We start from the raw sequence: 55,496 nt of genomic DNA, 5'->3' as shown, positions 1-55,496 counted from the left end.
CATCCGCAATCCGCCGCCGCTGGTGCGCACCCGGCATGCATCCGGCGCGCCACGCGACAATGCGGCCACACGCTGGCTGATGGGCACGGCCCATGCACACGTGGTGACCACCGGCGAAGCACTGCGGCATCAGCTCGTCGCCATCGGCGTGCCGCTCAAGCACAGCTCTTCCGTTCCGAGCGGCGTCGATACTGATCGCTTCATCCCGGGCGACCGGCTTGCCGCGCGCCAGCAGCTGGGCCTGGCGCCGGACGCCTTCTGGCTGGGCGTGGTATCGCACCTGCGGCCCAACAAGGGGCATGAGGTGTTGCTGCAGGCGATGGCCCGGCTGGATATCCCGCAGCTCCATCTGGCCATCGTCGGCGAAGGCACGCATCGCGAGGCCATCGCCACCCGGGTGGCTGAACTGGGCCTGACCGAACGGGTGCTGTTTGCCGGCCATCAGGCCGCGCCACAGGACTGGTTCCCCGCCTTCGACATCGCGCTGAGCCCGTCGCACGACCTGGAAGGATTGCCGCAAGGCGTGATGCAGGCGCTCGCTTGCGAGGTCGCCACAATCGCCACCGATGCCGGCGGCACGGGCGATGCCATCATCGACGACGTGAGCGGCCTCTTGGTGCCACAACGCGATCCAGCTGCGCTGGCGAGCGCCATCGAGCGGCTGTATCGCGACGAGGCTTTGCGGCAACGGTTGGCCGTGGACGGCCATCGTCACCTGTTGGCGCATTTCACCCGGACGCACATGCTGGACAGCATGGAGCGCATCTTCCGCGACGTAGCCGGCCGCCGCGCTCAGCGCTGAGCAATGTCTGCAAGCAGGCCGGCATAGAGCGCCTGCAATTGCTCGGCCATGTGCGAGAGAGTGTACGGCTCCGCGGTAAGGCGCGCCAGCAGCCGTAGCGCGTCCCAGTCGGCGCGGCGCGCCAACCAGCTGCCGATTGCGCTCGCATAGCCATCGATATCGAGCGCATCACGCACCCAGCCGTTCTGGCCCTCGGTGAGCCACTCGGCCGCGCCGCAACGGGCGCTGGTGAACAACGGCAATCCGCAAGCCAGGGCTTCGACGCAGACATTGGGAAACGGGTCGTACAGCGTGGGCAGGATCAGCGCGTCGGCGGCGCCATAGACGCGTTTCACGTCGGCCACTGCACCTAGAAAGCGCACCCGCGATGCCAGACCAAGCGCCTCTGCCTGGCGCCGATATTGCGTCGCGTGCTTGTCGTGCCCGGCAACGATCAGGTGCACCTCGGGATACGGCACGATGGAGGAAAGCGCCGTTGCCACGCCCTTGCGCTCGAAACCGGAGCCCACGTAGGCCAGCACCGGCGCATCGGGCGGCAGCGCCCATTGCACGCGCTGTTCGGCACGGCAACCGGCGACATCCGGATGGAAAACCCCCGTGTCGACGCCGTTGTAGATCACGGTCAGCGTTTCATCGGGCAGGCCGAAGCGGGTGGCGATATCGTCACGCACCTGACGGGCATTGCAGATCACGCGCTTGAGCCGTGGATCCCGGAACATGCGCGCCTCGGCGTCCAGCACATAGCGATGATACGGGCTGAAACGGCGCGCCGCGCGCGCCAGCGGCCCCTGGGTGCGGTCGAGCTGCTCCAGCCAAGTGGCGTGTACGCCATCGCCCGCGCGGTAGATCGCGGCGCCGGGTATGCGCTCGTGGCTTTGCACCAGATCGAACTCACCAAAGCACGCGGCCGCGGCTGCGGCAAAGCCCGCATCCCGGCCGCGACGGGTGAGGTAGCGCGGGTTCAGCACCCGTGTGTCCCAGTTTCCAGCGTCCTGCCACTCGCGCGCAATCAGTGTCACGTCGAGCTCGCCCGCGTCGACCAGCGTGTTCAGCGTACGCGAGACGAAGCGCTCGGCGCCACCGTGCGGGTTGTATTTCTGCCGGACGATGGCGAGCCGCGTCATGCCGATTCCGCCAGTACGGCGTCGATTGCCGCCATGACCTGCCCCGGCGTGATCGCGTTGATGCAGTCGCTGACGCGGCCATCGCCGCAGCCGGCCTTGCCGCACGGGCGGCACGAAAAATCCGCCGTGACCACGCGATGAGCCACTCCCCAGGGCGCCCACTTGATATCGCCCGTGGGGCCGAACAGTGCCACGGTCGGCGTACCCACTGCGCTGGCCAGGTGCATGGGCATCGAGTCGACGCCAACGTATAGGCGCGCTCCGGCGATTAGCGCACCGAGCTGCTTGAGATTGAGCTGGCCGGCCAGATCGTGCACCGGTTGCGTCAACGCCTCGCGCAATTGGGCAATCCAGGCCATCTCCTCGTCCGAGGGCGCTGCCGACAGCACGACGGGCCAGCCGCGCCGCACCAGTTCGTCGATCACCTGTGCGGTGTAGGCCACGGGCCAGGCCTTGAACATCCAGCGCGACGTGGGGTGGACCAGCACGTAGCTGCCGCGACTTACCCCCAGCGCCGCCAGCCGCTCGGCCACGGCCGCTTCGGCCGCTTCGCCCGCGACATACAGCGTGCGCTTGTCTTCGACTCGCGGCTGGATACCGATCCGACGCAAGGCATCAAGGTGGATCTCGACAGTGTGCCGGGTATTCTTCGATAGCTCCGGATACAAGGCGGTGAACGAGCGCTGCCACAGTTTGTTGCTGAACGCACTGCCTTTCTCGGCCTGCGGCGCAACCGAGACGCGGGGCCGCAGCAGCCGCGCCAACCGCGCGCCATGCCAGTGGTCGGTCAGGTTCACAATCAGGTCGTAGTCGCGGCGGCGCAGCGTGCTGAACAAGCGCCACCACGCCTTGATGCCGCCGAGCCAGCTGCCGCGCCATTTGCGGCCCACCGTATGCAGTTGTGCAATCGCGGGGTGGCCTTGCAGCATGTCGCGGGTTTCGTCGTAGACCAAGGCATCAATCTCGATGCCCGGGCAGGCCTGCGCCAGCACGGTGAACACCGGGCTCGTCAGCAGCACATCGCCGTGATGGCGCAGCTTGATGACGAGCGCCCGCTTGAACTGCGGCGTGTCAGACACCGTGGTAATCCTTGAACCATGCGACGAAGCGCGCCAGGCCTTCGTCCAGCCGGGTGCGCGGGATGGGGCCGACAACGGACTCCAGTGCCGAGGTATCGGCCGCGGTTTCCTCGACGTCCCCCGCCTGCATCGGCAGATATCGCTTGTCGGCCTCGCGGCCCAGGTGCTTTTCGAGCAGCGCAATGAATTCGGACAATTGTGCCGGGTTGCTGCCGCCGATATTGAGGATGCGGTACGGCGCCCAGCTGCTGCCGTTTCGTGGCGCCAGCACGTCGAATGCGGGATCAGGCCGCGCCGGCTTGTCGAGGAGACCAACGATACCGGCGATGATTTCGTCGATGTAGGTGAAGTCGCGCCGCATGTGGCCATGGTTGTAAACGTCGATCGATTCACCGGCCATGATTTTCTGCGCGAACTTGTAGTACGCCATGTCCGGCCGGCCCCACGGGCCGTAGACGGTGAAGAAGCGCAGGCCCGTCACTGGCAGGCCATAGAGATGCGCGTAGCTGTGCGCCATCGCCTCGTTGGCCTTCTTGGTCGCCGCGTAGAAGCTGACCGGGTGCTCGGTGGCATCGGTTTCCTGGAAAGGCAGCTTGCGGTTGCCGCCGTACACGCTCGATGAGCTGGCGAAGATCAGATGGCCCACCTTGCCGTGGCGACAGCCTTCGAGCACATGGGTGAAGCCGCTGAGATTGGCCGCGTTGTAGGCCAGCGGCGCATCGATCGAATAGCGCACACCAGCCTGCGCCGCCAGATGCACCACCACGTCGAAGCCGCCGTCGCGGATCAGCTCCATCGTCGCCGGATCGGCCACATCGCGCTGCGCGAAGGAAAAACCAGGCAGGCCCGTGAGGCGGGCAAGGCGGGCTTGCTTGAGCGCCGGGTCGTAATAGCTGTTGAGGCTGTCGATGCCATGCACGGTATGGCCGAGCGCAATCAAGCGCTCGGAAAGGTGCATGCCGATGAAGCCGGCGGCGCCGGTAACGAGGATGTTCATGGGGTGGGCTCGGTGTAAACGGCTTGTGATGGCCGGGCAAGATGGCCGATTATAGCCGTTTTCCCGTGCCCCCCTTTCCGATGCAAGCACCCACCCTGGGCGTGGCCCTGATCACCAAGAACGCCGAAACGCGCCTTGCGCAGTGCCTGTCCGCCCTCGCTTTTGCCGACGCGGTGGTGGTGCTCGATTCGGGTAGCAGCGACGCTACGCTGGATATCGCCCGCGCGCACGGCGCGCGTATCGAGCAGACCCCCGATTGGCCCGGCTTCGGCCTGCAGAAGAACCGCGCCATTGACCTGCTCGCGACCGACTGGGTGCTGGTGATCGATGCCGACGAAGTGGTTTCGCCCGAACTGGCGGCCTCCATCCTGCAAGCGATCCGCTCGAACGCGCACGAGGTCTGGATGCTGAACCGGCTCTCGTCGTTCTGCGGACATTGGATGCGCCATTCGGGCTGGTTTCCGGACTGGATACCCCGGCTGTTCCGCAAGGGCGCGGCGCGCTACTCGGACGAGCTGGTGCACGAGCGGCTGGTGTTTACGGGGCAGCCGGGGCGGCTCGACGGCCTGCTGCAGCACTACTCGTACGAAAACTACGAGGACGTGCAACGCAAGCTCGATGCCTATTCCAGCGCCGGTGCAGCGCAGCGCCATGCCAAGGGCGAGACCGCCAGCGTGAGCAAGGCACTGACACGCGGGCTATGGGCTTTCGTGCGTACCTACGTTTTCAAGCTCGGTTTTCTCGACGGCGCCGCCGGCTTGCAGGTCGCAATCTTCAACGCCGAGACGGTGTACTACCGTTTCCTCAAACTGGCGTTGCTGGCCCGCAACGAGGCGCAGCGCCGCAGAACGGATGCCTGAGGCCGAGTCGGCCCCCGAAGGCGCAGCGCCAGCTGTGGCTTGTCCGCCTCACCCCTCGTTGAACTGCGCCGCGTGCATCTGGGCGTAGGCGCCGCGCTGGGCGATCAGCTCGGTATGCGAGCCACTTTCGACGATGCGGCCATGGCGCATCACCACGATGCGATCGGCGCTTTCTATGGTCGAGAGGCGGTGGGCGATCACGAGGGTGGTGCGCGATTTCATCAGGTTTTCCAGCGCGGCCTGCACCTTGCGCTCCGATTCGGTATCGAGCGCGCTGGTCGCCTCGTCCAGGATCAGGATGGGCGCATCCTTGTAGATGGCACGTGCAATCGCCAGCCGCTGGCGCTGGCCGCCCGATAGCCGCAGGCCGTTCTCGCCGAGCTCGGTGGCAAAGCCGCCCGGCGTCGCTTCGATGAACTCGGTGGCGAACGCCGCATCGGCAGCGGCGCGTATGCGATCCGGGTCGGGCGCGGGATCGCCGTAGGCGATGTTGGCGGCAACGCTGTCGTTGAACAGCACCACGTCCTGGCTGACCATGGCGTACTGTCGCCGCAGATCGTCGAGCCGGTAGTCGGTCAGCGCCACGCCATCGAGCAGGATACGGCCGGCTGCGGGGTCGTAAAAGCGGGGCAACAGATTGGCTAGGGTCGTCTTGCCGCTACCGGAACTGCCGACCAGCGCCACGGTTTCACCCGGCGCAATCGCGAGCGTGACACCAGCCAGCGCCGGCTTCTCGTCGGCCGGGTAGGCAAACACGACGTTGTCGAAGGTCAGCTCGCCCTGCGCGCGCGCCAGCGGGAGCGTGCCGGTATCGCGCTCGGCCTCTGCGTCGAGCACGCCGAACACCGATTCGGCGGCGGCGAGGCCCTTGTGGATCTGGCCGTTGAGCTTGGTCAGGTTCTTGATCGGCTGCTGCACCGCCATCATCGCGATCATGAACGACACGAAGGCGCCCGCGGTCAGCCCGCCGCTTTGCGCGCGCAGGCTGGCGAAATAGACGATGGCGGCCAGCGTGATGCCTATCAGCAGCATGATCACGCCCGAATTCACCGCGCTCGTCGCCAGCTGCTTCACCGACAGGCCGCGCACCCGGTTGTTGACGTCGAAATAGCGTTGCCGCTCGAAATCCTTGCCGCCGAAGATCTTGACCACGCGCTGGCCGGAGAGGCTTTCGTCGAGCACGCGCGTCATCTCGCCCATGCTCGCTTGCGTGGCGCGCGCCAGCCGGCGCTGGCGCTTGCCGACGAAATGGATGCTGGCGGCAATGCCGGGCAGCAGGATCAGGCAGAACAGCGTGAGCTGCCAGTCGTGGTAAAGCATGACCGCGATAAAGGCGATGATGGAGCAGGTATCGCGCACCAGCACGGTGAGCACCTGTACGCCGGCGTTCATGATCTGGCTGACGTCGTAGGTGATGCGCGACAGCATCACCCCGGTCGAAGTCTGGTCGTAAAAGCGTGTCGGCAGCTTCAGATAATGGTTGAACACCTTTTGCCGCAAATCGTGCATCACTCGCGACGACAGCCAGCCGCCGCCGTACTCGTAGCCGAAATTGGATAGCAGCCGGCCAACAGCCAGCGCCAGGATCTGTGCCGGCAGGATCCAGGCGGCGGCACGGGCCAGCGAATCAGCGCGCAGGTTCTGGTCGACCAGGGGCTGGATCAGCATCGCCAGGCCCGCATCCACCGAGGCGGCGAGCGCCATGCACACGATGGTGCCGACAATCACCGGCCAGTACGGCGTGATTTCGCGCAGAAGGCGCAGGTAGAGCGTACGGCTGTTGTCCATGTTCGGTTCAGGCTGGCAGGAGAGCCGCGATTATAAGCGGCGGCGCCAGCTTGCGCGGTGGCAATCTGCCGCTCGCTGCTGCGCACTCAACCGCTGGCCTGGCACTCTCGGCGTTCAATAATCGCCGTAGCGGGCCTGTAGCAGCGCGGCCACCGTTGCCGCCGCCGTTTCGGTGCGCAGCACCCGTGGCCCGAGTATCAGCGCGGTGTATCCCGCGGCGCGCGCGGCATCCTCCTCAGCCGCAGAGAGACCGCCTTCCGGCCCGATCAATACGGCCACGCTGGCAACCTGCGCCGGCAACGCATGAAACCGGACCGCGCCGCGCGGCGACAGCAACAGTTTCAGCTCGGCGTCGACCGGGTGGGTGAGCAGGTCGGCGAGATCGGTTACCGCCGTGATTTGCGGCACGCGGGTGCGGCCGCTCTGCTCGCACGCGGCGATCGCCACGCCTCGCCAGTGCGCCAGCCGCTTCTCGGCGCGCTCGCCGCTCATGCGGCCCTGGGTATAGGTGCTGTTCACCGGCCGTATCTGATGGACCCCGAGTTCGGTCGCCTTCTGGATGGCGTAGTCCATGCGCTCGGCCGTGGCCACCGCCTGGATCAGCACCAGCTTGAGTGGCGATTCGCGCTCGACGGGATCATGCGCGCCCACGTCGACCGACACGCTGCGCTTGCCCATCTTGCTGACCGTTGCCGCGTACTCGCCTCCCTGGCCGTTGAACAGCGTGACGGCATCGCCTGGCTGCAGGCGCAGCACCTGGGCATGACGCGACGCATCCTCCGGCAGTTCGATCGCAAGGCCGCAGGCCAGCGGCAGATCCACATGCAGACGCGGCATCAGGACTCCGTCAGACGCTGGATCACGAGACCGATTAGGCCGATGACCGATATGGCGATGGCCACCGCCACCGTGCCGCGTATCAGCCGCAGCCAGTAGCGATCGCGCGTACGCAGGTAGCGGTAGCCGAACCAGCCCACCAGCAATACCAGAACGATGAAGAGGATGCGAAGCAGCATGAACATGGAGCGATGATCGCCCATCGCAGGCCGACTGCCAACCAGGAACGAGCATCGCGCCAGGAAAGCGGCGCGGCGCCCTAGATCGTCAGCGGCGGCAGATCGTGGAACGAACTTGGCACCGCGCTACGCTCGTCGAAGGTGACGAACTCGTAGTTGGACTCGTCGGCGAGCAGCGTACGCAAGAGCTTGTTGTTGAGCGCGTGGCCGCTCTTGTAGCCGGAGAAGGCGGCGATCAAGGGATGGCCGAGGATGTAAAGGTCGCCGATGGCGTCGAGCACCTTGTGGCGCACGAACTCGTCCTCGAAGCGCAGGCCGCCGTCGTTCAGCACGCGGTATTCGTCGATGACGATGGCGTTGTCCATGCTGCCACCACGCGCCAGGCCATTCATGCGCATGTATTCGAACTCATGGATGAAACCGAAGGTACGCGCGCGCGAGATCTCGCTGATGTAGTTGGTGTCGGCGAAGTCGATCGCGACGGTCTGCGCCGACTTCTTGAATGCCGGATGCTGGAAATCGATGGTCAGCTTGACCTTGTAGCCGTCGTGCGGATCGAGCCGCACCCATTTGTCGCCCTCGATCACTTCGACGGGCTTGAGCACGCGCACGAAGCGCTTGGGTGCGATCTGGTCGACGATGCCGGCGGATTGGATCAGGTAGATGAACGGCGCGGACGAGCCGTCCATGATGGGCATTTCCTGCGCGTCGACCTCGACCTCGACGTTGTCGAGACCGAGGCCGGCGAAGGCGGACATCAAGTGTTCGATGGTACCCACCCGCACCTCGTCCTGGACCAGCGTAGAGGATAGACGCGTGTCGTTGACGAGGGCGGGGCCGACCCTGAACGGCGCCGATCCGGGCAAATCGGAACGCCGAAACACGATGCCGTGGCCGATCGGTGCAGGCTTGAGCGTCAGGGTGACACGGTCACCCGAATGCAGGCCGACACCGACGGCACGCACCGTGGATTTCAGGGTACGTTGTTGAAACATGGACACTTTCCCATTCAGAAACTGACAACAATTCTAACAGCCCCGGGTCTTGGGCTGGATTGATCGTTGCAATGTTCCCGATCGGTTGAACCTATTCCGACCACCTGACCGAGCACACTCATCGGATGATGGCGCGGCCGGAGCGCGAAGTCGGGTTGGCGAAGGCCCGGAATGGACTGGATGTCCATGAGGAGCCTGAGCCGGCCCGACGACAAAGCGCCGGTTGTGCGCAGCAGCGCCAGCGCCGATTAGTCGGCTTGGCGGCGCAGGAAAGCGGGTATATCCATATCAATGTTGTTGTGTGCCGGCCGTGCCGACCCGCTCTGCTCCGCCGATGCACCGCCGCCGCGGCGCGAACGCCAGATGGCCGGGGTGTCGTAGTCTTCGGCGTTGAAGTTGTCGGTACCGGTCTTGCGGCTTTCGCTCTGAATCACCGACAGCGACGGCTTGGCGTTTTCCTTGGCGCCCAGGCCCGTTGCAATCAGCGTGATGCGCAGCTCGTCGCCCAGGCTCTCGTCGTACACCACGCCGTGCTTGACCTGTGCGTCGTCGGCCACGTGCTGGTTGATGATCTCCAGCGCCTGGCGGACTTCGCTCTTCTTCAGCGTGGCGCGGCTGGCCGAGAAGTTGACCAGCACGCCGCGTGCGCCCTTGAAGCTGATGTTATCGAGCAGCGGGCAGCGGATGGCTTCCTCGGTCGCGGTCACGGCGCGCTCAGGCCCGGATGCATGGGCCGAGCCCATCATCGCCATACCCATCTCGCGCATCACCGTCTTCACGTCGGCGAAGTCGACGTTGATGAGGCCCGGGTAATGGATGATCTCGACGATGGAGCCGACGGCGTTGCGCAGGATGTCATCGGCGGCGCGGAAGGCCTCGTCGATGGTCACGTCCTCGCCCAGCACTTCTTCCAACTTCTCGTTCGACACCACGATCAGCGAATCGACATAACGGGCCAGCTCGTCGATGCCGGCCTGCGCCACCTTCTGGCGCGCGCCCTCGTCGAGGCCCGGCTTGGTGACGACGCCAACGGTGAGGATGCCCTTCTCGCGCGCCACCTGGGCGATCACCGGTGCCGCGCCGGTACCGGTGCCGCCACCCATGCCGGCGGTAACGAACAAGAGATCCGCGCCGTCGATCAAATCGGCGATGCGCTCGCGGTCTTCCTCGGCGGCCTGGCGGCCGATGTCCGGATTGCAGCCCGCGCCGAAACCGCGGGTGAGCTCAGCACCGAGCTGGACCACGTTCTCGGCGCGCGACAGTTTGAGCACCTGCGCGTCGGTGTTGGCGGAGATGAACTCCACTCCTTGCATGCTGTGATCGATCATGTTGTTGATCGCGTTGCAACCGGCGCCGCCGACGCCGATCACCTTGATGTTGACGAGGTGCGCGACCTCTTGGACTTCGATGGTGAGTGCCATGGTATTACTCCTCTAGACCCGATTTTACTCTGCTGACCCGAAACTTAAAAACAACTTTAGAAATTATTCTGAAACCACGATTTCATGCGCCCCAACAACTCGCCGAACGACCCATCCTTGATGCGTCCGGCGGGATTCTTCAGGTATTGCTCCTTGGCGATCAGCAACAGGCCGACCGCCGTCGAATAACGCGGATTCTTGACGACCTCGGCCAGGCCGCCCACGTACTTGGGCGTGCCCAGGCGCACCGGCATATGGAAGATTTCTTCGCCGAGCTCGACCATGCCGGGCATCAGCGCGGCGCCACCGGTGATGACGATGCCGCTGGATAGGCGATCCTCGAAGCCGGCGCGGCGCAGCTCGGCCTGCACTAGGCCGTAGAGCTCCTCGATGCGCGGCTCGATCACCTCGGCCAGCGTATGGCGGCTCATCTGGCGCGATCCGCGCTCGCCCACACCCGGCACCTCGATCATCGCTTGCGGATCGGTCATATGGCGCAGTGCCACGCCGTGCTGTAGCTTGATCGACTCGGCCTCGCCCGTGGGTGTGCGTAGTGCCATGGCGATGTCGTTGGTCACCTGGTCACCGGCGATCGGAATCACCGCGGTGTGGCGGATGGCGCCGTCGATGAACACGGCAATGTCGGTGGTGCCACCACCGATGTCGACCAGGCATACGCCCAGAGCCTTCTCGTCTTCGGTGAGCACCGCGTAGGCCGAAGCCAGCGGCTGCAGGATCACTTCCGAGATCTCCAACCCGCAGCGACGCACACACTTGGTGATGTTCTGCACCGCAGAGACCGCGCCCGAGACGATGTGTACCCGCACCTCCAGCCGAACGCCGGACATCCCCAGCGGCTCCTTAACATCTTCCTGGCCATCGATCACGTATTCCTGCGCCAGGATGTGCAGCACCTGGTGATCGGTGGGGATGTTCACCGCGCTGGCGGTCTCGATCACCCGGGTCATGTCGGCCTGGGTGACTTCCTTGTCCTTGATCGCGACCATGCCGTGCGAATTCAGCCCCTTGATGTGGCTGCCGGCGATACCGGTGAACACCTCGCGGATCTTGCAATCGGCCATCAGCTCGGCCTCGCCGAGTGCGCTCTGGATGGCGCCGACGGTCTTTTCGATGTCGACCACCACGCCGCGCTTGAGGCCACGACTGACGGCCGAGCCCAGCCCGACCACATTGAGCTTGCCATCGTCCTGGATCTCGGCGACAACGGCGACCACCTTGGCGGTACCGATGTCGAGCCCAACGATGAGGTTCTTGCTGTCTCTAGTCACTGACGACCTCTTCCCTGCAGTTTGTTCATCCGGCCCCAACGGGCCGCGTTCATCTGTTTCATGCCGGTTGCGCCGTTGCGGCCGGTGCGGCCGGTTTGGGAGCGACCGGTTTTGGCGTCGCAGGCTTGGCCCCCGGCTTGGCGGGCTCGGCCGGCGTGTAGCCCGGCAGGCGCACCGCGAATCCATTCGGATAGCGCAGATCCACGTACTGGAACGGCTGCTTCTGCGCGATCAGTGCCAGCGAGTTCGGGTAGGCAACGACAAAGCGTTTCACCCGGTCCAGCGCCTCATCGCGCCCGACCTCGATCGTGGTGCCATCGTCGAGCTCGACCCGCCAGGCACGCCGTGCCGACAGCCATACGTGCTCCGGTTTCTTGCGGATCGGTGCCAGCGCCGCGACAAAATCGCGATAACCGTCGACCATCTGTTTTTCGGTCCCCACCGGGCCTTCCAGCACCGGCAATGCGTCATTCGATGCCGCATCGAAGCGCTCGCCATGCGTATTGAGCAGTGCCACTCCGCCCCAACGCGCAATCGCCTCGTGCTCTTCGATCTGCACTTCCAGCTGGTCCGGCCAGCGCCGCCGCACGCTCACTTCGCGCACCCACGGCAGCTTCTCGAAAGCAGCCCGAGTCTTGTCGAGATTGAGCGTGAAGAACGTGCCCTTGAGCTCGTTCTTGATCACGTACTGCAACTGCTCACGGGTCACATGCTCCAGCTCGCCATCGACCTTGATGCGTTTCACCGGGAACAGCGGCGAGTTCACCGCCAGGAACACCAGCGAATAGAACAGCAGCAAGGCGGCGAGGCCGGTGAGCAGGTTCGCGAACCACATCAGCAATTGCGGCTTATCCCACACGTTTGTCGCCCTCCTGCGCTACTACGCCGACGCCAGCCAGCGTCGTGCGCTGCTCGCGATCCTCACGTACATCAAGTACGTTCCGGTCGCTGCGCTGCTGGCTCCTTGTCTGGAGCCGGCTCGCTACGCACATGAGGGGACAAACGGCCTGGCGAGACATGACCCTTATTCCTGCTCCAACGTCGTATCCAGTATCTTCAGCACCAGCTGCTCGTAGCTGATGCCCGCTTCGCGGGCACAGACCGGGAACAGGCTGTGGCTGGTCATGCCGGGCGCAGTGTTCGGCTCCAGGAGGTAGGCCTTGCCTTGCGCGTCGGTCAAAAAGTCGATGCGGGCCCAACCGGTGGCACCCAGCACCCGGTACGCCACTTCGGCGAGCTGCCGCGCCTGCGTTTCCGCGTCGCCGGTGAGGCCCGGGCAGGTGTAGACGGTATCGTCGCGGAAGTACTTGGCTTCGTAGTCGTAGAACTCGGTCGCCGGCTCGATCTTCACCGTCGCCAGAGCCTTGCCGTCGAGTACCGCGCAGCTGTACTCGCCACCGATCACCGCCTGCTCGACCATCACCAGCGGGTCGTACTTGGCGGCTTCGGCATAGGCGGTGCGGATTTCGTCGGCGGTGCGACACTTGGTCACGCCGACGCTGGAGCCGCCGTTGGACGGCTTCACGAACACCGGCGAGCCGAGCTTGGCAAGCACGGAATCGAAATCGCTCTGCGCATCGAGCAGCAGGTAAGCGGGCACCGGCAGGCCGACGGCCTGCCACATCAACTTGGTGCGCCACTTGTCCATGCCTATGGCCGATGCCATCACGCCGCAGCCGGTATACGGCACGCCGAGGTATTCGAGCGCGCCCTGGATGGTGCCATCCTCGCCCTCGCCGCCGTGCAGGATGAGGAAGGCGCGGTCAAAGCCCTCCTCGACCAGATCGGTCAGAGGGCGCTCCGCCGGATCAAACGCATGTGCGTCGACGCCCTGGCTAAGCAGCGCGGCCAGCACGCCCTTGCCACTCATCAACGAGACTTCGCGCTCGGTGGAATCGCCACCCATCACGACCGCGACCTTGCCGTATTTTTGCTTCATATCCATCTCACGCCCCCGCCACGAGTTTTGCGGGAATGCCACCTATCGTGCCGGCGCCCATGGTGATCACCACGTCGCCATCCTGTGCCGCCGCGAAGATCGCGGCCGGCATGTCTGCCACCTGCTCGACGAACACCGGCTCGACCTTGCCGGCCACGCGCACCGCGCGCGCCAGTGCCCGGCCGTCGGCCGCAACAATCGGCGCCTCGCCAGCGGCGTAGACCTCGGCCAGCAGCAGGCCGTCAACGGTGTTCAGCACCTTCACGAAATCCTCGAAGCAATCGCGAGTGCGGGTATAGCGGTGCGGCTGGAACGCCAGCAGCAGGCGCCGCCCGGGGAACGCACCACGCGCCGCGGCCAGCGTGGCGGCCATCTCGACCGGGTGGTGGCCGTAATCGTCGACCACTGTGAAGCTACCGCCGGCCTGAAGCGCCACTTCGCCATAGCGCTGGAAGCGCCGGCCCACTCCCTGGAATTCGGCCAGCGCCTTCTGGATGGCGGCTTCGGAAGCACCAACTTCGAGCGCGATGCCGATGGCGGCGAGCGCGTTCAGCACGTTGTGCATGCCCGGCAGGTTGAGCGTGACGGGAATGCGGCGCGTTTCGCCGTTCTCCCACACCGCGTCGAACCGCATCTGGCCGGCGGCGGCGACGACATTCTCGGCGCGCAGCATCGCATCGGCACTCACGCCGTAGGTGGTCACCGGGCTCGTCACGCGCGGCAGGATCTCGCGCACCACCGGGTCGTCGACGCACAGCACCGCGCGACCGTAGAACGGCAGGTGGTAGAGGAAGTCGATGAAGGCCTGCTTCAGTTTCTCGAAGTCATGGCCGTAGGTGTCCATGTGATCGGCGTCGATATTGGTCACGACCGAGATCACCGGGGAGAGCAGCAGGAAAGACGCATCGCTCTCGTCCGCCTCGGCCACCAGGAAGTCGCCCGAGCCCAGCCGCGCGTTGGAGCCAGCCGCATGCAGCTTGCCGCCGATCACGAAGGTGGGATCGAGCCCGGCCGCTTCGAGGATGGACGCGGTCAGGCTGGTGGTGGTCGTCTTGCCGTGGGTGCCGGCAATGGCGATGCCTTGTTTGAGCCGCATCAGCTCGGCCAGCATCATCGCGCGCGGCACCACCGGGATCTTGCGTGAACGCGCCTCGACCACTTCCGCGTTGTCGTCCTTCACCGCGCTCGAGATCACCACCACATCGGCGTTGGCGACGAATTCGGCCGCGTGGCCCTGGTGCACGGTGGCTCCGGCGGCGGCCAGGCGTTGCGTGGTGGCGTTGCTGCCGAGGTCCGTGCCCGATACCTCGAAGCCGAGGTTGAGCAGTACCTCGGCGATGCCGCTCATGCCGACACCACCGATACCGACGAAATGAATGCGTTTGACCTTGTGTTTCATATTCCTAACCTGCCAATTCTTCGATGACCGCGACGACGCTGGCGGTGGCGTCCGGCTTGGAGAGCGCGCGCGCCTTTTCCGCCATCACCAGGCAATCGGTGCGGTTGCTCTGTTCCAGCAGCGCGGCCAGATGCGCTGCGGTCAATTCGGTTTGCGGCAACAGCCTGCCGGCGCCCGCCTCGGCGAGAAAACGCGCGTTGCCGGTCTGGTGGTCGTCCACCGCGTGCGGGAACGGCACCAGTACGCTGGCGACGCCGACGCAGGCGAGCTCCGATACGGTGAGCGCGCCGGCACGGCACAGCACCAGATCCGCCTCGGCGTACGCCGCGGCCATGTCGGCGATGAAGGCGACGCATTCGGCGTCGACCCCAGCCGCGGCGTAATTGGCCTTGAGCGCGTCGATATGCTTCTCGCCTGCCTGATGGATCACCTGCGGCCGGCGCTCGGGCGGCAACAGCGCCAGCGCCTTGGGCACCTGTTCGTTGAATACCTGGGCGCCGAGGCTGCCACCGACCACCAGCAGCCTGAACGGGCCGGAGCGCGCGCCGTAGCGCTCGGCCGGCGGTGCCACGCGGGTGATTTCGCCACGCACCGGATTGCCGACATAGCCTTCGCTGCGCTTCGGAAAAGCGCCGGGGAAGGCATAGAGCACGCGGTTGGCGATGCGCGCCAGCGTCTTGTTGGTAAGGCCGGCGACCGAGTTCTGCTCGTGGATCACCAGTGGCAACCACATCAACCGCATCGCCAGACCGCCCGGAAAACCGGTAAAGCCGCCGAAACCGATGGCTACGTCCGGCCGGTGGCGGAAAATCACGTTCAAGGCACCCAGAAGCGCCTTCAGCTGCACCCACGGCTGGATCAGTTGGGTGACGATGCCCTTGCCGCGCACACCGGCTATGGCCAGCGTTTCGAGCGGGATATCGTGCTGCGGCACAAGGCGGGTTTCCATCGCGCCCTTGGCACCCAGCCAGACCACGTCCCAGCCGCGCTCGCGCACCGCCTGGGCAACGGCCAGCGCCGGGAAGATATGGCCGCCGGTACCGCCGGCCATCACGAGCAAGGTGCGGCGGCTCATGTCGTGAACCCCCGCAGTGCTTGCCGGTTCTCGTAGTCGACGCGCAGCAGCACACCAATGGTGATGAGGTTGGCGAGGATGCCCGAGCCGCCGAACGACAGCAGCGGCAGCGTCAGCCCCTTGGTCGGCAACAGGCCCATGTTCACGCCGATATTGATCACCGACTGCACGCCGAACCAGATGCCGATGCCCTGCGCCACCAGCGCCTGGTAGGTGCGATCGAGCTTGGCGGCCTGCACGCCGATCATGAAAGCCCGGAACACGATGAAGGCGAACAGGCAGACCACCAGCGCCACGCCGACGAAGCCCAGTTCCTCGGCGATGATGGCCATCAGGAAATCGGTATGCGCCTCGGGCAGGTAGGACAGCTTCTCGACGCTGGCGCCCAACCCCACGCCGGTCCATTCGCCGCGACCGAAGGCGATCAGCGAGTGGCTCAACTGGTAGCCCTTGCCGTACGGATCCTGCCACGGATCGAGGAAACCCAGCACCCGCTGCATGCGGTAGGGCGAGCTGACGACGAGTCCGACAAAGCCAAGCGCAAGCAAGCCGATCAGGCCCGCGAACAACCGCCAGTCGAATCCGCCGAGGAATAGCAGGCCAACGGCGATGGCGGTGATCACAGCGAAGGCGCCGAAATCGGGCTCCAGCAGCAAGAGGCCGCCGACGACCAGCATCACCACCAGCATGGGCAACAGGCCCTTGGTGATGCTGGAGACGAAATCGCCGCCCATGAATGCCGCCTTGCGCACCGTGTAGTCGGCGGCGTACAGCACGACGATGAACTTCATCAGTTCCGACGGCTGCAGATTGATCACGTACAGCGATAGCCAGCGGCGGCTGCCATTCACCTCGCGGCCGTGTATCAGCACCAACACCAGCAGCGCCACGCCGATGATGAACAGCAGCGGCGCATATTGCTGCCAGGTCTTGGTCGGGATATTGAACGCGACAAATCCGGCGGTCAGGCCGATCACCAGGAAGATGCCGTGACGGATCAGGAAGTAGGTCGAGCGAAAGCCCGTGTCCTTGTCGACCTCGGCCATGGCGATCGACGCCGAGTAGACCATCACCAGGCCGAAACAGACGAGCAGCAGCACCGCCCAGGTGAGCGCGACATCGTAGGCGCTCATGCTGGGGCGGACGCGGCTCAGGGCCTGGTAGAAGAGCTGCTTCATGCTGGCAGCGCCTTCACCGCGGCGATGAACACTTCGGCGCGGTGATGGTAGTTACGGAACATGTCGAGGCTGGCACAGGCCGGCGAGAGCAGCACCACGTCGCCGGCCTCGGCTAGGTTGGCCGCCATCTGCACCGCCATTTCCAGCGTCGGTAGTTCCAGCGCCGGCAGAAAGTTCTCGCCGTCGCCATCGTCAGCGATATAGGTCGACGTGGCCTCCGCCAGTACCTCGGCGATCTGCGGGCCGTCGCGGCCGATCAAGAGCACGGCGCGGCAAATGCGCTCGCACGCGGGCAGCAGCGGCGAGAAATCCTGGCCCTTGCCGTCGCCACCGGCGATCAGCACCACCGGCCGGGTCATGCCGCGCAGCGCGGCTTCGGTCGCGCCGACATTGGTGCCCTTGGAATCATCGTAGTAATCGACGCCATGGCGGCTGGCGACGAATTCGACCCGGTGCGGCAGGCCCTTGAATGCCTTGAGCGCGGCCACCAGCGGCGGCAGCGGCAGGCCGACGGCGCGGCACAGCGCGATCGCGGACAGTGCGTTCGCCGCATTGTGCAGACCGGCGATGGGCAGCTCGCTTGCCAGCATCAGCGTGGCGTCGCCCAGGCGCAGCGCGTAATCGCGCCCGACGGCGACAAGGCCGTATTCATCGGCGCGACGCGGCGCGTCCTGGCCGAAACGGATCACGTGGCGGCCGGGCAAACCCATTTCGCGACTGTATTCGTCCTCGCGGTTCAGCACCTGTGCGCCATTGCCGCTGAAGATGCGCGCCTTGGCGGCGGCGTACTCCTTCATCCCGGCGTAGCGGTCGAGGTGATCCTCGGAAACGTTCAGCACGGTGGCCGCATCGGCGGCGAGCGAATTCGTCGTTTCCAGCTGGAAGCTGGAGAGTTCGAGCACGTAGACGTCGGCGTCGGGCGATTCGGTCAACGCGTCGAGCACCGGCAAGCCGATATTGCCGGCGACCACAGTCTTCAGGCCCGCGGTGACGCACATCTGGCCGACCATGCTGGTCACCGTCGACTTGCCGTTCGAACCGGTGATCGCGATCACACGCGGCTGCTTGCCTGCCGCGCGCTTGACGGCGATCTCGCGCGCGAACAATTCGACGTCGCCCACGGCGGGCACGCCGCGCAGCACGGTGGCGGCGATCGCCGGCGTGGCCAGCGCCACGCCGGGGCTGACCACCAGGACGTCGGCGTCCATGAAGGTCTGCGCCGAAAAGGCGCCCACGCGCAGCTCGGCCTGCGGCGCGGCGGCCTTGAGCTCCTCGACATTGGGGGGGGCGTCGCGGCTGTCGGCCACCGTCACGCGCGCACCGCGCGCGGCCAGCCAGCGGGCGGCGGAAAGACCGGTATCCCCGAGGCCAACAACGATGGTGTGTAATCCTGCCAGTTTCATGTTTCTACCCATGCTCAACGCAGCTTCAGGGTGGCGAGCCCGGCCATCACCAGCAGCATGGTGATGATCCAGAAGCGCACCACCACCTGCGTTTCCTTCCAGCCCTTGAGTTCGTAGTGGTGGTGCAGCGGCGCCATGCGAAACACCCGCTTGCCCGTCATCTTGAAGCTGGCCACCTGGATCATCACCGACAGCGCCTCAACCACGAACACGCCGCCCATGATCAGGAGCACGATTTCCTGGCGCACGATCACCGCCACGGTACCGAGGCCTGCGCCCAGCGCCAACGCGCCGACGTCGCCCATGAACACTTCGGCCGGATAGGCGTTGAACCACAGAAAGCCCAGGCCCGCGCCGCCCATGGCCGCACAGAAGATCATGAGTTCGCCCGCGCCCGGCACGTGCGGCACGCCCAGGTACTTGGAGAACACGGCGTTGCCGGCCACGTAGGCGAAAATGCAGAAGGCGCCCGACACCAGCACCGTCGGCATGATTGCGAGGCCGTCGAGGCCATCGGTGAGGTTGACCGCGTTGCTGGTGCCGACGATGACGAAATAGGTCAGCACACAGAAGCCGATCGCGCCGAAGGGATAGAGGATTTCCTTGAAGAACGGCACCACGAAACCGGTCTGTGCCGGATCCTTGGCGAACCAAGTGAGGAACAGCCCGGCGCCGATGGCGATCAGCGACTGCCAGAACATCTTGGCGCGGGCAGAAAGCCCCTTGGGGTTCTTCAGCGCGACCTTCTTGTAGTCATCGATGAAGCCGATCACGCCGGTCGCCAGCGTCACCGCCAGCGTGAGCCATACATATTTGTTGGTTAGATCGCCCCACAGCAGCGTGGTCAGGCCGATGGCGAGTAGGATCAGCGTGCCACCCATGGTGGGGGTGCCGGCCTTGACCAGATGCGTTTGCGGGCCGTCGTTGCGCACGGCCTGACCCACCTTGAGCTCGGTCAGCTTCTGGATCACCCAAGGGCCGAGCAGCCAGGAAATGGCCAGCGCCGTCATCACCGACAGCACTGCGCGCAGCGTGAGGTAGCTGAATACATTGAAGGCGCGGACCGATTCACCGAGCCAGTCGAATAGCCACAGCAGCATCTCAGTTGCCCTCCACCAGCGCGTCGACCACGCGTTCCATCTTCATGAAGCGCGACCCTTTCACCAGCACGGTGCTCTGCGGCGTGATCGCGGCACGCAACGCGGTGAGCAATGCAAGCAAGTTGTCCGGCACGTCCGAGTAATGGATGGCGCCTTCGCCATAGGCCTTCGCGGCATGGCGCATTTGCTCGCCGACGGTAAAGAGCTTGCCGACGCCACGCTTGCGGGCGTAGGCGCCCACTTCGGCGTGCAGCGCGGCGACGTTCTCGCCAACCTCGCCGATATCGCCCAGCACCAGCACGGTGTCGCCGCCGCTGGCGACCAGCACGTCGATCGCCGCCTTCATCGAATCGGGGTTGGCGTTGTAGCTGTCGTCGATCAAGCGCGCGCCGTTGGCGGCACGCTTCATCTGCAGCCGGCCCTTCACGCCCTGGTATTGACCCAGCGCAGCGGCAATGGCTGGCACCGGATAGCCCAAGGCATAGGCAACGGCGGCGGCGGCGAGCGCATTGCGCACGTTGTGCAGGCCCGGTACCGGCAGGCTGGCCGGCGCGTCATCGAGCGGCAGATCGAGAATGAACTCGCTGGCTTCCATGCCGAGCACGATTTCGCGCGCGCCCACTTCGGCGGCATTCACGCCGAAAGTGATCTGCTTGCGGCCGGCAGCAAGCTGGCTCCATAGCGCGGCGTATTCGTCGTCGGCGTTGATGATGGCGATGCCACCATCACCCAGCCCGCCGAAGATCTCGCCCTTGGCACGCGCCACACCCTCGACCGAACCCAGCGCTTCCAGATGCGCGCTGGCGGCGTTGTTGATCAGCGCCACGTCGGGGGCCGCCAGGCGGGTCAGGTAATCGATCTCGCCCACGTGGTTCATGCCCATCTCGACCACGGCATAGCGGTGCGGTGCGCGCAGCGACAGCAGCGTCAGCGGCACGCCGATGTGATTGTTCAGGTTGCCCTGCGTAGCCAGCACGGCGTCGCTGCCCGCCAGTTCGCGCAGCACGGTGGCGGTCATTTCCTTGACCGTGGTCTTGCCGTTGCTGCCGGTGATGGCGATCACGACGGGATCGAGCCTGTGGCGCCAGTAGGCGGCCAGCCGGCCCAGTGCGGCCAGCGTATCGGGGACGACGAGCTCACTGGCTGCGCCGGTGGCATGATCGACCACGGCGGCGGCGGCACCGGCCGCCAGCGCGCCGGCCACATAGTCGTGGCCGTCGAACCGATCGCCCTTGAGGGCGACGAACAAATCCCCCGGCCGCACGTCGCGGCTGTCGGTGGTGACCCGGTCGAACACCAGGTCGGCATTGCCGGCCAGGTTTGCTTCCAGCGCCAGCGCGGTTTCGCGTAGCGTCAACATCATGGCTTCTTCCTTTCCAGCACGGCGCGCGCCTCTTCGACATCGTCGAAGTGATGGCGTACGCCGGCAATTTCCTGATAGTTCTCGTGTCCCTTGCCGGCGATCAGCACCACGTCGCCGGGTTGCGCCAACTCGATGGTGTGGGCGATCGCCTCGCGGCGGTCCGATTCGACCGAGTAATCGGCCAAGCCGGACCCGGTGGCACCGGCCACGCCAGCGACGATATCGTCGATGATCCGCTGCGGGCTCTCGCCGCGCGGGTTGTCGCTGGTGATGACCACGGTGTTGGCGAGCTCGCAGGCGATGTGGCCCATCAACGGGCGCTTGCCGCGATCACGATCGCCGCCGCAGCCGAATATGCAATAGAGCCGACCCTGGCTGCCCATGGCGTCGCGCAGGGTGGTAAGCGCCTTTTCCAGCGCATCGGGCGTGTGGGCGTAGTCGACCACCACCAGCGGTTGCTCGCCGCCACCCAGCCGCTGCATGCGCCCCGGTGCCGATTCGACACCTGCCAGCACGCGCACCGCGGCATCGAGCGGCACATCGGCCGCCAGCAGCGCGGCAAGGCAGGCGAGCAGGTTGTAGGCGTTGAAGCGGCCAATCAGCGGCGACACCAGCGTGGCGGCGCCGTACGGCGTTGCCACATCCAGCGTCAGCCCAGCGAGCGAGCTCTCGATGCGCGTGGCGCGTACATCGCCGCGCTCGATGCCGTAGCCGAGCACCTTGGGCAACTGCACGCGGCCGAGCAGCTCGGCGCCAAAGGGATCGTCGGCATTGATCACTGCCGCCTTGAGCCCTTCCCATTCGAACAGCTTGGCCTTCTCGGCGCCGTAGGCTTCCATCGTGCCGTGGTAGTCGAGGTGATCGCGCGTCAGGTTGGTGAAGATGGCCACATCGATCGCCACGCCGTGCGCCCGCGCCTGTGCAAGGCCGTGCGAGCTCACTTCCATCGCCACCACCTGCACGTCGATGTCGACGAAGCCGGCCAGCCAGCCTTGCAGCGCCACCGGATCGAGCGTGGTATGCGTCGAGGGCACCAGCGAGGGGTAGATGCCGTTGCCCAGCGTGCCAAGCACGCCGACCTTGCGGTGCAGCGCCGTGTAGCACTGGGCCAGCCAGTTGGCGATCGAGGTCTTGCCATTGGTGCCCGTCACGCCGAACACCGTCAGCGCGCGCGACGGATTGCCCAGCAGATGGGCCGCGACGATGCCGGCCTGGGCACGCAGTTGCGAAATCTCCAGATTGGGCACGGTCCAGGCCGGGTCCCAGGCGTAGCCTTCGGCCTCCCACAGCACGGCGCCGGCACCGTTGGCGATGGCGGCCGCGATATAGGCACGACCGTCGGCATACTCGCCGGGAAAGGCGAGGAACAGGTCGCCTGGCTTCACGCGACGGCTGTCGACCGCCAGATGGCGGCCCGCACCGATCGCATCGATGGTGGCAAAGTCGAGCGCGGGCAAGGCCCAAGAACGCGGCTTCATGTCTCTTCCCTCACTTCCGGCTCGTCCGGGCCAGGCAGCAGGATATTGTCGGTAGGGGCATCGGGCGGCACACCCAGCATGCGCAGGCTGCCTGCCACCACGGCGGAGAACGCCGGGCTGGCCACGGTGCCGCCGTAATAGGATTCACCACGTGGCTCATCGATCATCACGGCAACGATCAGGCGCGGGTCGGACACCGGCGCAAAGCCGACAAAGGAGCCGACGTAGCGCTTCTCGGTGTAATCGCCCGCCGCGGACAGCTTCTTGGCTGTGCCGGTCTTGCCGGCGACGCGGTAACCGACCACCTGGGCGCGGGTGCCGGTGCCGCCCGGCTGGGTGGCCTTTTCCATCATCAACCGCACTTCGCGCGCGATCGCCGGATCGAACACGCGCTTGCCCGGCGGCGGCGCGACCAGTTTGGTAAAGGTGATCGGGCGGATTTCGCCATCGGTGGCGAACACCTGGTAGGCCCGCGCCATCTGCATCAGGCTGACCGACAGGCCATAGCCATACGACATTGTCGCCTGCTCGACCGGGCGCCAGGTCTTCCAAGCCCGCAGCCGACCCGAGGCCTCGCCCGGAAAGCCGGTACGCGGCGGCTGGCCGAAACCGATGGCGTTATAGTAGGTCCACAGGTATTCGCGATCGAGCTGCAGCCCGATGCGCGCGGTGCCGACATTGGACGACTTCACCAACACGCCCTCGACCGACAGCGGGCCGTAGCCGTGGGTGTCCTTGATCACGAAACCGGCCATGCCCATGGCGCCGGCGCCGGTATCGATCACCGTCGAGGGCTTGAACTTGCCGGACTCCAGCGCGGTGGCGATGGTGATGGGCTTCATCGTCGAGCCCGGCTCGTACAGGTCGGTCACTGCCCGGTTACGCCGGCGCGCCGGATCGATGCGGGCGCGGCTGTTGGGGTTGTACGACGGCACATTGGCGAGTGCCAGTACCTCGCCGGTGCGCGCATCGAGCACGACGATACCGCCGCCCAGCGCGTTATTGGTTTCGACCGCATGCTTGAGCTCGCGATAGGCGAGGTACTGGATGCGCCGATCGATCGATAGCGTCAGCGTTTCGCCGTCCTTGGGCGGGATCACCGTCGAGATGTCCTCGACGATGAAGCCACGCCGGTCGCGGATCACGGTACGGCTGCCAGGCTTGCCGGAGAGCTGCTCCTGGCGGGTGAGTTCGAAGCCTTCCTGGCCGCGACCGTCGATATTGGTAAAGCCGATGACGTGGGCGGTGACGTCGCCCGCCGGGTAGAAGCGGCGGAACTCGGTCTGCGCATAGATGCCGGGCAGGTTGAGATCGAGTACCTTCTTGGCATCCTGCGGCGCCATATGCCGGCGCAGCCAGACGAAATCTGGCTGCGCCGTCTTGCCCTCGGCGCCCTTGCGGCTGGCTCCCAGGCGCACCGCGACGGCCTTGGCTGGCATGTCGAGTAGCTTGGCGAGCTTGGCAACCTCGTCGACCGACATCGGCACCGGGTCTTTCTCGTCCTTGGGCTCCCAGCCGTTCGGGCGCCGCTGCCCAGACGGCAACAGCTTGATCGAACGCGGGCTGGCCCAGATCGATTGCACCGGGGTCGAAATCGCCAGCGGGTCGCCGTTGCGATCGGTGATCATGCCGCGGTTGGCTTCCAGCTTGAGCGTGCGCGCATAACGGGCTTCACCCTGCTGCTGCAGGAAGCCTTCGTTGAGGATCTGCAGGTAGAAGCCGCGCGCGATCAGCGCGCCGAACAACGCCATCAGGCCACCGACGATGAACCAGACGCGCCAGCGCTCCAGCTTCAGTTGCTGGGCATAGCGCTGGCGGGCACGGGTGTTGGGCGGCGCGTGCATCAGTGATCCGCCGCGGAGTCGTCAGACAGCTTGGGTTTGGCCACCGCCTGACCGCGCGGCAGGATCACCTGCGTGCGGTTGTTGCTCGGCAGCTGCATCCCCAGCTTCTGCGTTGCTTCCTGCTCGATGCGCGAGTGCATCGCCCAGGTGCTCTGTTCCAGCTGCAGCTGGCCCCATTCGACATCGAGCTTGCGCGTGTGCGCCGCCTCGTTCTGCAGTTCGGCGTAGAGCTTGCGCGACTTGTGCTGGCTGGTGACGACCGACATCGCGCTCAGCAGCAACAGCAGCAGCAAAAAGAGATTGAGGCGGATCATCGCGCCGCCTCCGTTTTTTCCGCCGCCCGCAGGATCGCGCTGCGCGCGCGCGGGTTGTCGCCGACCTCCTCGGCACTGGCCCTGACGGGCTTGCCGAGGATACGCAGCGGAGGCGGGGGCAGCTCGGCCGCCCGTATCGGCAGCCGGTCCGGCAGATCGGACTTGCTCGCATCCTGCATGAAGCGCTTGACGATGCGATCTTCGAGCGAGTGGAAGGCGATGACGGACAATCGCCCACCCGGCACCAGCAGCCGGAGCGCCTGCGGCAGGATCAGCGACAGTTCCTCAAGCTCCCGATTGACGAAAATCCGTAGAGCTTGGAAGGTACGCGTCGCCGGGTCCTGACCCGGCTCGCGGGTGCGGACAGCACCTGCCACGAGCGTGGCAAGTTCCCGCGTCGTTGCGATAGGCTGTTCGAGCCGACGCGCAGCAATCGCTGCTGCAACCTGTTTAGCAAACCGCTCTTCGCCATAGTCACGTATCACCTCGGCAATGTCTTGTTGATCGGCCGTATTGAGCCATTCGGCGGCGGTGATGCCGCGGGTAGTATCCATGCGCATGTCGAGCGGCGCATCGAACCGGAAACTGAAGCCACGACTACCGTCATCGAGCTGGGGCGAGCTGACGCCCAGGTCGAGCAGCAAGCCGTTGATGGCGGTGACCCCGCGCTCCGCCAGCGCGTCACCCAGGCCAGCAAAGCCTTCGTGCACGATGGTGAAGCGCGGATCGGAAATGGTGGCGGCTTCGGCAATAGCAGCCGGATCCTTGTCGAAGGCAATCAGCCGGCCGCGCTCGCCCAACCTGGACAGGATGAGGCGCGAATGCCCGCCGCGGCCAAAAGTGCCATCGACGTAGCTGCCTTCGGGTTGGATTGCCAGGGCGTCGACCGCTTCGTGGAGCAACACGGTCTTGTGGACGAGGCTCACAGCGAAATGCCCTGCATCTGGCCGGCGAGCTCGGCCGGATCGATCGCCATCACGGCCGCGTTCTGCGCCGCCCACTTCGCTTCATCCCACAGCTCGAACTTGCTGCCCATGCCGACGAGGGCGATTTCCTTGTCGAGCCCGGCGATCTGCCGCAGCCGCGGCGAGATCAGCACGCGGCCGGCGGAATCGAGCTCGACCTCCTCGGCGTGGCCGACGATGAAGCGGCGGATGGGCATTTGCGCGCCGGTGAGCTGGTTGAGCTGGTCGCGCACCGGCAACCAGTCGGGTTCGGGATAGATCAACAGGCAGCCGGAGGGCTCGACGGTGATGACGAGGCGGCCAGCACAGCGGACGGACAGCAGTTCGCGATGCTTGGCCGGAATAGCCAAACGCCCCTTGCTGTCGAGGTTGAGAGACGCCACACCGCTGAACATGTTCTCCGTCTTCCTGGGTTGGGTTGTTTTCTACACTTCCACCCACTTTTTCCCACTACGCCCCACTATAGAGCAAAAAAAACGCCCTCACAAGGGGCGCGTTTGGAAAAATTGTTTTGATACAATCACTTAGAGAACTTCTTGTATTGCAAATTCCTGATACGCAAAACAAAATAAAATGAAGCAACAAGCACGCACTCTTAAAGTGCTACTTTAAGTGCCAACGCCCTCCTGAACTATCATGCTGCCCAAACTGCTCCGCCTTGCGCTCTATGGCCTCGTTGCCTGGGCAATGATCGCCCTCGTGCGCTCTTGGTTCAGGCCGCAACTGAAGGCTGAACTCGATCGCGGCATGCGTATCGCCTCCGGCGTGCTGCTGCTGGCAGCCGTCGGTGCGCTCGGCTGGCACCTGTCGCGCTAACGCCGCTCCGACGTCATAAACTGATCCCAGCACCGACCCATCAGCGGGCAGTGCTGCATTGGCACCCTCTGGGAGCACATGATGTCCAGACTGTTCACCCCCCCGGCCGCATCGCAGATCACGCCTGAAGCGATCTATCTGAATCGACGCCAGTTGATATTGGGCGCCAGCGGGCTCGCCGCTGCCGCAGTCTGGCCAGGCGCCATTGCGGCCCCGGCGCTGTCTGGCAAGGCCAGCCGCTACAGCACCACCGAAACACGCAACAGTTACGAGCAGATCACCAGCTACAACAACTACTACGAGTTCGGCACCGACAAGGACGAGCCGGCAAAAAATGCGCATACGCTCAAGCCACGGCCGTGGACTGTCGGCGTGGAAGGCGAATGCGAGAGCCCCAAGACCTTCGACATCGAAAAGCTATTGAAACTGGCGCCGTTGGAAGAGCGCGTCTACCGGCTGCGCTGCGTGGAAGGCTGGTCCATGGTCATCCCATGGGTCGGCTTCGAGCTCGGAGCGCTGCTTCGACAGGTAAAGCCGACTTCGAAAGCCAAATTCGTCGAATTCACCACGCTGGCCGACGCCGAGCAGATGCCAGGCATTAGCAGCCGCGTGCTCGACTGGCCCTATACCGAAGGCCTGCGCATCGACGAGGCCATGCATCCGCTGACGCTGCTCGCCCTCGGTCTCTACGGCAAGTTGCTGCCCAACCAGAATGGCGCGCCCATCCGGCTGGTGGTGCCATGGAAATATGGATTCAAGAGTGCCAAGTCCATCGTGCGCATCCGCCTCGTGGAAAAACAGCCGGCAACCGCCTGGAACAAGGCCGCGCCGCAGGAGTATGGCTTTTACTCCAACGTGAATCCTGCAGTCGACCATCCGCGCTGGAGCCAGGCCAATGAGCGGCGCATAGGCGAATTCCTGCGGCGCAAAACGCTACCTTACAATGGCTACGGTGAGCTGGTCGCCTCCCTTTACCGAGGCATGGATCTGAAGCGCTTTTACTGACCATTGATCAGCTTCTGGACAGAAAATCAGGCAGGGCGGGATTTTGTACCTCCGCTGGTCGCATGGATACTTGACTCCATGCCACTTGCGCGCTTGCAGCGTAAGCTGCCGTAACGGTTGTTTTTTGGCGACTAGCGGATGCAATTAGGGGAGTTCTGCTTTCGTGAAAGCGGCCGTTGCGGTAAAAGTGGCGGTCCAAGACACATCGGGGGTGAAGCATGCTGGACGTGGTTTTCCGCAAGACGGATCTAGGCACAGAGGAAGTGCGCGGGCGTAGCCACGCGCTGTCGCCCAAACTGCGCCAGCTCTTGATCATGATCGATGGCAAAACGCCGGTGAACCAGCTGGCACTGCAGCTGCCCGAGAAGGAAATGGTGCACCGGCTGATGGAGCTGGAATGGGATGGCTTCATCGAGCGCGTCGGCGGCGTTTCGGCCGGCGGTGCGGTCTCGTCACCCAAGCCTGCACCCGCGCCTGCGCCCGCAGCCTCGCCGTCGGCGCCGGTCAGCCTTGGCGGCGTGACGATCAGCGCGGGCCAGGTCGCCCGCATCCGCAACATCCTCTACATGAGCAACCAGAACCAGCTCTCCGGCGCGCTCGACGATCTGCTGAAGCAGCTCGACGGTCCGGTTGACAAGAGCGTGCTGGAAGCCGGTGTGACCCGCTGGCTCAACCTGATGCGCGAGCGCGGGCACGAGGCCACGGCACAGACCTATCTCGCGCAGATTCGCGCCGTACTCAAGGGTTGACCGGCGAGTCAGCGGCCCCCACCTTCATCACCGTCGCCAGCAAGGCCGCTTCCAGCACCGCCCAATCGGGCGGCGTTTCGCTGTCGACGATCACCTCGAAGCGGCTGTCGCGGCGGTATGCCGAAAGCGTCGCCCCCGGCATGCCATCGACCCAATCGAAGCGATACCAGTCGCGCTCGGTATGGAATACGCCCTTGGCGCGCGACAGGCCGATCAGTCCCAGCGTATCCGACGCGCCGAACGCCTCGAACAGGTCGGCCACGAGGTAGGACACGAATACCGTCTCCGGCGCGAACACCCAGCCGCAACTGTGCGAGCCAAGGCTGGATTGGCTCTTTCTGAGCGGATAGGCCGGCGCATCGCCCGCCTCGCCGTCCGGCTGCACAGCGCCCTTACGTCGCGTCGGTGCCAGCGCATGGGCGTCAGATCGCGGCGCAGCCGCACCCCAGCGGCGGGCATCGAGTTCCAGATCGAGCAGCACCGGATCGAACGCCCCCTGCGTCGCCTCGACCACGGCCGGCTTGGCCGGGTAGAGCGCCTGCGCCATCTGCCGGGCGCGCTCCAGTTCTACATGGCTGGCCAGATCGATCTTGTTCAGCACCACCACATCGGCCAGTTCCAGCTGGGCCCGCCAGGTTTCATGCGAGGTGTAGCGTGCATCGTCGAGGTGACGCGGATCGAGCAGCGTGACCACGGCGCGCAGCTCGAATGCTTTGGCCAGCATGGGCTCGCGCAGCAGATCGACGATACCGGCCGGATGACCGAGCCCCGAAGGCTCGATCAGAATGCGGTCGGGTCGGCGGGCCTTGACGATGCGGCCCAGCGCGGTACGCAGCATGGGGCTGGTGGTGCAGCAGATGCAGCCGCCTGGCACTTCGGCCACGTCCAGATTGCCCCCCGAGGCCGACAAGGTCGCACCATCGATGCCCACTTCGCCAAATTCGTTGACGACAACGGCCCAGTATTCGTCCGCGGGCTTGTTCGCCAGCAGCTTCATGAGCGCCGTGGTCTTGCCGACGCCAAGGAAGCCGGTAACGAGATTGACCGGAATGCGGGCAGGCGTATTCATGGGAGTTCCGTTCAGTTCAGCCAATTGAGCAGTGGCTGCCATTGCGCGATATCCCGCGCGTAGCGATGTCGCGGCAGGTCGAACAGCGTGAGCCCGCGCGGCTGCAGTTGTACATAGAGCTGGGTGTCACGAATGCAGGTCACCAGCGGCAATTGCTCCGGGGCGACAAACTCGGCGAAGCGCTGCGCCGCTTGCGTGCGCGGATTGAAGCGCATGCCGACCACGGCGACCTTCACCTTGTCCTTGCGTACCTCGCGCGTCGCCACCAGCGTGGCGAAAAATTCGGCGAGCGCCCAGGTATCGAAGCTCGCCGGCTGTGCCGGCACCACCACGTGGCTGGCCACGCCCAGCGCCGCTTCCAGCTTCTTGCCGTGCAGGCCGGCCGGGCTGTCGAGCACCGCCACGGTCGTGCCCTTGGGCGGCCGCGCCGGCTCGCCGGGTGCGAGATCCCAGCCGAGGATGGCCGGGTAGCGCTCGGGCCGCAGGCCCAGCCAGTGCCGCGACGTGTGCTGCCGATCGAGGTCGCCCAGCATCACCGTCTCGCCTTCCCACGCGTAGTGGGCGGCCAGCTGGGTCGCCAGCGTCGATTTGCCGCTACCACCCTTGGGGTTGGCGATCAGGATGGTCTTCATGCCTCAGGGGCCGCCTTGTGCGGACGGCGCTTGGCGTCGTCGGTGTGCAGTTTCTGCATCGCACCGCCCAGATCGCCGCCAAGCAATTGCGGCACGATCAGGTGGGCACGATTCAGCGTGTCATCGATGGCATCCTGCTCCTCGACGCGCGGCGGCTTGAGTACGAAGCTTGCCACTTGCGCGCGATCACCCGGATGGCCGATACCGATGCGCAAGCGCCAGTAGTTCGGCGTCGACAGATGTGCCTGGATATCCTTGAGGCCGTTGTGCCCGCCGGTGCCGCCACCCTGCTTGAGCTTGATCTGGCCAGGCAGGATGTCGAGCTCGTCGTGCGCAACCAGGATCTCGTGCGGCAGGATGCGGTAGAACTGCGCCATCGACACCACCGAGAGCCCGCTGCGGTTCATGAAGGTTTGTGGCTGCAGCAACCAGACCTCGTGGCCATGCAGCCGCGCACGACCAATCAGGCCGTGGAACTTGTTGTCGTGCCGCAGCGTGGTGCCGCCGTCGCGCGCCAGTTGATCCACCCACCAGAAGCCGGCGTTGTGACGAGTGGCGGCGTATTCGGCACCGGGATTGCCGAGACCGACGATGAGCTTGATGGCGTTCTGGGACATGAAATGGCGGGGCAAGCCCGCAGGTTGTGAGGGGGCGAGCCGTGCATTGTAACCGTCGCGGAATAAAAAATGGCTAGACTTCCTTAAGCAATCCGTGTAGCGTGGTCGGCAGCAGTCGCATCAAAGCATGTATTCGAGCAGTTCCCAGCCCGTCTTCGGATGGCGCGTCGCAAGTACTCCCGGCTACGTTTCTTGATCGTTTGCGAGATCAGGGCAAGCGCCCGCTTTAATCAATTGTTTTAAGAAGGAACGTAGCAATGGCTACCGGTACCGTTAAGTGGTTCAATGACTCCAAGGGCTTCGGCTTCATCACTCCGGATGATGGCGGTCAAGACCTGTTTGCCCATTTCTCCGAAATCACGGGCAACGGCTTCAAGAGCCTGCAGGAAAACCAACGCGTTGAGTTTGAAGTAAAGCAAGGCCCGAAGGGTCTGCAAGCTTCGGCGATCCGCAAGGCCTAATCGCCCCTGCACCACGAAAAACCGCGGCTTGCCGCGGTTTTTTGTTGTCTTGCGATCGGCCCCTAGCTGCCGCGCTCGGGAAACAGCACCTCGGTGTAGCCGAGCTTGTGCAGGTCGCGGATATGGAAGGGGTAGAGCACCCCATTCAGATGGTCGCACTCATGCTGCACTACGCGGGCATGAAATCCGTCGACGGTGCGGTCGATCACCGCGCCATGCTGGTCGAAGCCCGTGTAACGCAACCGCGTATGCCGGGGCACCAGTCCGCGCAGCCCGGGCACCGACAGGCAGCCCTCCCAGCCTTCCTCAATATCATCCGACAACGGCGTCAGCACCGGGTTGACCAGCACCGTTTCCGGCACCGGCGGCGCGTCGGGGTAACGTGGATTGGTCTGGAAACCGAAGATCACCACCTGCAACCCCACACCAATCTGTGGCGCGGCAATGCCGACCCCACGGCTGGCGTGCATGGTGTCGAACAGATCGGTAACCAACGCATGCAATTCAGGCGCATCAAACGCCGTCACCGGCTGCGCCACTTCGTAGAGCCGTGGATCGCCCATTTTCAGCACGTCACGCACTGCCATACGACCTCCCTGTCACGCCATCAGCAGGCTTCATGATGCCCGATTCCGCCGCCGGAGCGCGAAACGCCTGCGCAGCCTTGCCGTGCTTCGTTACAATCGGGGCATCCAAGAGCGGGGGCGTCATGAAGCAACGTATTGTTTTCGTGGAAGACGATGGCGAGCTCGCCGAGCTGATCGGCGGATTCCTGAAGAGCTTCGAGTTCGAAGTCGAGCACCTGCCCGACGGCAGCACGGTGATCGAACGCGTGCGGCAGAACCCGCCGGACCTCGTCCTGCTCGACGTGATGCTGCCCGGCAAGGATGGCCTGACGCTGTGCCGCGAACTGCGCACCTTCTACAGCGAACCCATCGTCATCCTCACCTCGCTCAACAGCGACATGAACCAGATCCTGGGCTTCGAGATCGGCGCGACCGACTACGTGGTCAAGACTACGCCCCCCGCCGTGCTGCTCGCGCGCATCCGCGCCCATCTGCGCCAGACCCATACCAGCACCACCGCACCCGCGGGGCCAGCGCCCAGCGGCGATCGGCAGGCGCTGAATTTCGGCAAGCTGCAAATCGACGCGCGCAACCGCACCGCGACTTACGATCGCGAACCGCTACACCTGTCGACTGGCGATTTCGACCTGTTGTGGGAGCTGGCGCGCCACGCCGGCGAAATCCTGTCGCGTGACCACCTGCTGAAGACGCTGCGTGGCATCGAGTACGACGGCATGGACCGCAGCATCGACGTGGCCATTTCGCGGCTGCGCAAGAAACTCGACGACGATCCGAACGAGCCACGCAAGATCAAGACCATACGCCACAAGGGCTATCTGTTCGCCACCGACATCTGGTGGCAGGAGTGAGCGCGCGTGCGCTCATGCGTCGTCGAGCGCAGCGGCATCCGGGCACGCTAGGCTGAATCATGCGCAAGCTGTTCCTACGCTTCTACCTCACCGTCGTCGTCTGCTTCCTGGCGTCCGGCCTCTTGGTCGGCGTGTTCTACAAACAGATGCTGGAGCGCATCAACCGGCAGTACCTGAACGATGTGTTCCAGAGCACCATCATCATCGTCGAGAACGAGCTTGGCGCCTTGCCGCAATCGCTGTGGCACGACGAGATCACCCGCTTGCGCAACAAGCTGCCGGTGCCAGTGAACATCGAGGCCGTCGACGCCTACAAGCTGGGGCCGGCATTGCTGCAGAGCCTGATGAATGGCGAAACGCTGTACCTGCCGGCGCGCAACATCTACATCCACCGCATTCCCGATACCCAGCTCGCGATCGAGCTCGGCCCGGTGGCCTATCTCGCGCGGCTGGACAGCGTGTCCTGGCCCGATGTGATCGGGCTGATCCTGATGAGCGCGGCACTCGGCATTCCCACCTGGCTGTGGCTGCGCCCGTTCTGGCGCGATCTGCTGGCGCTGACCCGGCAAAGCCGCGCACTCGGCCGCGGTGATTTTTCCGCACGTACCGAACTCGAGGAATCGTCTCCGCTGGAGCCGCTATCGGGCACCATGAACCGCATGGCGCAGGATATCGAAGAGCTCAGCAGCGGCCGCCAGGCGATGATCGACGCGATCTCGCACGATGTGCGCACCCCACTGGCGCGGCTGCGCTACCGGCTCGAAGCGGTGAAGGCCGGCGCACCGGTCGACAGCTTCATTGCCGGTGCGGAGCGCGACCTCGTGCATATGGATCAGCTGGTCGAGGAATGGCTGACATTGCGCACGCTGGAGCGCCCGGAAATGCAGCCCGAGGCTCAACCGTTCGAAGCGCTGCCGTGGCTCGTTCGCCAGTTGGACGAATTCGCCGTCACGGGCGATGCCGTGGAGTTCATCAACGCCAGCGGCAGCGACGAGCCGTGGCTGTGGGCCGACCGCTATTACCTGGGGCGCGCGCTGGGCAATCTCGTCAACAACGCGCGGCGCTATGGCGGTGGCCGGGTGCGGGTCACGTTCGCCTGGCACGATGGGCAGGCCGCGCTGCACGTCGATGACGACGGCCCGGGCATACCGGAAAACACCCGCGAGCGGCTGATCAAACCGTTCGAGCGACTGGAAGGCAGCCGTAACCGTAGCACCGGCGGGCACGGCCTCGGGCTCGCAATCACCAGCATGATCATGCAAGGCCACGGCGGCAGCCTCACTATCGGCGACAGCGAACTGGGCGGTGCCCGCATGAGCCTAACCTGGCCCAGCCCACTGACCGCTGAGGAATAAGCGGCAAACCCACCCAAAGCGGGCTGCCCCGGCCGTGAGCGAGCCCCGCTGACGCTGCACCACTTCCCCGTTACAATGGCTTGATTCTTTGAGCACTTCATCCGGCAGCACATCATGGATATCCAGCAATACATGCAAGACGTCGGCCGCCGCGCCCGCGCCGCCAGCCGCGCAATGGCCAAGGCCGACACTGCCGCCAAGAACAAGGCGCTGAATGCCATCGCCGACGCCATCGTGCGCGATGCCGCGCTGCTGACAGCCGCCAACGAGCAGGACATGACGCAGGCGCGCGCCGACGGACTGGAGCCGGCGCTACTCGACCGGCTGCAGCTCACCGACAAGACCATCGCCACCATGGCCGAAGGCCTGCGGCAGATCGCCAGCCTGCCTGACCCGATCGGCAACATGGGCGACTTCAAATACCAGCCGACCGGCATCCAGGTCGGCAAGATGCGCGTGCCGCTGGGCGTGATCGGCATCATCTACGAGGCGCGCCCGAACGTGACCGCCGATGCCGCCGGCCTGTGCATCAAGTCCGGCAACGCCACCATCCTGCGCGGCGGCCGCGAGGCCTTCCACTGCAACCAGGCCATCGCCCGACTGGTGAAGGAAGGCCTGGCCGCAGCCGGCCTGCCCGAAGCCGCAGTGCAGATCATCGAAACCCCGGACCGCGCCGCCGTGGGCGAGCTGATCACCATGACCGAGTTCGTCGACGTGATCGTGCCGCGCGGCGGCAAGGGCCTGATCGAGCGCATCAGCCGTGATGCCCGCGTGCCGGTCATCAAGCACCTGGACGGCATCTGCCACGTCTACATCGACGACGAAGCCGATCCGGACAAGGCCATCCGCATCGCCGACAATGCCAAGACCCACCGCTACGCGCCGTGCAACACCATGGAAACGCTGCTGGTGAACGAGAACATCGCCGACGTGATCCTGCCGCCGCTCGCCGCGATCTACCGCGAGAAGGGTGTCGAGCTGCGCGGCTGCGCCGCCACCCGCGACATTCTGCCCGACGCGATCCCGGCCACCGAGGAAGACTGGCGCACCGAATACCTGGCGCCGATTCTGGCGATCAAGGTGGTCGCCGACCTCGACGCGGCGATCGACCATATCAACACCTATGGGAGCCACCACACCGACGCCATCGTCAGCGAGAACTACACCAAGGCGCGGCGCTTCCTGCGCGAAGTAGACAGCGCCAGCGTGATGGTCAACGCGTCGACCCGCTTTGCCGACGGCTTCGAGTACGGCCTGGGCGCCGAGATCGGCATCTCCACCGACAAGATCCACGCCAGAGGGCCCGTGGGGCTGGAAGGCCTGACCAGCGAAAAGTGGATCGTGCTCGGCGACGGGCATATCCGCAGCTGAGGTCGTTGGTGAGCCACTGGAACCATCGCGTTGTACGCTGTGATGGCGAACTGCGGATATTCGATGTGTACTACGACGACCTTGGTCGTCCGGTAGCTCGATCGGTGACGCCGACCTGGCTCTCCGGTGAATCGCTGGATGAGCTTTATGCCCAGCTGCAGTTGATTGAGGAAGCGCTGGGCAGACCCATTCTCAACGATAGTGAGATTGGAAGGGCGGCACCCACCCTAGCGCCACACGACTGATCTCTCGACTTAGAGGCCCGCCACGGCGGGCCTTTGACATTGGAGCCGAAATGCCTCCCCCCCCTGCAGGCGCTGCGCGCCGAACTCGACGACATCGACGGCCAATGGCTGGCACTACTCGCTCGCCGCTTTGCCGTAACCGCCGAAGTAGGCCAACTGAAGAAAACGCAGAACTTGCCCGCTCGCGATCCCGAGCGCGAAGCCCAACAGCGTGCGCGCTTTGCAGCGCTGGCCAGCGAATCGGGCATCGATCCCGTATTCGCCCAGCGCCTACTGCAGCTATTGCTTGACGAAGTGGTGGCCCGACATCAGCGGGTTTGAGATGAACGCGCGCGGTGCCCACGGCAGCGTCACGTTCAACCCAACCCATTACGGTCATCTGCGCTGGCGCGCAGCCTACGCGACACCTTTCAGCCTCTTCTGTGTTCCCGCCGACTCAGGCAGGCCACGTGCTGACCAGGCCTACCGTCGCCAGCATCAAGCTGGCCACCACCTGAGCTCCTGAGCGCGGCCACAAGACTACTTCCCCGACCTAGTCCTGTCGGGCCCGCTTATCTGTTTGCTGTAGCTTGCCCAGTTCCTCGACGACGAAGCCCACAGCCTCGGCTTTGGCGAGTGCACCATCCAGGCGCGCATTGGAAAGCAGATCCTCGACTTGAGCGCGCAGGTTACGACAGTCGACGGGCTCTGCCTGCGGGTTGATCTTCTTGGTTCCTGCGCGCAGACGCGAGAGGAGCTGGCGCTCCTCCTGGGTTTTGTAACGGGCACGGTGCTGACGCTTGCGCAGCGCCTCTGCGGCCTCAGGCGTACGAGTCACATCCAGCGTGAGCCGTGCAATCACCTTGCCATCGAGTGGCACCTGGGCCAGCGGCTTGCCGAGGATGGCCTCGGCCACGGCAAGCGACGAAAGCGCGTCAAGGTCGGCGGTGGGCAGCTCAATCGCGCAGCCGCCAGCAGCGCCAATGTGAGCGCCGGCGCGATCGCCCAACGATGCGTTCTTGAGCCGAGCGGGCAAGGCCTCAACCGCGGCGCGCTGCGCCGCCGCATCCTCATCGGCGGCATGCAGTGCTTGGCTCGAAGCCTCGAAGGCTTCAAAGTCGATGTCATCCTCCGCCCGTGCCATGCCCGCCAACGGGGCAGTGGCGCATAGCAGGAAAACAATCGCTAGCTTGCTCATAGGGTTGGTTTCTCCTGTTCCGCCAATCACGTGGTAGTGGCACGATGCAGCAGACCCGCTCGCAGCGGGCGCCCGCTTGGCTTTTTATCATGAAAGCAAGATGCTGAGCACTGAGCCCCAGGGGCTGTCATTCCAGAGAACACCTTGCAAAACTCAACTGAAATGTCTGCATGTTTAGGCGTCTACGGCGGCACCTTCAACCCCATACACTACGGCCATCTGGCGCTGGCGCGCTGTCTGCGCGACACCTTCGCGCTGCCTGAGGTACGGTTGATCCCCACCGGCGAGCCGCCACACCGCGCCACGCCCCAAGTCTCGGCCGCGCAGCGCTACAGCTGGGTGCGCGATGCGTTGATCGGCGAGGTGGGCCTCGTTGCCGACGACATCGAGCTGCGCCGCACCGGCTACAGCTACACCATCGACACGCTAACCGAACTGCAGCAGGCGCACCCTGAAGCACTGCTGGTCTGGCTGATCGGTGCGGATTCCTTGGCGCAGCTTCATACTTGGCGTGACTGGCAGCGCTTGCTGGAGCTGGGCCACCTCGTCGTGGCGGCCCGTTCAGAGCATGATTTTGCCGATTTATCGCCCCAAATCGCCGCAGAATTCGCCGGGCGGCGGGTAGAAGCCAAGCCTAGCGAGCTGACAAAAGGTAAACTGTCGGTTTTGCCCAGCCCGCTATTGCCGTTTTCCTCGACCGATCTGCGCGCACACCTCGCGCGCGGCGAGGACATCTCGGCGCTAAGCCCGGTCGCGCAGGCGATCATGGACAGCGGGCGCTACCGGAATCACGCATGAACGAATATACCGCCCAATTGCGCGACGTCGCCGTCGCCGCCCTGGAAGACATCAAGGCCAAGTACATCGAGATCCTCGATACCGAGGAGCTCACCGACCTGTTCGAATGCATGGTCGTGGCTTCCGGTGATTCCAATCGCCAGGTGCGCGCGCTCGCCAACAACGTGGCCGTCGAGCTCAAGGCCAAGGGCTTCGAAGTGCTCTCGACCGAAGGCGAGGAAAGTGGTGAGTGGGTACTGGTCGATGCCGGCACCCTGGTAGTGCACGTGATGTTGCCCGCCGTACGCGACTACTACGATCTGGAACAGCTGTGGGGCGGCCAGAAGCCGACCTTCAACCCCACCGGCCGGCCGTGGTCCGCAGTCTGAGCGGTATCACGCATTCCATAACGATATAACCAGCCCGTCTTTAGTCCGCACCTGCGTTGCGGTAGATTTGGCTGCTACCCCGTACCCCGCCGTGGCCACGCTTGTGGCCGCCGGCCGTTGAGATCTGCACTGCCCATGAACACCATCAGCGAAGCGCGCCTCACCCACCTCAAGCAGCTGGAAGCCGAATCCATCCACATCATCCGCGAGGTTGCGGCCGAGTTCGACAACCCGGTGATGCTGTACTCGATCGGCAAGGATTCGGCCGTGATGCTGCATCTGGCCAAGAAAGCCTTTGCCCCCGGCAAGCCGCCGTTCCCGCTGATGCACGTGGATACCACCTGGAAATTCCAGGAGATGTACAAGCTGCGCGACAAGCAGAAGGCCGAGGGCTGGAACCTCATCACCCACGTGAACGAGGAAGGCGTGAAGGCTGGCATCAACCCGTTCACCGCCGGTAGTGCCAAGCACACCGACGTGATGAAGACCGAAGGGCTGAAGCAGGCGCTGAACAAGTACGGCTTCGATGCCGCGTTCGGCGGCGCGCGCCGCGACGAGGAAAAGAGCCGTGCCAAGGAGCGCGTGTACTCGTTCCGCGACAAGAATCACCGCTGGGATCCGAAGAACCAGCGCCCGGAGTTGTGGAACATCTACAACTCGAAGATCGACAAGGGCGAGAGCATCCGCGTGTTCCCGCTGTCGAACTGGACCGAGCTCGACATCTGGCAGTACATCTTCCTCGAAAGCATCGAGATTGTGCCGCTGTACTTCGCCGCCGAACGCGAAGTGGTCAGCTATAACGGCGCGCTGGTGATGATCGACGACGAGCGCATCCTGCAATACCTCACCGCCGAGCAGAAGGCTTCCATCCGCAAGGAGTGGGTGCGCTTCCGTACGCTGGGCTGCTACCCGCTCACTGGTGCGGTCGAATCCCGCGCCCAGACGCTGCCGGACATCATCCAGGAAATGCTACTGGCCACGACCAGTGAGCGCCAGGGCCGCGTGATCGATCACGATTCGTCCGGCTCGATGGAAAAGAAAAAGATGGAAGGCTACTTCTGAGCCTTGATTGATTGCGGCGGCGGCTTGCCCGCGCCGCGCCTGCCGGCCGCGACCGGCCGCCCCGAATTCTGGATGCACTGACCACCATGTCCCACCAATCCGACCTGATCGCCGACGATATCCTGGCTTACCTCAAGCAGCACGAGAACAAGGATCTGCTGCGCTTCATCACCTGCGGCAATGTCGACGACGGCAAATCAACGCTGATCGGCCGCCTGCTGCACGATTCCAAGCTGATCTTCGAAGACCAGTTGGCCGCGATCCAGAAGGACAGCCAGAAGTACAACACCACCGAGGACGAAATCGATCTGGCGCTGCTGGTCGACGGCCTGCAGGCCGAACGCGAGCAGGGCATCACCATCGACGTCGCCTATCGCTACTTCAGCACCGACAAGCGCAAGTTCATCATCGCCGACTGCCCGGGCCACGAGCAGTACACCCGTAACATGGCCACCGGCGCGTCGACCTGCGACCTGGCGGTGATCCTGATCGATGCCCGCTACGGCGTGCAGACCCAGACCCGCCGCCACAGCTACATCGTCAGCCTGCTGGGTATCCAGCACGTTGTCGTCGCCGTGAACAAGATGGATCTGGTCGATTTCTCCGAAGAACGCTTCAACGAGATCAAGGCCGCCTACCTGGACTTCGCCGGTTCGTTGAACATTCCGGATATCCGCTTCGTGCCGATCTCGGCGCTGAAGGGCGATAACGTCGTCAACGCCTCGGCCAAGACGCCGTGGTACGACGGCGGCACGCTGATGCGGCTGTTGGAAACCGTCGAAATCGGCCGGCGCGCACAGCTCGACGCCTTCCGCCTGCCGGTGCAGTACGTGAACCGCCCCAACCTCGATTTCCGCGGTTTCTGTGGCACCGTCGCCGCCGGCCAGATCGCCCCCGGCGAAGAAATCGTCGCCCTGCCATCCGGCAAGCGCTCCAAGGTTGTCGCCATCGTCACCTACGAAGGCGAACAAGCCACGGCCTTCGCCGGCCAGGCCATTACGCTGACGCTGGAAGACGAGATCGACATCAGCCGCGGCGACCTGATCGTACGCGCCGAGGACCCTCAGCCCAGCGTGGCCCAGGCGTTCGACGCGCATGTGGTGTGGATGAACGAAGCACCGCTGCAGGTCGGCAAGGAATATGCGTTCAAGCTCGCCGGTAAGAGCGTGTTCGGCCGCATCAGCCAGATCGCCCACCGCATCGACGTGAACACCATGGCGCAAACCGAGGCCAGCCAGCTCGGCCTCAATGAAATTGCCCTCGTCACCGTTGAAGTCAACGCCCCTGTGGTGTTCGACCCCTACACCCAGTGCCGCGGCACCGGCAGCTTCATCGTGATCGATAGGCTGAGCAACGCGACGGCAGGGGCGGGGATGATCACTGCTCTAACAGCTACAGCACATCTAAGCGCTTTGAAGGACGACGATCCGATGTCGCTACGTCAGCTTGAACGTGAACTCAATTCGGTTATACGTCAATATTTCCCAGACTGGGAATTTCAACTAAAGAGAAAACAGCACTCATAAAAAACGCCCCTCTTTGGGGCGTTTTTTATGAAATTTATCTTGCGTATAATTTGATCGTATTTAACTGATTTTTAACTACAAATTAAGGCTTGGCACTTACCTATCAACCGTATCAAAATTATGCTTGACGCACCTTCGCCAAGAATGCGGACTCCAATGAAACAAATGGCTTAATGCTAATTAGTAAACCCTGCCTCTCATTGAGCCACCCAAGGAAATTAATCAACTCATCTTGGGGCACAGTCATTTCATAAAGGCCTGCTCGCAGCTCCACCCCATCGGGGGTTAAATTCTCCAGAGAATGGTACCTTACGCTAAATAGCGGTGCCGCTACATCCATCAATAATGAATTAGGATTTTTGGCAATTTCTAGCACTCCATCCTGAATAAATCCAAACTTATCTGCTAGTTCTTCGACGTCATACAGTACATGCGAGGTTAGCAGCATCGACCCTCCAGATTGCTTGTAATCTCGCAGTATCTGAATAACATCCTTGCGCCCGACAGGATCAAGCCCCGAGAGGGGCTCATCTAGCACAAGCAATTTCGGGGAAACAATTAGCGCATGCGCAAGCGCAACGCGTTGAACTGTGCCCTTTGAAAGGGTACGTAACCGCTTCGACGCAACAGCCTCAAGAGAAAGTCGCTCCAACCACAAATTACGCAATCGAGCATGGCTTGCCTTGTCTACTTTATGAATCTCTAATGCTGTTTTTAGCAACTCATTTGGCGTAAACTGCTCATAAAGTGACGGGCTTTCTGGAACATAAGACACATGCCGCCTTGCATTACTGTCTTCAGCTGAATTTCCATAGATGCGGACGTCCCCTGTATAGCCGCCAAGCATTCCCAAAGCAATCTTTATGGTCGTCGATTTCCCCGCTCCATTGGGGCCGACAAGTCCAAAGATCTCCCCCTCGTGGATATCGAATGTAATATCACTAAGCGCCTCCACAGACTTGGCACGCACTTTGAACGTCTTACTAACCTTATTGAACGACAGTGCGGGGAACATTATTAGAAACTCATTGAGAATATTGCGGTGTTTTCAGCTGAAATTTTCCGTTCAGGAACTCATACCCGACTCCTGTAGGATCCGAAGGAAAACTCGATACAATCCCAGCAAATATAAGTTGCTCGGGGCTCGTCAAACCACTCTTGAATTTCTGCTCATATTGTTTCTGCGCATCCCGTAAAAACAACAATCCTTCAATACGGGCAACTCGTTTTTCCAACATTTTACGCAACGCAGGGTCTCGAGATTTTTCCACTTCTTTCTTTAACATAGAAAGTGCATCAGCTTCACTCCTCGCAGACTCGACAATAGACATAATCGCCAACCTCTTAAAGACCGATTTATTGCCTATCGATCGGTTCGCTGCCTGCCTGAAAGCTTTGGACGCCCCAATGGAATCATCAAAGAAATAAAGCCTATTAAAGCCCAAAAAGAAGGGAGGGAATTCGTCCCAAAACCTACACTTCGTTGCGCGCGTCAAGATTGTATTTGCATCAGCCGCACCACCTTCCCACGCCAGCAAAGCATTAGCTTGGTAATAACTATCCTCGTGGCACGGATTCATTTCAGAAACGAGTTTGTAGGCTCTTAACCTGAAACGTGCATCCACACCAGCAGCGGCCATATCGCCGCTCCATGTCGAAGATACACGCATCAATTCAAGATTGGCTGCAAGAAAAGGATCCCCGCCGTTCAGCAATATTTGCAGCACGGGAGAAAGGACCACGCGCTCTAGCACGATATTCTCGGCCTTGTGGGGCTGCTGGCGCTTCTCTAAGATGGAAGTAAATACGAATATAAAAAAGCATCCCAAGGCAAGCAGCAAAGGAGTGTATTTCGCCATCCGACTCAAATCAAATCCTTTCTATCTACGATAAAAATCGCAATGCTGAGCAGCATCAGTGCATAGAAAAGAACGGACAATGAAGACAACCACCAGTTCTCTGGTACAAAAGTCATACTGGCGTACAGAGAGGCCGCTCGGATATCAATGGCACTCAAATCAGGAAGAAGAAAGCCAATTGTCTCAAGACCCACTTGATAGTGCCCAGGCTGCTCAACGAGAGTTCGATCCATTTCGATTAATGACAACATCGCAGAAAAGGAACGAGCAACTACAAATAAACCTACGGTACTTAACAGTACAAAGGCCTGTGAACGCGCGACGCACGCAAACAACGTAGCAAGTGCAAGCACAAAAAAAGCTTCTAAGGCGATCAAGCACCACGTCCAGACATAGGGCAACCCTAAGTCCACGACGCGCGCTTGTTCGTAACTCTGGCTGACGAATATGGTTGCGATGACCAAGCTTAACGCCATTGCAAGACATGAACCGATCAAGAGGGTGTAAGCCGCTGCGAAACGCGCCAGCACAAACCGTCGCCGCGAAATGGGGTAAGAAAGCGTAATCAACGAATACTTACGCTCAAACTCTTTAGCGAAGAGCTCCTGAGCAAAAACAATTCCCAGCAAAAGAATGGCGAAGTGTGCAAATGATAAACCAACATCCAACGCAACTGTTGCAGGCTGTCGGCCGCTGAACTCTCCCGCAAGCCATGCCGCGCCTGCCAAGCCCAAACAAAATCCTGCGAGGATTTTGAGAAAGCCAATCCGAATACACAAACGCAATCCCACCGTATATTCTGGGACACCCATCATGCACTTTACTCTTTTACTGTCTTGAAATTAACACACAACCAACTCAATTTCGCTCAGCCGCGCGCAATATAACCATTGCATTTCTTGCATCAGCCTGCGCTGTGGTGTCATTGGTGCGTGCACGATATTCACTGAACTGCGGGATCGCAATTGCCGCCAAAATGCCAATTATAGCAACAACAATCATCAGCTCGATCAACGTAAATCCTCTCTGGGCACAGAGCTGCATATTGCCTCCATCGGATGTCGTGACATAAGCTAAAGAATTTAAAAAGGCGTTGCGCCTGCCGGCAACAACGCCTTTGTCAGCAAACTTACTGCGCAGTCAAAACAGAGTCCGCTGTTGCTGCAGAGCAAGCGCCGCCAAGGTCATAAACACCCAGCACACCACCCTGATTATTAGAGCGATACCCGCGATAGTTGCTGATAGTCACTGTGGCACCATTTGTGGTGCAACCCGGCGCATTCCAAGTCACCCCACCAGCGCCGTCGTCGGCGCTTGCGCAGACTACTGGAAGCGGCTTCCGGCTACCGCCGGAATGGCAGGTCGCCACACGCATGTTGCTAGTAGTGTCATCGCACGAATAAGCAGCGCTGACATTCTTCGAGAAATTCAAAGTGACCGGCTCGCCCAGCACTGGGCATGCCACAACAGTGATTTGGCCACCAGCTGGAATTGCAGTCGCTCCTGCGAAAGAAGCAGCCATGCCAATGACACCCGCGAATACATATGCAATTTTGTTCATTTCAATTATCTCCAAAAGGGAATTACTTTTGAGCCGCAGTCATTACAGTCATGGCATTCTTTGCATCAGCTTGCGCAGTAGTGTCGTTAGTCCGCGCGCGGTATTCGTTGAACTGTGGGATGGCAATGGCAGCCAGAATACCGATGATGGCGACTACGATCATCAGTTCGATCAGGGTGAAACCCTTTTGCATCTTTTTCATCTCAGAGCGCTCCTGTAGCGTTGTCTACTCCCCGGGGGGCGTGGTGGATCATAAGCAAGTGCTGTGCCACCTCCAAAAGCCCCCTGCCACCGGTGGGATAGGGGAGATAAACGGCAAAACCCGTCGGGTAGAGCAAGGCTGATCGCTTGGAACGTGTCCGGGTTTGCCCTATAATCGCGCCTTCCGCCGTTGTAGCTCAGTCGGTAGAGCAACTGATTCGTAATCAGTAGGTCGTGTGTTCGATTCACATCAACGGCACCAGGAACACCGCAAAGCCCGCCTCTGGCGGGCTTTTGCTTGGGCTGGGGGCACGCATACACCGGATGTCCCCGACGGTCGGAACCGTCCTGCCAGGACGAATCACGCGAGGCGCCCCTCGCCAGTCCGGCCAGAGTGACGATTTTCGTCACATCGCTTACAAAAATGGGCCGCTCGGCGCCGTAGACGCCGTTTATTGAAAGCTTTATGCCTCCACCATCACCGTCCAGAACCGCCAAAACCGCTGCGCCAGGCTCACGCACCGGGCTGGCGCGCGCGTTGTCCAAGCTGGGCGTCTGTTCGCGCACCCAGGCAGAGGCGCTGGTGCGGGCCGGGCGGGTTGCGGTGAATGGCAAGCTGATACGCGATCCGATCGCCTGGGTCGATCTGGCGCAGGATCGCTTCGCTGTCGACGGTGAGGCCGTCGCGGCGCAGCGCTTTGTCTATCTGATGTTGAACAAGCCGCGCGGATTGGTGACCACGGCGCAGGACGACCGGGGGCGTGACACGGTCTATCAGTGCCTCGCAGGGGCGGATCTGCCGTGGATAGGTCCGGTCGGTCGGCTCGACAAGGCGAGCGAGGGACTGCTTCTCTTCAGCAACGACACCGGCTGGGCGGCGCGGCTGACCGACCCGGCGAGCCACGTGCCCAAGACCTATCACGTGCAGATCGACCGGCCCGCAGACGACGCCTTGCTGACCCGGTTGCGCGGCGAAGTCATGGTCGATGGCGAGCGGCTCGCCGCCCGCGCGGTCCAGTTGCTGCGTATGGGCGAGAAGAACAGCTGGCTGGAGATCGTGCTCGATGAAGGACGCAATCGCCACATCCGGCGCCTGCTGGCCGCGCACGAAATCGCCACGCTCAGACTGGTCCGCGTCGCCATCGGCGCGCTGCGCCTGGGCGAGTTGGACAAGGGGCAATGGCGCATGCTCGCGCTGGAAGAGGTTCAAGCGCTAGTCGGCAAAAGCGCCAGCCGATGAAACTGGCATCCGGTCGTGGGTTCCCGGCGGCTTGAATGAAGGACGGCTTAGGCCGCCTTTGTGTACGCCATGCAGTTCCGCGACTACAGGCTACTGCCCACATCCGGCGTCCAGCTTGGGGTAAACCTCAACGCCATTTGCCACGCCGGGAACACCGCTGCGGCAGAGTAAGCGCCTCGCCATTGATTGCCCCTGCGGCCCGGCAACGGCGCATCGACCCCGTCCAACGCAATGCAGCGCGCATCACGCCAGCAAACCCAGTCCGTGCCGCCCCAGCAAGGTCGCGGTTTCATGGAGCGGCAGCCCCACCACGCCGGTGAAGCTGCCTTCCAGCCGCGCCACAAACAGACCGCCGCGCCCCTGTATGCCGTAGGCCCCCGCCTTGTCCATCGGCTCGCCGCTGGCGACATAGGTGGCAATCTGCGCCTCGGTCAGCGCGGCAAACTGCACCTGGCTTTCCGATAAAACCGTGTCGATCTGATTTCCCACGGCCAGGCCCAATGCGGTCAGCACACTATGCGTACTGCCGGAAAGCGCAGTCAGCATTTGCCTTGCCTCCCCGGCATGGGCCGGTTTGCCCAGAATCCGGCCATCCAGTACCACGGTCGTATCGGCGGCCAGCACCGGCAGCACCGGCAAGCCTTGGTGCAGCATGGCGGCGCGACCTGCCTCTGCCTTGGCGCGGGCCAGGCGCAGTACATAGGCATGCGGGTCTTCGCCGGCCTGCGGGGTTTCGTCGATTTCGCAGACGATGCGTTCAAACTGCACGCCGATTTGTCCAAGCAACTCGCGGCGGCGCGGGCTGGCGGAGGCGAGATAGAGATCCATGCGATATTCCTGAAATCAGTAGGGCGATATGCGCCGCGGCTCGGGCGAACTGGACGATGACGACGTGCTGCGGCTTGCACCAAGCGCATCCATCCCGGCCTTCACTCCCGGTGGTAGGGATGGTTGTGCAGGATGGAATAGGCACGGTAGAGCTGCTCGGCCAGCAGCACACGCACCATGCCGTGCGGCAAGGTCATGGCCGAGAGCTGCAGCAGCTGGTCGGCACGCTGCTTCACGCCGGGGGCTAGCCCGTCGGTGCCGCCGATGATGAACACGGTATCGCGACCATCGGCGTGCCAGGCCTTCATCGCCTCGGCGAGTTTCATCGTGGTCCAGTTGGCGCCGCGCTCGTCGAGCGCCAGTACGCGCGCGCCCTGCGGCACGACAGCGAGGATGCGCTCGGCCTCTTCTGCCATCACCTGCTGCGGCGTCTTGCTGCCGGCGCGCTTGTCCGGCTTGAGCTCGATCAGCGTAAGCGCGAACTCGCGCGGCAGCCGTTTCTGGTATTCGGCAAAGCCGTCCACGATCCAGTCCGGCATCTTGTGGCCGACGGCGATGATGATAAGCTTCACAGCCCTTTCCCGATGCGCGTAGCGCCCAAAGCATGGACTCTAGCACGCCGCATTCCGCCACCGAACCAGCCAACCCCGGCGCGCAGAAAGCGCAGCCGCTGGCCGCGCAGGATCCGGCAAAAGTCGACATCCTCATCCGCCATCCGGATTTCCTGCTCTGCCACAAGCCTGCCGGGATGAGTTTTCATCGCGAAGCCGGCACGCCCGGTTTCATGGATGCGGTGCGCGAGCTGGCCGATGGCGAACTCAACCCGGTGCACCGGCTCGATCGCATCACCTCTGGCCTGGTGCTGGTTGCGCGCGGGGCAGATGCCGCACGGCAGTTCGGTGCGCTGTTCGAGTCGCGCGCCATCGCCAAGTACTATGTGGCGCTGTCCGATCGCAAGCCGGCCAGGAAACAGGGCACCACCGCCGGCGGCATGGCACCGGGGCGCGGTGGCAACTGGCGGCTTACCCGCGAAGCCGACCAGCACGCGGTGACGCAGTTCTTCAGCTATGGCCTGGGGCAAGGGCTACGACTCTATCTGCTGCGCCCGCTCACCGGTCGCACGCACCAGCTGCGCGTGGCAATGAAAAGCCTCGGCGCGCCCATCCTGGGCGACGCGCGCTACGGTGGCGCACCCGCGGATCGCGGCTATCTGCATGCCTGGCAACTGGCGTTCGACTGGCAAGGGCAACGCCACGCCTATGCGCTTGCGCCGCAGCAGGGCGAGCAATTCGCAAGCGCAACGACGTTGCTGACGCAAATCTCGCCCGAAGCGCTTCACTGGCCCAGTCGTCCGGAAACGCCACGAGGCTGACATTCGGCGCTTGAACCGCTTTCGTCCATCTGCAAGCATGCATCGGGCATGGGCATAAAAATGCACACATGCCACACCACAACAACGATGGATGGAAGAGATCATGAAAAACCCAGGCTTGCGCAAGCTCGCCGGGGCGTGCGCGCTGTTGTTCGGCACGCTCGGCCCGGTCGTATTACCTGCCGCCATGGCTCACGCCTATACGGCGTGGCAGGAAGGCACCAGCTACTCCGCCGGCAGCAAGGTCACGTTCAACGCACGTGACTACGAAGCACTGGTCAGTCACACCGCTTACGTCGGCGCCAACTGGAATCCGGCCGCCACGCCCACACTGTGGCGAGATCTGGGCCCCACCGCCGGCAGCACGCCGAGCCCGACGCCGACCGGCTGCACCAGCGCCTATGCCGCCTGGTCTGCCAGTGCCAGCTACTCCAGCGGTGCCTGCGTCTATACGGTGCTCAACCCCAACACCAGTTGCCCCAGCCGTTCCAACTACCTTGCAGTGCAGCCGGTGCCCGCCGGAACGGCCCTGAGCAATCGCAGCTATTGGGCCCCGCAACCGGCGCCCGCCGTGTGCTGGACCGTCACGCCCACGCCAGTGACGCCGCAGCCATCGCCCTTGACGCCCAGCCCCACGCCGACACCACCCGGAACAGCCGTGGCGCCCGCCTGGTCGGCTAGTCAGGTTTACACCAGCGGGCTACGTGTGTGCCATCTGGGTGAACTGTACGAAGCCAAATGGTGGGTGCAGGGCGAGGTGCCAGATCTCAAGAATCCATGGGGGCCGTGGCGCCATATCGGACCTTGCACCACCGGGCCGATCAGTACTGCGACACCTACGCCTACGCGGGTCGTCACGCCAACCTTGTACTTGCCGCTACCGACACCGCTACCTACCCCAGTGGCAACACCGCTGCCAACGCCGCTGCCACCGATCTCCGCCGCGCCGATTGAATGGGCGTTCAACGCCATGGGCATGACCGTGGCCGACATCGCCTTCACCATCAAGGAAGCCGACACCGCCTTCGTGCCCACCTATTGGGCGCTGCAGGGCCCAGGTAACCGACTGTTCCCGCTCAGTGATCCGGTCGTACAGCGCGCGGGCGAGGTGGGCGCCTATTACTACGGTGGGATCGCCGTGGCGAGCGAGCTGCAGAACTCGGCCCCCGGCGGCTATCGCGTACTGGTCTGCCGCGACAGCCAGCCCGATGCGCCGTGCTATGCCAGCAACGAGCGCGGCTTTATCGGCATGCTCACACCAACACCCGTGCCGCCGGACTACACCCCGCCGCCGGCGCCGACCGTGCCGCAACCGCTACCCGCCGGCCCGGACCGCGCCATCAGCTGGACGCTGTCGGGCAGCATGGGCGACGCCAATCTGGCCAAGATCAACTGGAGCGTGGATGCGCAGGTGCTGGGCCTGGCACCGACCAGCTGGCACCTGGAACTGGTGGATAACGGTAGCGCCGTGTACTCCAGCACCCGGTTGTGGGTACAGGACGACATCCTCAACAACCGCAGCAGCTACGGCGGTTACGGCTCGACAAACTTGCCCAGCGGCATCTACCGGCTCAAGGTGTGCAACGCCAACTATGCGCAATGCGTGGTCAGCGAGAGCCAGCTGGGTTTCTTCGGCGGCGTGACGCCGACCCCGGCGCGGGTAACAGTGAATCCGGTTCCGGTGCGCAACAACCCCTTGCCGTGCCCGCCACAAACGCAGCCATCACGCTGGCAGGCCAATCAGGCGTATTCAGTCAATACGGTGGTGTTTCCACGAACCGGCAGCTTTTTCGTCACTCCCTTGCCGCAGTGGACCTCGACTGCATATGGCTTGTTCGGCGCTAAACAGGCACACCTTTCCAGTCCGGACAATGAGCCTGTTCTGAATGCCAACGGAACGGTGACGCTCGATCCAGCACTCTGGGAAGTCGTCGCCGGCCCATTGGCGTCTTGCCCGCAGCTGCCAACGCCTACACAGTTCATACCCACCCAGACGCCGACGCAATTCAAGCCGACCCAGATGCCCCCAGTGGCCAGCAGTGCCCGCCAGCAACAAGCCACGCGCACAGCCGGCGTATCAAGCGCGGCCTACCGCTATCAACCGGCACGCCCACCATTGGCGCCTGGCCGGGGATAGTCCCCAGGATCCGGCGGCAGGCAGCATCGCCGCCGGCGTATGTACGGCGCCCTCACAGGCGCCGTTTTCATTGGCAGCGGCAAACATCAACCGATCGTCAACGACAAACGGTATGAATAGGCCCTATTGCCTGACCTGAACAAGACCAGCCCCGCGATTTTGCTTGCATGGGCGCGCATAGCTTCGTTACCGCGCGCGCCCATCATCGTCGCGACTTTGTAGTGCCCGTTTTTTTCTTACAACGCTGCGTTATGATAATCCCGCGCGCGGCATATCCCGCACGGAAGCCGCGCATTAAAACCATATAAAAGAAGGATGGAGCGATGAACACCCTGCGCATGCGCAAGCTTGCCGGGGCGTGCCTGATTGCATTCGGCACGCTCGGCCCGGTCGTACTGCCCGCCTCACTGGCCCACGCCTATGTCGCGTGGCAGGAAGGCACCACTTACGCCGCCGGTACCAAGGTCACGTACAACGGCATCGATTACGAGGCGCTGGTCACCCATACCGCCTACGTCGGCGCCAACTGGAACCCGGCGGCCACGCCGACGTTGTGGAAGTCGCTCGGCACCAGCACCGGTACGCCGCCGACTGCCACTCCTGTCCCGGCTACGCCAACCCCGGCCACCGCCACCCCGACACCACGCCCCGCGACGCCAACCCCGGTTGCAGCGACACCGACTCCTGTCGTTGCCACGCCGACCCCGGCGACCACTGCCTGCTACCCGACCTGGGTGGCCGGCACCGTCTACACCGGCGGCCAGCGCGTGACCTATAACGGCCGCAACTACGAAGCCCAGTGGTGGACCAACAACGACAACCCGGCGCAATCGGGCGCATGGGGCGTCTGGAAGGACATCGGCGCCTGCGGCGGCACTCCAGCCACACCAACACCGGTGACCGCAACGCCGACCCCCAAGCCCGCCACGCCGACGCCGGTCGTGAATACCCCGACGCCGACGCCGGTAACGGCCACGCCGACTCCCAAGCCCACCGTGTCGCCGACTCCGGCGGTGCCGACGCCGACCCCCGGCCCGGTCGCCAGCTACAAGCCGCAGGTGACCTTCATCGCCGCCCCGGCCGGCTACCCGACCGACGCACAATTCACCGCTGCCGAGAACGCGCTGGCGTCGCAGGCCGGTACCGATGCGGCCGCGATCGCGCGGATCCGCGCTGCGCTGGCCGTGTTGCCGGACAGCGAAGTCAACGCCGTCGTGCCGGGCCGCGCCGCCAATCCGGCCAACGTCAAGCGCATTGAAGCCGTGATGAACGAGGCCAGGTTCGACTCGCTCTTCCCGGTGCGCAACGTCGCCTACACCTATACCAACTTCCTGCGCGGCGTCGCCAAGTTCCCGGCGTACTGCACGACCTACAGCGACGGTCGCGATTCGGATGCCATCTGCCGCAAGCTTCTGGCGACGTCGTTCGCCCACTTTGTCCAGGAAACCGGTGCCAACTGGCCGGCGCTGACCCCGGCCACCGCCCGCACCTACCCGGCGCAGAACAACCCGGTACTGGCAACGATGGATCAGAACGCCGCGATTCCGTCGTACAAGCAGGGTCTGTGGTATCTGCGCGAATCGGGCATGACCGAAGGCTCGGCGAGCGGCGCGTATCAGGACTGCTTCCGCGGTGCCGGCAGCTCGATCTTCTCGATCTTCTACCCGTGCGCGCAGAACGCCTCGGGTCAGTTCATCGACTACTTCGGCCGCGGTTCCAAGCAGCTGTCGTGGAACTACAACTACGGTCAGTTCAGCAAGTCGCTGTACGGCGATGCCAACGTGCTGCTGGATAACCCGGGCCGCGTCGCCGATACCTGGCTGAACTTCGCCTCGGCCATCTGGTTCGCCGTCTACCCGCAATCGCCCAAGCCGCCGATGACCTGGGTCGTTGATGGCACCTGGGTGCCGAACGCGGTCGATCAGGCCAACAACATGAGCCCGGGCTTCGGCGCCACCGTGCACATCATCAACGGCGGCATCGAGTGCGGCGGCGGCTCCGAGAAGCAGCAAGTGCTGAACCGCATCGCCGCGTATCGCGAGTTCGCCCGCGAGATGGGCGTGACCATCCCGGCGAGTGAACAGCTCGGTTGCGCGTCGATGAAGGGCTTCCAGCCGGGCTCGGCCGCTGCCACCAAGGCGTATCTGGATAAGAACTGGGGCTACAACGCCAACAATCCGGGCGGCGTATCGTGGGCTTGCCAGCTGGTCGACTACCAAATGCCGTTCAGCCTCGCCAACACCGGTGACTACAAGCAGTGCGTCGACTACATGTTCCGCGGCCAGGTGAAGTTCAATGGCCAGGTCGTGATCGACAATACCAAGTAAGCGGAGCCTGGCTCCAACTCGACGGCGCCCCACGGGGCGCCGTTTTTATTCGGGGCGACACATTCAACGGCGCAGCAGCTGGTTGCGCTGATGCAGCACCAGCCCGACCAGGATCAGCCCGGTTCCGGCCAGCACCCGCGCGGAGACGGCTTCGGCGTTGAGCACATGGCCCAGCCATAGCGCTGCCGCCGGCGACACCAGCGACAGCACCGCCACCTGCCCTGGGCGACACTCGCGGATCAGCCAGTAATAGACACCGAAGCCCAATACCGAGCCGATCAGCGCCAGGTAACCGATCGCAGCGAGCGCACGGGCATCGATCGGGCTTACCGGCAGGGGCGTACCGTGGACCAGCCAGGCGATGCCGCTTACCACGGCGCAGACCGCCAGCGCGCCGGCGTTCACCACGAAGGGATCGAGTTCGGTCGCTTCGGCCTTGAGCCGGACCGCCACCGCCGATTGCAGCGCCACGGCCAACAGCAAGACAGCGAGGCCGGGCAGGCCGGCGGCATCAAGGTGCAGGTGCTCGGAAAACAGCGTGGCGAGCCCCGCCACGCCCAGCGCGATGCCGACGAGTTCATGGCGGTCCAGCCGCTCGGCCAGCCACCAGTGGGCAAACAGCGCGGTGGTGAGCGGAATCAGTCCGAACACCACGGCGACGACGCCGGAGGCGATGTATTGCGAAGCCCAGTAGCTGCACAACATCGATACGCTGGTGCCGAGCCCGCTGAACAGCCACACCCGGCTCAATCGCCGCGACCAGCGCCATGGCCGGCGCGCCAGACCCAGCAGCGCGAAGGCGGCCAGCGCGGCAACTGCGAAGCGCGACAGCAGCGCAAGCGGATAGGGCACGCCAGCGACGCTCCAGTTGATGGCGAGCGCCGTGGTCGACCAGACCAGCACCAGGAAGACGGCGGCGAGGGTTTGTAACGGCATGTGACGAGGTTGACAGGCGGGGCGTAAAGAATGCCATCGGCAACCCGGCGCCGGCGGCAGTGCGCCAGTATAGCCGCAGCCGGTTGACGCCCAGCGAACGTCGCGAGCCGACCGGCCCGCATTGGGGGAACAGGGAATGCGTTATCTGATCACCATCATCGGCCTGGCCGCCGCAACGGCTCATGGACAGGGTCTCGACCCTTCCGGCAAGAAAACGCCGTCGGAGCAGATTTCGATCGGCGCCATGTCCATCGCGCTGGCACCATCGGCCGCCAGCCAGGCCGGCCACCCCGTCACCGGAACGATACTGGGCTCGGCGATGGGCTCGGCCTACATCATCACCGGCATCGCCGAAGCCGGAACCGATGCCGTGACCTTGCTGCTGGAATCGGGACAGGCCAGCGGCAAGGCCTCGGTCACCGTCGCCCGCTCGGCACTGGAACAATCGGGCCTTGCGATCGGCAAGTCAGTGCAAGCGGTCAGCGCCACCGGGGGCACACTGCTGGTGGCATCAGGCAAGGTGCTGGCCTTTATTCCAAACACGCTAGGGCAGGCGCTGCTGCACGAGGCACGGCTTGCTGGAGCCACGCCATGAAGCTCGCACTGCTGATGGCCGGGCTCGTCGCCACCGGGGTGGCCCAGGCCGGGCAAAGTTGCGAGGAGCGCCCGCTCACGGTGACCGAGGTCCAAACCGGCCTCGCGCTGGCGCAAGCGGTGGCGGAAAAGCTCGACACCCTCGATGGCGACGTGGCCGTGCTGGCGCGCGTCGGCACCGACCTGTCGAAATACGGCCTGTTCTACTCGCACGCCGGCCTCGTCTGGCGCGAAACACCCGGCGCGCCATGGCGGGTGGTGCATCTGCTGAACGAATGTGGCACCGCGCGCTCGGACCTGTGGCAGCATGGCCTCGCCAACTTCTTTCTCGATGCCGTCCACGCGCCGCAGGCCGCCATCCTGGTGCCGCCGCCAGCCATTGCAGCGGCGCTCAAGGCCCGGCTGCAGGATCCTGCCGCGCTGCGCGCGCTGCACCAGCCGGCCTACAGCGTGGTCGCCTACCCGTATACACAGCGCTACCAGAACTCCAACCAGTGGCTGCTGGAAACGGTGGCCACCGTGCAATCGCGCGAGCTCAGCCTCGACAGCCGCGAGGCAGCGCAGAGCTGGCTCAGGTTGGCCGGCTACCAGCCGACCGAGCTCAAGCTCACCACGCTCACCCGGCTGGGCGGGCGCGTGTTCAAAGCCAATGTGGCGTTCGACGATCACCCGAACGAGTTGCGGTTCTCCGACCGCATCCGCACGGTGACCGTCGAATCGCTGGCGCGGTTCTGGACGCGACCGGCACAGGGTTGGCACGAAACCACGGTGCGGGTGGACAAAGCGGGCTGATCCGGTTGGGCAGCTCTTGCGTCAGCTGCTTATGATGAATGCTGCATCGCACGGAGACCCGCCTTGCCCGCCACCCCCAAGCCCGCCGACGAAGACCGCCGACTTGCCATCCTGAAGCAGCTCGAGCTGCTGGACAGCCCGCCCGAGGAAGCGTTCGACCGCATCACCCGGCTGGCTGCGCGTACCCTGCAGGTGCCGATCGCGCTGGTCACGCTGATCGACGAGGACAGGCAGTGGTTCAAATCGTGCCACGGGCTGACCGAGCTGCAGACACCGCTCGAGGCCTCGTTCTGCGCCCATGCCATCCTCGGCCGCGAGCTGATGGAAATTCCGGATACCCGCGTGGATGCGCTGTTTCACGACAACCCGGTGGTCACCGGATCGCCTGGCGTGCGTTTCTACGCCGGCTACCCCCTCGTCTCGCTGGAAGGCGTGTGTCTGGGCACGCTGTGCGTGATCGATCGCGTACCGCGCCGACTCAGTGCAGCCGAGCGCGACACGCTGGTCGACCTCGCCGGCCTCGTCCAGAAGGAGCTGCATGCGCGCGAGGCCAGCTACATGAGCCAGGCGACGCACAGCATCCTGGAGGCCGAACGCGCCCAGCGCGAAGAACAGTTTCGCGCCACGTTCGAACAGGCCGCCGTCGGTATTGCCCACGCCCGCCCGCCCGCCACATGGCTACGTGCCAACCGGCGCATGACCGAACTGCTCGGCTATGACCTCGAGGAGCTCAAGCGCTTGAGCTTCACCGACTTCATCAGTGAAAGCGACTACCTGCGGGTGCAGGCGGAGGGCACCCGGCTGCGCTTGGGCGAGCAGGACGGTTTTAGTATCGACCTGCTGTTCCGCCTTGCCAGCGGCGCGCAGCATTGGTTCAACGTGACCCTCTCGCTCGCCCGCCCTCAGCTGGAGCAGTCCTACTTCATCGTCGTGCTCGAGGACATCCAGGACCGCAAGGTGGCGGAAGAAAAGCTCGCCCGGCTCAACACCGAGCTGGAAGCCCGGGTAGTGGAGCGCACGGGGGTGCTGAACCAGACCAACACCGCGCTGCAAGGCGCGCTGGACGAGGTAAAGCACACCCGCAACCAGCTGCGCTCGCTGACCGACAACATTCCCGGCCTGATCGCGCATGTGGGGCCGGACATGGTCTATCGCTTCAACAATGCCACCTACGGCGACTGGTTCGGCATGCGCTACCTGCACCTGGCCGGCCGCCATATGCGCGAGATCTGGGGCGAACGCGAATACTTCGATCACTATGAGGAGCAGGTGCTCACCGGTCATCGTGTCCAGTTCGAGACGCTGCGCGACGGCCGCCATATCGAGATCAGCCTGGTCCCGGTGCCAGCGATGGCCGGCGACGGCTACTACGTGCTCGGCTACGACATCACCGCGCTCAAGACCGCACAGGCGAAGATGGAACGCATGGCGCAGGAGGATACGCTGACCGGTCTGCCCAACCGGCGCGCGATCATGAAGCGCATTGCCGAGGCTTTTGCCCGCCAGCAGCGCCACGGCAAGCCGCTGGTACTGA

General features: G+C 63.8%; 58 protein-coding genes and 1 tRNA gene (1 of these 59 running past the window's edge). 23 read left to right on the top strand and 36 right to left on the bottom strand.

Annotated features, from left to right (window positions below; all coding sequences use genetic code 11):
* Positions 1-802, top strand: partial view of a glycosyltransferase family 4 protein gene (locus NLI84_RS04325; RefSeq protein WP_255988413.1) — the 3' portion only. Its footprint begins 329 nt before the window's first position; 802 of the gene's 1,131 nt are visible here — the last part of the coding sequence; its start codon lies beyond the left edge, outside the window; its stop codon occupies positions 800-802.
* Here the strand turns inward: NLI84_RS04325 and NLI84_RS04320 are convergent.
* The 3 genes from NLI84_RS04320 to NLI84_RS04310 are packed head-to-tail and all read right to left on the bottom strand — an operon-like array spanning position 793 to position 4,002.
* Positions 793-1,926, bottom strand: coding sequence for a glycosyltransferase family 4 protein (locus NLI84_RS04320; RefSeq protein ID WP_255988412.1), 1,134 nt, complete (start codon positions 1,924-1,926; stop codon positions 793-795). The two genes, NLI84_RS04325 and NLI84_RS04320, sit on opposite strands and share 10 nt — an antisense overlap.
* Positions 1,923-3,005, bottom strand: a complete 1,083-nt coding sequence (gene rfaQ, locus NLI84_RS04315; RefSeq protein ID WP_255988410.1) for a putative lipopolysaccharide heptosyltransferase III — start codon at positions 3,003-3,005, stop codon at positions 1,923-1,925. The genes NLI84_RS04320 and rfaQ overlap by 4 nt, the downstream gene beginning before the upstream one ends.
* On the bottom strand, positions 2,998-4,002 hold the full coding sequence (locus tag NLI84_RS04310) for an NAD-dependent epimerase/dehydratase family protein (protein WP_255988409.1): 1,005 nt from the start codon (positions 4,000-4,002) through the stop codon (positions 2,998-3,000). The genes rfaQ and NLI84_RS04310 overlap by 8 nt, the downstream gene beginning before the upstream one ends.
* 80 nt (positions 4,003-4,082) lie before the next feature.
* On the opposite strand from NLI84_RS04310, the gene NLI84_RS04305 reads away from it, so the two are divergent.
* Positions 4,083-4,862, top strand: coding sequence for a glycosyltransferase family 2 protein (locus NLI84_RS04305; RefSeq protein WP_255988408.1), 780 nt, complete (start codon positions 4,083-4,085; stop codon positions 4,860-4,862).
* A 48-nt stretch (positions 4,863-4,910) separates the two neighbouring features.
* Here NLI84_RS04305 and msbA read toward each other — a convergent pair whose 3' ends face one another.
* The 19 genes from msbA to mraZ form a co-directional block, all read right to left on the bottom strand.
* Positions 4,911-6,650 carry a lipid A export permease/ATP-binding protein MsbA gene (gene msbA, locus NLI84_RS04300; RefSeq protein WP_255988406.1) on the bottom strand — a complete coding sequence of 580 codons (1,740 nt, stop codon included), beginning with the start codon at positions 6,648-6,650 and terminating at the stop codon, positions 4,911-4,913.
* 114 nt (positions 6,651-6,764) lie between these two features.
* Complete coding sequence (locus NLI84_RS04295) at positions 6,765-7,487, bottom strand: 16S rRNA (uracil(1498)-N(3))-methyltransferase (protein WP_255988404.1); 723 nt, start codon at positions 7,485-7,487, stop codon at positions 6,765-6,767.
* Positions 7,487-7,672, bottom strand: coding sequence for a hypothetical protein (locus NLI84_RS04290; RefSeq protein ID WP_255988403.1), 186 nt, complete (start codon positions 7,670-7,672; stop codon positions 7,487-7,489). Before NLI84_RS04290 ends, NLI84_RS04295 begins: the two co-directional genes overlap by 1 nt.
* A 74-nt stretch (positions 7,673-7,746) precedes the next feature.
* Entirely contained in the window at positions 7,747-8,661 is a 915-nt protein-coding gene (lpxC, locus tag NLI84_RS04285; RefSeq protein WP_255988402.1) for a UDP-3-O-acyl-N-acetylglucosamine deacetylase, read from the bottom strand.
* Between the two features lie 248 nt (positions 8,662-8,909).
* Positions 8,910-10,082, bottom strand: coding sequence for a cell division protein FtsZ (ftsZ, locus tag NLI84_RS04280; protein WP_255988401.1), 1,173 nt, complete (start codon positions 10,080-10,082; stop codon positions 8,910-8,912).
* Between the two features lie 56 nt (positions 10,083-10,138).
* On the bottom strand, positions 10,139-11,371 hold the full coding sequence (ftsA, locus tag NLI84_RS04275; RefSeq protein WP_255988400.1) for a cell division protein FtsA: 1,233 nt from the start codon (positions 11,369-11,371) through the stop codon (positions 10,139-10,141).
* Between the two features lie 58 nt (positions 11,372-11,429).
* Positions 11,430-12,230 carry a cell division protein FtsQ/DivIB gene (locus tag NLI84_RS04270; RefSeq protein WP_255988399.1) on the bottom strand — a complete coding sequence of 267 codons (801 nt, stop codon included), beginning with the start codon at positions 12,228-12,230 and terminating at the stop codon, positions 11,430-11,432.
* A gap of 165 nt (positions 12,231-12,395) precedes the next feature.
* On the bottom strand, positions 12,396-13,310 hold the full coding sequence (locus tag NLI84_RS04265; protein ID WP_255988467.1) for a D-alanine--D-alanine ligase: 915 nt from the start codon (positions 13,308-13,310) through the stop codon (positions 12,396-12,398).
* Positions 13,311-13,317: 7 nt separating this feature from the next.
* Positions 13,318-14,709 (bottom strand): UDP-N-acetylmuramate--L-alanine ligase, encoded by a 1,392-nt coding sequence (gene murC / locus NLI84_RS04260; RefSeq protein WP_255988398.1) that lies wholly within the window; start codon positions 14,707-14,709, stop codon positions 13,318-13,320.
* A 4-nt stretch (positions 14,710-14,713) separates the two neighbouring features.
* Positions 14,714-15,784: an undecaprenyldiphospho-muramoylpentapeptide beta-N-acetylglucosaminyltransferase gene (murG, locus tag NLI84_RS04255; protein ID WP_255988397.1), complete on the bottom strand. Its 1,071-nt coding sequence runs from the start codon at positions 15,782-15,784 to the stop codon at positions 14,714-14,716.
* Complete coding sequence (gene ftsW / locus NLI84_RS04250) at positions 15,781-16,962, bottom strand: putative lipid II flippase FtsW (RefSeq protein WP_255988396.1); 1,182 nt, start codon at positions 16,960-16,962, stop codon at positions 15,781-15,783. The genes murG and ftsW overlap by 4 nt, the downstream gene beginning before the upstream one ends.
* On the bottom strand, positions 16,959-18,365 hold the full coding sequence (gene murD, locus NLI84_RS04245) for a UDP-N-acetylmuramoyl-L-alanine--D-glutamate ligase (RefSeq protein ID WP_255988395.1): 1,407 nt from the start codon (positions 18,363-18,365) through the stop codon (positions 16,959-16,961). Before murD ends, ftsW begins: the two co-directional genes overlap by 4 nt.
* A 14-nt stretch (positions 18,366-18,379) precedes the next feature.
* Positions 18,380-19,465, bottom strand: coding sequence for a phospho-N-acetylmuramoyl-pentapeptide-transferase (gene mraY / locus NLI84_RS04240; protein ID WP_255988394.1), 1,086 nt, complete (start codon positions 19,463-19,465; stop codon positions 18,380-18,382).
* 1 nt (position 19,466) lies between these two features.
* Positions 19,467-20,828 carry a UDP-N-acetylmuramoyl-tripeptide--D-alanyl-D-alanine ligase gene (locus NLI84_RS04235; RefSeq protein ID WP_255988393.1) on the bottom strand — a complete coding sequence of 454 codons (1,362 nt, stop codon included), beginning with the start codon at positions 20,826-20,828 and terminating at the stop codon, positions 19,467-19,469.
* A complete protein-coding gene (locus NLI84_RS04230) occupies positions 20,825-22,306 on the bottom strand; it encodes a UDP-N-acetylmuramoyl-L-alanyl-D-glutamate--2,6-diaminopimelate ligase (RefSeq protein WP_255988392.1) in 1,482 nt (493 codons plus the stop codon). The genes NLI84_RS04235 and NLI84_RS04230 overlap by 4 nt, the downstream gene beginning before the upstream one ends.
* The gene (locus NLI84_RS04225; protein WP_255988391.1) at positions 22,303-24,150 is read right to left on the bottom strand and encodes a peptidoglycan D,D-transpeptidase FtsI family protein; all 1,848 of its coding nucleotides are present in this window, start codon (positions 24,148-24,150) and stop codon (positions 22,303-22,305) included. Before NLI84_RS04225 ends, NLI84_RS04230 begins: the two co-directional genes overlap by 4 nt.
* Positions 24,150-24,464, bottom strand: a complete 315-nt coding sequence (ftsL, locus tag NLI84_RS04220; RefSeq protein ID WP_255988390.1) for a cell division protein FtsL — start codon at positions 24,462-24,464, stop codon at positions 24,150-24,152. The genes NLI84_RS04225 and ftsL overlap by 1 nt, the downstream gene beginning before the upstream one ends.
* A complete protein-coding gene (gene rsmH, locus NLI84_RS04215) occupies positions 24,461-25,390 on the bottom strand; it encodes a 16S rRNA (cytosine(1402)-N(4))-methyltransferase RsmH (protein ID WP_255988389.1) in 930 nt (309 codons plus the stop codon). Before rsmH ends, ftsL begins: the two co-directional genes overlap by 4 nt.
* Positions 25,387-25,824 (bottom strand): division/cell wall cluster transcriptional repressor MraZ, encoded by a 438-nt coding sequence (gene mraZ, locus NLI84_RS04210; protein WP_255988388.1) that lies wholly within the window; start codon positions 25,822-25,824, stop codon positions 25,387-25,389. Before mraZ ends, rsmH begins: the two co-directional genes overlap by 4 nt.
* 241 nt (positions 25,825-26,065) lie before the next feature.
* On the opposite strand from mraZ, the gene NLI84_RS04205 reads away from it, so the two are divergent.
* The 3 genes from NLI84_RS04205 to NLI84_RS04195 all read left to right on the top strand — a co-directional run bounded on the left by NLI84_RS04205 (position 26,066) and on the right by NLI84_RS04195 (position 27,999).
* Entirely contained in the window at positions 26,066-26,245 is a 180-nt protein-coding gene (locus NLI84_RS04205) for a protein MIGRI (protein ID WP_255988387.1), read from the top strand.
* 81 nt (positions 26,246-26,326) lie between these two features.
* Entirely contained in the window at positions 26,327-27,250 is a 924-nt protein-coding gene (gene msrP, locus NLI84_RS04200) for a protein-methionine-sulfoxide reductase catalytic subunit MsrP (RefSeq protein ID WP_255988386.1), read from the top strand.
* Between the two features lie 218 nt (positions 27,251-27,468).
* Complete coding sequence (locus tag NLI84_RS04195; protein ID WP_255988385.1) at positions 27,469-27,999, top strand: hypothetical protein; 531 nt, start codon at positions 27,469-27,471, stop codon at positions 27,997-27,999.
* Here NLI84_RS04195 and NLI84_RS04190 read toward each other — a convergent pair.
* The 3 genes from NLI84_RS04190 to pth are packed head-to-tail and all read right to left on the bottom strand — an operon-like array spanning position 27,989 to position 30,317.
* Entirely contained in the window at positions 27,989-29,068 is a 1,080-nt protein-coding gene (locus NLI84_RS04190; protein ID WP_255988384.1) for a CobW family GTP-binding protein, read from the bottom strand. The two genes, NLI84_RS04195 and NLI84_RS04190, sit on opposite strands and share 11 nt — an antisense overlap.
* Positions 29,069-29,079: 11 nt before the next feature.
* Positions 29,080-29,700, bottom strand: a complete 621-nt coding sequence (locus tag NLI84_RS04185; protein ID WP_255988383.1) for a ParA family protein — start codon at positions 29,698-29,700, stop codon at positions 29,080-29,082.
* On the bottom strand, positions 29,697-30,317 hold the full coding sequence (pth, locus tag NLI84_RS04180; protein ID WP_255988382.1) for an aminoacyl-tRNA hydrolase: 621 nt from the start codon (positions 30,315-30,317) through the stop codon (positions 29,697-29,699). Before pth ends, NLI84_RS04185 begins: the two co-directional genes overlap by 4 nt.
* Before the next feature lie 257 nt (positions 30,318-30,574).
* Between pth and NLI84_RS04175 the strand changes: the two genes are divergently transcribed.
* Positions 30,575-30,778, top strand: a complete 204-nt coding sequence (locus NLI84_RS04175; RefSeq protein WP_255988381.1) for a cold-shock protein — start codon at positions 30,575-30,577, stop codon at positions 30,776-30,778.
* 62 nt (positions 30,779-30,840) lie between these two features.
* Here NLI84_RS04175 and def read toward each other — a convergent pair whose 3' ends face one another.
* Positions 30,841-31,365: a peptide deformylase gene (def, locus tag NLI84_RS04170; RefSeq protein WP_255988380.1), complete on the bottom strand. Its 525-nt coding sequence runs from the start codon at positions 31,363-31,365 to the stop codon at positions 30,841-30,843.
* A gap of 122 nt (positions 31,366-31,487) precedes the next feature.
* On the opposite strand from def, the gene rstA reads away from it, so the two are divergent.
* The 5 genes from rstA (at position 31,488) to NLI84_RS04145 (ending at position 35,505) form a co-directional block, all read left to right on the top strand.
* Entirely contained in the window at positions 31,488-32,213 is a 726-nt protein-coding gene (rstA, locus tag NLI84_RS04165) for a two-component system response regulator RstA (RefSeq protein ID WP_255988379.1), read from the top strand.
* Between the two features lie 59 nt (positions 32,214-32,272).
* Complete coding sequence (locus NLI84_RS04160) at positions 32,273-33,568, top strand: ATP-binding protein (protein ID WP_255988378.1); 1,296 nt, start codon at positions 32,273-32,275, stop codon at positions 33,566-33,568.
* 114 nt (positions 33,569-33,682) lie between these two features.
* Positions 33,683-34,939 (top strand): glutamate-5-semialdehyde dehydrogenase, encoded by a 1,257-nt coding sequence (locus NLI84_RS04155; protein WP_255988372.1) that lies wholly within the window; start codon positions 33,683-33,685, stop codon positions 34,937-34,939.
* Positions 34,940-34,947: 8 nt separating this feature from the next.
* Entirely contained in the window at positions 34,948-35,184 is a 237-nt protein-coding gene (locus NLI84_RS04150) for a hypothetical protein (protein ID WP_255988371.1), read from the top strand.
* A 39-nt stretch (positions 35,185-35,223) separates the two neighbouring features.
* Positions 35,224-35,505 carry a chorismate mutase gene (locus NLI84_RS04145; protein WP_255988370.1) on the top strand — a complete coding sequence of 94 codons (282 nt, stop codon included), beginning with the start codon at positions 35,224-35,226 and terminating at the stop codon, positions 35,503-35,505.
* Positions 35,506-35,716: 211 nt separating this feature from the next.
* Here NLI84_RS04145 and NLI84_RS04140 read toward each other — a convergent pair whose 3' ends face one another.
* A complete protein-coding gene (locus NLI84_RS04140) occupies positions 35,717-36,361 on the bottom strand; it encodes a hypothetical protein (protein WP_255988369.1) in 645 nt (214 codons plus the stop codon).
* A gap of 162 nt (positions 36,362-36,523) precedes the next feature.
* Between NLI84_RS04140 and nadD the strand changes: the two genes are divergently transcribed.
* The 4 genes from nadD (at position 36,524) to cysN (ending at position 40,115) form a co-directional block, all read left to right on the top strand.
* On the top strand, positions 36,524-37,159 hold the full coding sequence (gene nadD, locus NLI84_RS04135) for a nicotinate-nucleotide adenylyltransferase (protein WP_255988368.1): 636 nt from the start codon (positions 36,524-36,526) through the stop codon (positions 37,157-37,159).
* Positions 37,156-37,527 (top strand): ribosome silencing factor, encoded by a 372-nt coding sequence (gene rsfS, locus NLI84_RS04130; RefSeq protein ID WP_255988366.1) that lies wholly within the window; start codon positions 37,156-37,158, stop codon positions 37,525-37,527. The genes nadD and rsfS overlap by 4 nt, the downstream gene beginning before the upstream one ends.
* A gap of 135 nt (positions 37,528-37,662) precedes the next feature.
* Positions 37,663-38,589 (top strand): sulfate adenylyltransferase subunit CysD, encoded by a 927-nt coding sequence (gene cysD, locus NLI84_RS04125; protein WP_255988365.1) that lies wholly within the window; start codon positions 37,663-37,665, stop codon positions 38,587-38,589.
* A gap of 86 nt (positions 38,590-38,675) precedes the next feature.
* The gene (cysN, locus tag NLI84_RS04120) at positions 38,676-40,115 is read left to right on the top strand and encodes a sulfate adenylyltransferase subunit CysN (RefSeq protein WP_255988360.1); all 1,440 of its coding nucleotides are present in this window, start codon (positions 38,676-38,678) and stop codon (positions 40,113-40,115) included.
* Between the two features lie 118 nt (positions 40,116-40,233).
* On the opposite strand, the gene NLI84_RS04115 is transcribed toward cysN, so the two are convergent.
* The 6 genes from NLI84_RS04115 to NLI84_RS18935 form a co-directional block, all read right to left on the bottom strand.
* Positions 40,234-41,130 (bottom strand): ABC transporter ATP-binding protein, encoded by an 897-nt coding sequence (locus NLI84_RS04115; protein ID WP_255988359.1) that lies wholly within the window; start codon positions 41,128-41,130, stop codon positions 40,234-40,236.
* A gap of 10 nt (positions 41,131-41,140) precedes the next feature.
* On the bottom strand, positions 41,141-41,974 hold the full coding sequence (locus NLI84_RS04110; protein ID WP_255988358.1) for a hypothetical protein: 834 nt from the start codon (positions 41,972-41,974) through the stop codon (positions 41,141-41,143).
* 5 nt (positions 41,975-41,979) lie between these two features.
* Complete coding sequence (locus NLI84_RS04105) at positions 41,980-42,789, bottom strand: ABC transporter permease subunit (protein WP_255988357.1); 810 nt, start codon at positions 42,787-42,789, stop codon at positions 41,980-41,982.
* Positions 42,790-42,832: 43 nt separating this feature from the next.
* Complete coding sequence (locus NLI84_RS19125; RefSeq protein ID WP_308445815.1) at positions 42,833-43,018, bottom strand: prepilin-type N-terminal cleavage/methylation domain-containing protein; 186 nt, start codon at positions 43,016-43,018, stop codon at positions 42,833-42,835.
* Positions 43,019-43,103: 85 nt separating this feature from the next.
* Positions 43,104-43,535, bottom strand: a complete 432-nt coding sequence (locus NLI84_RS04095; protein WP_255988356.1) for a hypothetical protein — start codon at positions 43,533-43,535, stop codon at positions 43,104-43,106.
* A gap of 22 nt (positions 43,536-43,557) precedes the next feature.
* On the bottom strand, positions 43,558-43,737 hold the full coding sequence (locus NLI84_RS18935) for a type IV pilin protein (protein WP_284699810.1): 180 nt from the start codon (positions 43,735-43,737) through the stop codon (positions 43,558-43,560).
* A gap of 185 nt (positions 43,738-43,922) precedes the next feature.
* Here NLI84_RS18935 and NLI84_RS04085 point away from each other — a divergent pair.
* A tRNA-Thr gene (locus tag NLI84_RS04085) sits at positions 43,923-43,998 on the top strand.
* A gap of 204 nt (positions 43,999-44,202) precedes the next feature.
* Positions 44,203-44,976, top strand: a complete 774-nt coding sequence (locus NLI84_RS04080) for a pseudouridine synthase (RefSeq protein WP_255988354.1) — start codon at positions 44,203-44,205, stop codon at positions 44,974-44,976.
* Between the two features lie 243 nt (positions 44,977-45,219).
* Here the strand turns inward: NLI84_RS04080 and NLI84_RS04075 are convergent, their stop codons facing one another.
* Positions 45,220-45,804 (bottom strand): Maf family protein, encoded by a 585-nt coding sequence (locus tag NLI84_RS04075; protein ID WP_255988353.1) that lies wholly within the window; start codon positions 45,802-45,804, stop codon positions 45,220-45,222.
* A 101-nt stretch (positions 45,805-45,905) separates the two neighbouring features.
* Complete coding sequence (gene rlmH / locus NLI84_RS04070) at positions 45,906-46,376, bottom strand: 23S rRNA (pseudouridine(1915)-N(3))-methyltransferase RlmH (RefSeq protein WP_255988352.1); 471 nt, start codon at positions 46,374-46,376, stop codon at positions 45,906-45,908.
* Positions 46,377-46,408: 32 nt separating this feature from the next.
* On the opposite strand from rlmH, the gene NLI84_RS04065 reads away from it, so the two are divergent.
* The 3 genes from NLI84_RS04065 to NLI84_RS04055 all read left to right on the top strand — a co-directional run bounded on the left by NLI84_RS04065 (position 46,409) and on the right by NLI84_RS04055 (position 51,640).
* Positions 46,409-47,176 (top strand): pseudouridine synthase, encoded by a 768-nt coding sequence (locus NLI84_RS04065; protein WP_255988351.1) that lies wholly within the window; start codon positions 46,409-46,411, stop codon positions 47,174-47,176.
* Between the two features lie 103 nt (positions 47,177-47,279).
* Entirely contained in the window at positions 47,280-49,313 is a 2,034-nt protein-coding gene (locus NLI84_RS04060) for a carbohydrate-binding protein (RefSeq protein WP_255988350.1), read from the top strand.
* Positions 49,314-49,636: 323 nt separating this feature from the next.
* Entirely contained in the window at positions 49,637-51,640 is a 2,004-nt protein-coding gene (locus NLI84_RS04055; RefSeq protein ID WP_255988349.1) for a glycoside hydrolase family 19 protein, read from the top strand.
* Positions 51,641-51,703: 63 nt separating this feature from the next.
* Here NLI84_RS04055 and NLI84_RS04050 read toward each other — a convergent pair whose 3' ends face one another.
* Positions 51,704-52,576 carry a DMT family transporter gene (locus tag NLI84_RS04050; protein WP_255988347.1) on the bottom strand — a complete coding sequence of 291 codons (873 nt, stop codon included), beginning with the start codon at positions 52,574-52,576 and terminating at the stop codon, positions 51,704-51,706.
* A 136-nt stretch (positions 52,577-52,712) separates the two neighbouring features.
* Here NLI84_RS04050 and NLI84_RS04045 point away from each other — a divergent pair, with 136 nt between their 5' ends.
* The 3 genes from NLI84_RS04045 to NLI84_RS04035 form a co-directional block, all read left to right on the top strand.
* Entirely contained in the window at positions 52,713-53,171 is a 459-nt protein-coding gene (locus tag NLI84_RS04045) for a hypothetical protein (RefSeq protein ID WP_255988346.1), read from the top strand.
* Entirely contained in the window at positions 53,168-53,962 is a 795-nt protein-coding gene (locus tag NLI84_RS04040; protein WP_255988345.1) for a DUF2145 domain-containing protein, read from the top strand. The genes NLI84_RS04045 and NLI84_RS04040 overlap by 4 nt, the downstream gene beginning before the upstream one ends.
* A 63-nt stretch (positions 53,963-54,025) precedes the next feature.
* The coding region (locus NLI84_RS04035) for a PAS domain S-box protein (RefSeq protein WP_255988343.1) at positions 54,026-55,496 on the top strand (1,471 nt) is incomplete at its 3' end.

Source organism: Chitinolyticbacter albus (assembly GCF_024437655.1).
GTDB lineage: Bacteria > Pseudomonadota > Gammaproteobacteria > Burkholderiales > Chitinibacteraceae > Chitinolyticbacter > Chitinolyticbacter albus.
This window is presented reverse-complemented; position numbering and strand designations above follow the sequence as displayed.

Bases quoted from the DNA above. Each gene is read 5' to 3' on its own strand.
- NLI84_RS04320 (WP_255988412.1), bottom strand. From the start codon at position 1,926: ATGACGCGGCTCGCCATCGTCCGGCAGAAATACAACCCGCACGGTGGC.
- NLI84_RS04310 (WP_255988409.1), bottom strand. From the start codon at position 4,002: ATGAACATCCTCGTTACCGGCGCCGCCGGCTTCATCGGCATGCACCTT.
- NLI84_RS04305 (WP_255988408.1), top strand. From the start codon at position 4,083: ATGCAAGCACCCACCCTGGGCGTGGCCCTGATCACCAAGAACGCCGAA.
- msbA (WP_255988406.1), bottom strand. From the start codon at position 6,650: ATGGACAACAGCCGTACGCTCTACCTGCGCCTTCTGCGCGAAATCACG.
- NLI84_RS04295 (WP_255988404.1), bottom strand. From the start codon at position 7,487: ATGCCGCGTCTGCATGTGGATCTGCCGCTGGCCTGCGGCCTTGCGATC.
- NLI84_RS04290 (WP_255988403.1), bottom strand. From the start codon at position 7,672: ATGTTCATGCTGCTTCGCATCCTCTTCATCGTTCTGGTATTGCTGGTG.
- lpxC (WP_255988402.1), bottom strand. From the start codon at position 8,661: ATGTTTCAACAACGTACCCTGAAATCCACGGTGCGTGCCGTCGGTGTC.
- ftsZ (WP_255988401.1), bottom strand. From the start codon at position 10,082: ATGGCACTCACCATCGAAGTCCAAGAGGTCGCGCACCTCGTCAACATC.
- NLI84_RS04265 (WP_255988467.1), bottom strand. From the start codon at position 13,310: ATGAAGCAAAAATACGGCAAGGTCGCGGTCGTGATGGGTGGCGATTCC.
- murC (WP_255988398.1), bottom strand. From the start codon at position 14,709: ATGAAACACAAGGTCAAACGCATTCATTTCGTCGGTATCGGTGGTGTC.
- murG (WP_255988397.1), bottom strand. From the start codon at position 15,784: ATGAGCCGCCGCACCTTGCTCGTGATGGCCGGCGGTACCGGCGGCCAT.
- ftsW (WP_255988396.1), bottom strand. From the start codon at position 16,962: ATGAAGCAGCTCTTCTACCAGGCCCTGAGCCGCGTCCGCCCCAGCATG.
- murD (WP_255988395.1), bottom strand. From the start codon at position 18,365: ATGAAACTGGCAGGATTACACACCATCGTTGTTGGCCTCGGGGATACC.
- mraY (WP_255988394.1), bottom strand. From the start codon at position 19,465: ATGCTGCTGTGGCTATTCGACTGGCTCGGTGAATCGGTCCGCGCCTTC.
- NLI84_RS04235 (WP_255988393.1), bottom strand. From the start codon at position 20,828: ATGATGTTGACGCTACGCGAAACCGCGCTGGCGCTGGAAGCAAACCTG.
- NLI84_RS04230 (WP_255988392.1), bottom strand. From the start codon at position 22,306: ATGAAGCCGCGTTCTTGGGCCTTGCCCGCGCTCGACTTTGCCACCATC.
- NLI84_RS04225 (WP_255988391.1), bottom strand. From the start codon at position 24,150: ATGCACGCGCCGCCCAACACCCGTGCCCGCCAGCGCTATGCCCAGCAA.
- ftsL (WP_255988390.1), bottom strand. From the start codon at position 24,464: ATGATCCGCCTCAATCTCTTTTTGCTGCTGCTGTTGCTGCTGAGCGCG.
- mraZ (WP_255988388.1), bottom strand. From the start codon at position 25,824: ATGTTCAGCGGTGTGGCGTCTCTCAACCTCGACAGCAAGGGGCGTTTG.
- NLI84_RS04205 (WP_255988387.1), top strand. From the start codon at position 26,066: ATGCTGCCCAAACTGCTCCGCCTTGCGCTCTATGGCCTCGTTGCCTGG.
- msrP (WP_255988386.1), top strand. From the start codon at position 26,327: ATGTCCAGACTGTTCACCCCCCCGGCCGCATCGCAGATCACGCCTGAA.
- NLI84_RS04195 (WP_255988385.1), top strand. From the start codon at position 27,469: ATGCTGGACGTGGTTTTCCGCAAGACGGATCTAGGCACAGAGGAAGTG.
- NLI84_RS04190 (WP_255988384.1), bottom strand. From the start codon at position 29,068: ATGAATACGCCTGCCCGCATTCCGGTCAATCTCGTTACCGGCTTCCTT.
- NLI84_RS04185 (WP_255988383.1), bottom strand. From the start codon at position 29,700: ATGAAGACCATCCTGATCGCCAACCCCAAGGGTGGTAGCGGCAAATCG.
- pth (WP_255988382.1), bottom strand. From the start codon at position 30,317: ATGTCCCAGAACGCCATCAAGCTCATCGTCGGTCTCGGCAATCCCGGT.
- NLI84_RS04175 (WP_255988381.1), top strand. From the start codon at position 30,575: ATGGCTACCGGTACCGTTAAGTGGTTCAATGACTCCAAGGGCTTCGGC.
- def (WP_255988380.1), bottom strand. From the start codon at position 31,365: ATGGCAGTGCGTGACGTGCTGAAAATGGGCGATCCACGGCTCTACGAA.
- rstA (WP_255988379.1), top strand. From the start codon at position 31,488: ATGAAGCAACGTATTGTTTTCGTGGAAGACGATGGCGAGCTCGCCGAG.
- NLI84_RS04160 (WP_255988378.1), top strand. From the start codon at position 32,273: ATGCGCAAGCTGTTCCTACGCTTCTACCTCACCGTCGTCGTCTGCTTC.
- NLI84_RS04155 (WP_255988372.1), top strand. From the start codon at position 33,683: ATGGATATCCAGCAATACATGCAAGACGTCGGCCGCCGCGCCCGCGCC.
- NLI84_RS04140 (WP_255988369.1), bottom strand. From the start codon at position 36,361: ATGAGCAAGCTAGCGATTGTTTTCCTGCTATGCGCCACTGCCCCGTTG.
- nadD (WP_255988368.1), top strand. From the start codon at position 36,524: ATGTCTGCATGTTTAGGCGTCTACGGCGGCACCTTCAACCCCATACAC.
- rsfS (WP_255988366.1), top strand. From the start codon at position 37,156: ATGAACGAATATACCGCCCAATTGCGCGACGTCGCCGTCGCCGCCCTG.
- cysD (WP_255988365.1), top strand. From the start codon at position 37,663: ATGAACACCATCAGCGAAGCGCGCCTCACCCACCTCAAGCAGCTGGAA.
- cysN (WP_255988360.1), top strand. From the start codon at position 38,676: ATGTCCCACCAATCCGACCTGATCGCCGACGATATCCTGGCTTACCTC.
- NLI84_RS04115 (WP_255988359.1), bottom strand. From the start codon at position 41,130: ATGTTCCCCGCACTGTCGTTCAATAAGGTTAGTAAGACGTTCAAAGTG.
- NLI84_RS04110 (WP_255988358.1), bottom strand. From the start codon at position 41,974: ATGGCGAAATACACTCCTTTGCTGCTTGCCTTGGGATGCTTTTTTATA.
- NLI84_RS04105 (WP_255988357.1), bottom strand. From the start codon at position 42,789: ATGATGGGTGTCCCAGAATATACGGTGGGATTGCGTTTGTGTATTCGG.
- NLI84_RS19125 (WP_308445815.1), bottom strand. From the start codon at position 43,018: ATGCAGCTCTGTGCCCAGAGAGGATTTACGTTGATCGAGCTGATGATT.
- NLI84_RS04095 (WP_255988356.1), bottom strand. From the start codon at position 43,535: ATGAACAAAATTGCATATGTATTCGCGGGTGTCATTGGCATGGCTGCT.
- NLI84_RS18935 (WP_284699810.1), bottom strand. From the start codon at position 43,737: ATGAAAAAGATGCAAAAGGGTTTCACCCTGATCGAACTGATGATCGTA.
- NLI84_RS04080 (WP_255988354.1), top strand. From the start codon at position 44,203: ATGCCTCCACCATCACCGTCCAGAACCGCCAAAACCGCTGCGCCAGGC.
- NLI84_RS04075 (WP_255988353.1), bottom strand. From the start codon at position 45,804: ATGGATCTCTATCTCGCCTCCGCCAGCCCGCGCCGCCGCGAGTTGCTT.
- NLI84_RS04065 (WP_255988351.1), top strand. From the start codon at position 46,409: ATGGACTCTAGCACGCCGCATTCCGCCACCGAACCAGCCAACCCCGGC.
- NLI84_RS04060 (WP_255988350.1), top strand. From the start codon at position 47,280: ATGAAAAACCCAGGCTTGCGCAAGCTCGCCGGGGCGTGCGCGCTGTTG.
- NLI84_RS04055 (WP_255988349.1), top strand. From the start codon at position 49,637: ATGAACACCCTGCGCATGCGCAAGCTTGCCGGGGCGTGCCTGATTGCA.
- NLI84_RS04050 (WP_255988347.1), bottom strand. From the start codon at position 52,576: ATGCCGTTACAAACCCTCGCCGCCGTCTTCCTGGTGCTGGTCTGGTCG.
- NLI84_RS04045 (WP_255988346.1), top strand. From the start codon at position 52,713: ATGCGTTATCTGATCACCATCATCGGCCTGGCCGCCGCAACGGCTCAT.
- NLI84_RS04040 (WP_255988345.1), top strand. From the start codon at position 53,168: ATGAAGCTCGCACTGCTGATGGCCGGGCTCGTCGCCACCGGGGTGGCC.